Source organism: Brenneria tiliae, assembly GCF_023347575.1.
Lineage (GTDB): Bacteria > Pseudomonadota > Gammaproteobacteria > Enterobacterales > Enterobacteriaceae > Brenneria > Brenneria corticis.
This window is the reverse complement of record NZ_JAKPCB010000092.1, coordinates 1-57671: the sequence shown is the minus strand read 5'-3', so window position 1 is coordinate 57671 and position 57671 is coordinate 1. Positions and strand designations below refer to the sequence as shown.

45 protein-coding genes, 1 tRNA gene, 1 rRNA gene and 1 pseudogene (1 of these 48 running past the window's edge) are annotated in these 57671 nt (G+C 56.6%); 27 read left to right on the top strand and 21 right to left on the bottom strand.

Features of this window, described 5'->3' with window-relative positions:
• From MFP24_RS06415 to MFP24_RS06405, 3 genes are all read left to right on the top strand, one after another.
• On the top strand, positions 1 to 409 hold the 3' portion of the coding sequence (locus tag MFP24_RS06415) for an alkylhydroperoxidase domain protein (protein WP_249229801.1). It extends 725 nt beyond the left edge of the window; 409 of the gene's 1134 nt are visible here — the last part of the coding sequence; its start codon lies off the left edge, out of view; its stop codon occupies positions 407 to 409.
• 263 nt (positions 410 to 672) lie between these two features.
• Positions 673 to 2856: a catalase/peroxidase HPI gene (katG, locus tag MFP24_RS06410; RefSeq protein WP_249229802.1), complete on the top strand. Its 2184-nt coding sequence runs from the start codon at positions 673 to 675 to the stop codon at positions 2854 to 2856.
• A 311-nt stretch (positions 2857 to 3167) separates the two neighbouring features.
• A complete protein-coding gene (locus tag MFP24_RS06405; RefSeq protein WP_249229803.1) occupies positions 3168 to 5552 on the top strand; it encodes a TonB-dependent siderophore receptor in 2385 nt (794 codons plus the stop codon).
• Positions 5553 to 5703: 151 nt separating this feature from the next.
• Here MFP24_RS06405 and gorA read toward each other — a convergent pair whose 3' ends face one another.
• Both gorA and MFP24_RS06395 read right to left on the bottom strand, forming a co-directional pair.
• Positions 5704 to 7056, bottom strand: coding sequence for a glutathione-disulfide reductase (gene gorA / locus MFP24_RS06400; protein ID WP_249229804.1), 1353 nt, complete (start codon positions 7054 to 7056; stop codon positions 5704 to 5706).
• A 114-nt stretch (positions 7057 to 7170) separates the two neighbouring features.
• A complete protein-coding gene (locus tag MFP24_RS06395) occupies positions 7171 to 8013 on the bottom strand; it encodes a 23S rRNA (adenine(2030)-N(6))-methyltransferase RlmJ (RefSeq protein ID WP_249229837.1) in 843 nt (280 codons plus the stop codon).
• Positions 8014 to 8287: 274 nt separating this feature from the next.
• Here MFP24_RS06395 and prlC point away from each other — a divergent pair, with 274 nt between their 5' ends.
• Both prlC and rsmJ read left to right on the top strand, forming a co-directional pair.
• The gene (prlC, locus tag MFP24_RS06390) at positions 8288 to 10330 is read left to right on the top strand and encodes an oligopeptidase A (RefSeq protein WP_249229805.1); all 2043 of its coding nucleotides are present in this window, start codon (positions 8288 to 8290) and stop codon (positions 10328 to 10330) included.
• Positions 10331 to 10343: 13 nt separating this feature from the next.
• Positions 10344 to 11096, top strand: coding sequence for a 16S rRNA (guanine(1516)-N(2))-methyltransferase RsmJ (gene rsmJ / locus MFP24_RS06385; protein ID WP_249229806.1), 753 nt, complete (start codon positions 10344 to 10346; stop codon positions 11094 to 11096).
• Between the two features lie 82 nt (positions 11097 to 11178).
• Here rsmJ and MFP24_RS06380 read toward each other — a convergent pair whose 3' ends face one another.
• Both MFP24_RS06380 and uspA read right to left on the bottom strand, forming a co-directional pair.
• The gene (locus MFP24_RS06380) at positions 11179 to 12492 is read right to left on the bottom strand and encodes an NAD(P)/FAD-dependent oxidoreductase (RefSeq protein ID WP_249229807.1); all 1314 of its coding nucleotides are present in this window, start codon (positions 12490 to 12492) and stop codon (positions 11179 to 11181) included.
• A gap of 98 nt (positions 12493 to 12590) precedes the next feature.
• The gene (uspA, locus tag MFP24_RS06375; protein WP_136166686.1) at positions 12591 to 13028 is read right to left on the bottom strand and encodes a universal stress protein UspA; all 438 of its coding nucleotides are present in this window, start codon (positions 13026 to 13028) and stop codon (positions 12591 to 12593) included.
• A gap of 556 nt (positions 13029 to 13584) precedes the next feature.
• On the opposite strand from uspA, the gene uspB reads away from it, so the two are divergent.
• A complete protein-coding gene (uspB, locus tag MFP24_RS06370; protein ID WP_009115002.1) occupies positions 13585 to 13920 on the top strand; it encodes a universal stress protein UspB in 336 nt (111 codons plus the stop codon).
• Between the two features lie 85 nt (positions 13921 to 14005).
• On the opposite strand, the gene pitA is transcribed toward uspB, so the two are convergent.
• On the bottom strand, positions 14006 to 15517 hold the full coding sequence (gene pitA, locus MFP24_RS06365) for an inorganic phosphate transporter PitA (RefSeq protein WP_249229808.1): 1512 nt from the start codon (positions 15515 to 15517) through the stop codon (positions 14006 to 14008).
• A 280-nt stretch (positions 15518 to 15797) separates the two neighbouring features.
• On the opposite strand from pitA, the gene MFP24_RS06360 reads away from it, so the two are divergent.
• Both MFP24_RS06360 and MFP24_RS06355 read left to right on the top strand, forming a co-directional pair.
• On the top strand, positions 15798 to 17000 hold the full coding sequence (locus MFP24_RS06360; RefSeq protein ID WP_249229838.1) for a BaiN/RdsA family NAD(P)/FAD-dependent oxidoreductase: 1203 nt from the start codon (positions 15798 to 15800) through the stop codon (positions 16998 to 17000).
• Between the two features lie 191 nt (positions 17001 to 17191).
• Positions 17192 to 18787: an EAL domain-containing protein gene (locus MFP24_RS06355; RefSeq protein ID WP_249229809.1), complete on the top strand. Its 1596-nt coding sequence runs from the start codon at positions 17192 to 17194 to the stop codon at positions 18785 to 18787.
• An 87-nt stretch (positions 18788 to 18874) separates the two neighbouring features.
• Here the strand turns inward: MFP24_RS06355 and MFP24_RS06350 are convergent.
• A tRNA-Pro gene (locus tag MFP24_RS06350) sits at positions 18875 to 18951 on the bottom strand.
• Positions 18952 to 19079: 128 nt separating this feature from the next.
• Between MFP24_RS06350 and uhpA the strand changes: the two genes are divergently transcribed.
• From uhpA to uhpT, 4 genes are all read left to right on the top strand, one after another.
• Positions 19080 to 19670, top strand: coding sequence for a response regulator transcription factor UhpA (uhpA, locus tag MFP24_RS06345; protein WP_249229810.1), 591 nt, complete (start codon positions 19080 to 19082; stop codon positions 19668 to 19670).
• Positions 19670 to 21172, top strand: coding sequence for a signal transduction histidine-protein kinase/phosphatase UhpB (gene uhpB / locus MFP24_RS06340; RefSeq protein ID WP_249229811.1), 1503 nt, complete (start codon positions 19670 to 19672; stop codon positions 21170 to 21172). The genes uhpA and uhpB overlap by 1 nt, the downstream gene beginning before the upstream one ends.
• A gap of 8 nt (positions 21173 to 21180) precedes the next feature.
• Positions 21181 to 22518 (top strand): MFS transporter, encoded by a 1338-nt coding sequence (locus MFP24_RS06335; RefSeq protein WP_249229812.1) that lies wholly within the window; start codon positions 21181 to 21183, stop codon positions 22516 to 22518.
• A 140-nt stretch (positions 22519 to 22658) separates the two neighbouring features.
• The gene (gene uhpT, locus MFP24_RS06330) at positions 22659 to 24050 is read left to right on the top strand and encodes a hexose-6-phosphate:phosphate antiporter UhpT (RefSeq protein WP_249229813.1); all 1392 of its coding nucleotides are present in this window, start codon (positions 22659 to 22661) and stop codon (positions 24048 to 24050) included.
• A 168-nt stretch (positions 24051 to 24218) separates the two neighbouring features.
• Here uhpT and eptB read toward each other — a convergent pair whose 3' ends face one another.
• Together eptB and ligB are read right to left on the bottom strand one after the other, a co-directional pair.
• Complete coding sequence (eptB, locus tag MFP24_RS06325; protein WP_249229814.1) at positions 24219 to 25898, bottom strand: kdo(2)-lipid A phosphoethanolamine 7''-transferase; 1680 nt, start codon at positions 25896 to 25898, stop codon at positions 24219 to 24221.
• 116 nt (positions 25899 to 26014) lie between these two features.
• Positions 26015 to 27718, bottom strand: a complete 1704-nt coding sequence (gene ligB / locus MFP24_RS06320) for an NAD-dependent DNA ligase LigB (protein ID WP_249229815.1) — start codon at positions 27716 to 27718, stop codon at positions 26015 to 26017.
• Positions 27719 to 28040: 322 nt separating this feature from the next.
• Here ligB and gmk point away from each other — a divergent pair, with 322 nt between their 5' ends.
• The 7 genes from gmk to MFP24_RS06285 all read left to right on the top strand — a co-directional run bounded on the left by gmk (position 28041) and on the right by MFP24_RS06285 (position 37422).
• Positions 28041 to 28664, top strand: a complete 624-nt coding sequence (gene gmk / locus MFP24_RS06315) for a guanylate kinase (protein ID WP_249229816.1) — start codon at positions 28041 to 28043, stop codon at positions 28662 to 28664.
• A 54-nt stretch (positions 28665 to 28718) separates the two neighbouring features.
• Entirely contained in the window at positions 28719 to 28994 is a 276-nt protein-coding gene (gene rpoZ, locus MFP24_RS06310) for a DNA-directed RNA polymerase subunit omega (RefSeq protein ID WP_009115009.1), read from the top strand.
• 18 nt (positions 28995 to 29012) lie between these two features.
• Positions 29013 to 31112 carry a bifunctional GTP diphosphokinase/guanosine-3',5'-bis pyrophosphate 3'-pyrophosphohydrolase gene (gene spoT / locus MFP24_RS06305; protein ID WP_249229817.1) on the top strand — a complete coding sequence of 700 codons (2100 nt, stop codon included), beginning with the start codon at positions 29013 to 29015 and terminating at the stop codon, positions 31110 to 31112.
• Positions 31113 to 31117: 5 nt separating this feature from the next.
• Complete coding sequence (trmH, locus tag MFP24_RS06300) at positions 31118 to 31810, top strand: tRNA (guanosine(18)-2'-O)-methyltransferase TrmH (RefSeq protein WP_249229818.1); 693 nt, start codon at positions 31118 to 31120, stop codon at positions 31808 to 31810.
• Positions 31810 to 33891, top strand: coding sequence for an ATP-dependent DNA helicase RecG (gene recG, locus MFP24_RS06295; RefSeq protein ID WP_249229819.1), 2082 nt, complete (start codon positions 31810 to 31812; stop codon positions 33889 to 33891). Before trmH ends, recG begins: the two co-directional genes overlap by 1 nt.
• 159 nt (positions 33892 to 34050) lie before the next feature.
• On the top strand, positions 34051 to 35442 hold the full coding sequence (locus MFP24_RS06290; protein ID WP_249229820.1) for a nucleobase:cation symporter-2 family protein: 1392 nt from the start codon (positions 34051 to 34053) through the stop codon (positions 35440 to 35442).
• 285 nt (positions 35443 to 35727) lie between these two features.
• Positions 35728 to 37422, top strand: a complete 1695-nt coding sequence (locus MFP24_RS06285; RefSeq protein WP_249229821.1) for an AsmA family protein — start codon at positions 35728 to 35730, stop codon at positions 37420 to 37422.
• 28 nt (positions 37423 to 37450) lie between these two features.
• Here MFP24_RS06285 and fabY read toward each other — a convergent pair whose 3' ends face one another.
• From fabY to typA, 4 genes are all read right to left on the bottom strand, one after another.
• Positions 37451 to 38392: a fatty acid biosynthesis protein FabY gene (gene fabY, locus MFP24_RS06280; RefSeq protein ID WP_249229822.1), complete on the bottom strand. Its 942-nt coding sequence runs from the start codon at positions 38390 to 38392 to the stop codon at positions 37451 to 37453.
• A 42-nt stretch (positions 38393 to 38434) separates the two neighbouring features.
• The gene (dtd, locus tag MFP24_RS06275; protein WP_249229823.1) at positions 38435 to 38872 is read right to left on the bottom strand and encodes a D-aminoacyl-tRNA deacylase; all 438 of its coding nucleotides are present in this window, start codon (positions 38870 to 38872) and stop codon (positions 38435 to 38437) included.
• A gap of 68 nt (positions 38873 to 38940) precedes the next feature.
• Positions 38941 to 39549 carry a glucose-1-phosphatase gene (yihX, locus tag MFP24_RS06270; protein ID WP_249229824.1) on the bottom strand — a complete coding sequence of 203 codons (609 nt, stop codon included), beginning with the start codon at positions 39547 to 39549 and terminating at the stop codon, positions 38941 to 38943.
• Positions 39550 to 39696: 147 nt separating this feature from the next.
• The gene (gene typA, locus MFP24_RS06265) at positions 39697 to 41520 is read right to left on the bottom strand and encodes a ribosome-dependent GTPase TypA (RefSeq protein ID WP_136166704.1); all 1824 of its coding nucleotides are present in this window, start codon (positions 41518 to 41520) and stop codon (positions 39697 to 39699) included.
• A 368-nt stretch (positions 41521 to 41888) separates the two neighbouring features.
• Between typA and glnA the strand changes: the two genes are divergently transcribed.
• The 5 genes and pseudogenes from glnA to MFP24_RS06240 all read left to right on the top strand — a co-directional run.
• Positions 41889 to 43298 (top strand): glutamate--ammonia ligase, encoded by a 1410-nt coding sequence (glnA, locus tag MFP24_RS06260; protein WP_249229825.1) that lies wholly within the window; start codon positions 41889 to 41891, stop codon positions 43296 to 43298.
• Between the two features lie 207 nt (positions 43299 to 43505).
• Positions 43506 to 44555, top strand: a complete 1050-nt coding sequence (glnL, locus tag MFP24_RS06255; RefSeq protein ID WP_249229826.1) for a nitrogen regulation protein NR(II) — start codon at positions 43506 to 43508, stop codon at positions 44553 to 44555.
• Positions 44556 to 44563: 8 nt separating this feature from the next.
• Positions 44564 to 45976: a nitrogen regulation protein NR(I) gene (gene glnG / locus MFP24_RS06250; RefSeq protein WP_249229827.1), complete on the top strand. Its 1413-nt coding sequence runs from the start codon at positions 44564 to 44566 to the stop codon at positions 45974 to 45976.
• A gap of 137 nt (positions 45977 to 46113) precedes the next feature.
• Positions 46114 to 46236, top strand: a complete 123-nt coding sequence (locus MFP24_RS06245; protein ID WP_009115022.1) for a YshB family small membrane protein — start codon at positions 46114 to 46116, stop codon at positions 46234 to 46236.
• Positions 46237 to 46489: 253 nt separating this feature from the next.
• Positions 46490 to 47503: pseudogene (locus tag MFP24_RS06240) on the top strand (glycoside hydrolase family 5 protein); the annotation flags it as partial.
• 79 nt (positions 47504 to 47582) lie between these two features.
• On the opposite strand, the gene hemN reads toward MFP24_RS06240, so the two are convergent.
• The 3 genes from hemN to yihI form a co-directional block, all read right to left on the bottom strand.
• Positions 47583 to 48956 (bottom strand): oxygen-independent coproporphyrinogen III oxidase, encoded by a 1374-nt coding sequence (hemN, locus tag MFP24_RS06235; protein ID WP_249229828.1) that lies wholly within the window; start codon positions 48954 to 48956, stop codon positions 47583 to 47585.
• A 127-nt stretch (positions 48957 to 49083) separates the two neighbouring features.
• Positions 49084 to 49308 carry a hypothetical protein gene (locus tag MFP24_RS06230; RefSeq protein WP_249229829.1) on the bottom strand — a complete coding sequence of 75 codons (225 nt, stop codon included), beginning with the start codon at positions 49306 to 49308 and terminating at the stop codon, positions 49084 to 49086.
• 3 nt (positions 49309 to 49311) lie between these two features.
• Positions 49312 to 49845 carry a Der GTPase-activating protein YihI gene (gene yihI, locus MFP24_RS06225; RefSeq protein WP_249229839.1) on the bottom strand — a complete coding sequence of 178 codons (534 nt, stop codon included), beginning with the start codon at positions 49843 to 49845 and terminating at the stop codon, positions 49312 to 49314.
• 226 nt (positions 49846 to 50071) lie between these two features.
• Here yihI and yihA point away from each other — a divergent pair, with 226 nt between their 5' ends.
• Positions 50072 to 50689 (top strand): ribosome biogenesis GTP-binding protein YihA/YsxC, encoded by a 618-nt coding sequence (yihA, locus tag MFP24_RS06220; RefSeq protein ID WP_249229840.1) that lies wholly within the window; start codon positions 50072 to 50074, stop codon positions 50687 to 50689.
• A gap of 167 nt (positions 50690 to 50856) precedes the next feature.
• Here the strand turns inward: yihA and spfP are convergent, their stop codons facing one another.
• The 5 genes from spfP to MFP24_RS06200 all read right to left on the bottom strand — a co-directional run bounded on the left by spfP (position 50857) and on the right by MFP24_RS06200 (position 56230).
• Positions 50857 to 50904, bottom strand: coding sequence for a small protein SpfP (spfP, locus tag MFP24_RS24380; protein ID WP_071892919.1), 48 nt, complete (start codon positions 50902 to 50904; stop codon positions 50857 to 50859).
• 164 nt (positions 50905 to 51068) lie between these two features.
• Positions 51069 to 53861: a DNA polymerase I gene (polA, locus tag MFP24_RS06215; protein ID WP_249229830.1), complete on the bottom strand. Its 2793-nt coding sequence runs from the start codon at positions 53859 to 53861 to the stop codon at positions 51069 to 51071.
• Between the two features lie 380 nt (positions 53862 to 54241).
• Complete coding sequence (gene dsbA / locus MFP24_RS06210) at positions 54242 to 54865, bottom strand: thiol:disulfide interchange protein DsbA (protein ID WP_136166713.1); 624 nt, start codon at positions 54863 to 54865, stop codon at positions 54242 to 54244.
• Between the two features lie 24 nt (positions 54866 to 54889).
• Positions 54890 to 55876: a serine/threonine protein kinase gene (locus MFP24_RS06205; protein ID WP_249229831.1), complete on the bottom strand. Its 987-nt coding sequence runs from the start codon at positions 55874 to 55876 to the stop codon at positions 54890 to 54892.
• Between the two features lie 84 nt (positions 55877 to 55960).
• Positions 55961 to 56230, bottom strand: a complete 270-nt coding sequence (locus MFP24_RS06200; RefSeq protein WP_249229832.1) for a YihD family protein — start codon at positions 56228 to 56230, stop codon at positions 55961 to 55963.
• A 123-nt stretch (positions 56231 to 56353) separates the two neighbouring features.
• On the opposite strand from MFP24_RS06200, the gene mobA reads away from it, so the two are divergent.
• Positions 56354 to 56932, top strand: a complete 579-nt coding sequence (gene mobA, locus MFP24_RS06195; RefSeq protein ID WP_249229833.1) for a molybdenum cofactor guanylyltransferase MobA — start codon at positions 56354 to 56356, stop codon at positions 56930 to 56932.
• The gene (gene mobB / locus MFP24_RS06190) at positions 56922 to 57440 is read left to right on the top strand and encodes a molybdopterin-guanine dinucleotide biosynthesis protein MobB (protein ID WP_249229834.1); all 519 of its coding nucleotides are present in this window, start codon (positions 56922 to 56924) and stop codon (positions 57438 to 57440) included. The genes mobA and mobB overlap by 11 nt, the downstream gene beginning before the upstream one ends.
• Positions 57441 to 57550: 110 nt before the next feature.
• On the opposite strand, the gene rrf is transcribed toward mobB, so the two are convergent.
• Positions 57551 to 57666 (bottom strand): 5S ribosomal RNA (rrf, locus tag MFP24_RS06185).
• Positions 57667 to 57671: the final 5 nt, after the last annotated feature.

Sequence of the window (57671 nt, the reverse complement as noted above, 5' to 3'; positions counted from 1 at the left end):
GCTAACGGACAAGGGGATTTTCTATACCTCCGGCGGATTGCCGCGTAAAGAGCGGGAGCTGGTGGCCGCCATCACCAGCAAGGTGAACGGCTGCATTTACTGCGCTTCCGTGCACGCCGCCAAGGCCAGCCAGCTGTCCAAACAGCACGATGACGTACAACGCTTGCTGGACGTGGCGCCCGGCGGCGATTTGGCCATCGGCCAGAACCCGCGCTGGCAGGCGATTATCGATTTCACCGCCCGCCTGTCGGTCACCCCGGCGCAGGTTAACGCCAACGATCTGGCGCGGCTGCGCGAGCAGGGGCTGGATACGCTGGAGATTGTCGATGTGGTGCAGTCGGCGGCGTTCTTTGCCTGGGCAAACCGGCTGATGCTGACGCTGGGCGAACCCTTCTGGCCGGAGTTCTGATTTAGCGATGAGGCGGCGGCCGCGCCGCCGTGTGATTCGAAAGTAAAACGTTGCTACGGCATCCGCCCGGATGCCCTTTCCTTCCCTCTCCTCCTCACTGCCCGGCGCGATCGGCATTCAGCGCCGGCCATAGCCTCGATAGCCTGGAGCTATTACAACATTAATATCATTCGATTTTACCTATACCCATACAATCTCTAGGATGAATCATCCGTCAACGGACCCGATAGTTGATCTATTCAAGAAAAGGTAGGGGAAAAATTATGTCAACCGAAGCGAAATGCCCGTTTGGCCACGGCGCCGCCGGCAAAGATACCGCCGCCGCCAGCACCACCAACCGCGACTGGTGGCCGAATCAACTGCGCGTCGATCTGCTGAGCCAACACTCATCTCGATCGAATCCGCTGGATCCGACGTTTAACTACCGCGAAGCATTCAAGAAGCTGGATTACCAGGCGCTGAAAAACGACCTGCGCAAATTGATGACGGATTCGCAAGATTGGTGGCCTGCTGACTTCGGTCACTATGGTCCGCAGTTTATTCGCATGGCGTGGCACAGCGCCGGCACCTACCGCGCCGCAGACGGACGCGGCGGCGGCGGGCGCGGCCAGCAGCGTTTCGCGCCGCTGAACGCCTGGCCGGACAACGTCAATATCGATAAATCCCGACGCCTGCTGTGGCCGATCAAGCAGAAATACGGCCAGGCGATCTCCTGGGCCGACCTGTTTATCCTGACCGGCAATGTCGCGCTGGAGACCATGGGTTTCCGCACCTTCGGTTTCGGCGGCGGCCGCGAAGACACCTGGGAGCCCGATCAGGACGTCAACTGGGGTTCCGAAACCGCATGGCTTTCCCACCGGCCGGCCGACACACTCGATGAGAAACTCGGCGCCACCGAGATGGGCCTGATCTACGTCAATCCGGAAGGCCCGAATTCCAGCGGCGATCCGGTTGCCGCCGCCAACGCCATCCGCGTGACGTTCGCCCGCATGGGGATGAACGACGAAGAAACCGTGGCGCTGATCGGCGGCGGACATACCTTCGGCAAAACCCACGGCGCGGCGCCGGAATCTCATAAAGGGGCGGATCCTGAAGCCGCCGGCCTGGAAGCGCAAGGCCTTGGCTGGGCGAGCGATTACGGCACCGGACACGGCAACGACGCCATCGGCAGCGGCCTGGAAGTCATCTGGACGCAGACGCCGGCGCAGTGGAGCAACTACTTCTTCGAAAACTTATTCAACTATGAATGGGTCCAGACCCGCAGCCCGGCCGGCCTGATCCAATGGGAAGCCCAGGACGCCGAAGCGATCATTCCCGACCCGCACGATCCGTCGAGAAAGCGTAAGCCGACCATGCTGACGACCGACCTGTCGCTGCGCGTTGATCCGATCTACGAGAAAATCTCGCGTCGATTCCTGGAAAATCCGCAGTCTTTTGCCGAGGCGTTCGCCCGCGCCTGGTTCAAACTGACCCACCGCGACATGGGCCCGCGCTCGCGCTACCTCGGCCCGGAAGTTCCCGGCGAAGACCTGATTTGGCAGGATCCGCTGCCTGCCGTTAATCATCCTCTGATTGACGAAGCGGATGCCGCGACGCTCAAAGCGAGAGTACTGGAGGCGGGCCTGACCCTGTCGGAACTGGTCGGCACCGCCTGGGCCTCGGCCTCCACCTTCCGCGGCGGCGACAAACGCGGCGGCGCCAACGGCGCGCGCATACGCCTGGCGCCGCAGAAGGACTGGGAGGTCAACCAACCCGAAAAACTGGCCGGGGTGCTGAGTGCTTTGCAAGCCATCCAGCGCGACTTCAATCTGGAGGCGAGCGGCGGTAAGCAGGTGTCGCTGGCGGATCTGATCGTACTGGCGGGAAACGCCGGGGTCGAACAGGCGGCGCAGGCGGCGGGCTATCCGGTGGCGGTGCCGTTCACGCCGGGCCGCACCGATGCCTCGCAGCAACAGACGGACGTCGATGCCTTCGCCAAGCTGGAGCCGGCCGCGGACGGCTTCCGCAACTACGAGGCGGCCGGACTGGCGGCGCCCGCCGAGGTGGCGCTGATCGATAAGGCGCAGCTGCTGACGCTGACCGCGCCCGAGCTGACGGCGCTGATTGGCGGCCTGCGCGCGATCAACATCAACGCCGACGGCTCCGCCAACGGCATCTTCACCCATCGGCCCGGCACGTTGAGCAACGATTTCTTCGTCAACCTGCTGGATATGGGCACCACGTGGCAAGCCGTTTCGCCGGGCGCAAACCGCTATGAAGGACGCGACCGCGACAGCGGAGAAGTGAAGTGGACCGCGACGCGCGCCGATCTGGTGTTCGGTTCCAACGCCCAGCTACGCGCCCTGGCGGAAGTGTACGCCGGCGCGGACGCCCAGGCGAAGTTCGTGCAGGACTTTGTCGCCGCCTGGCACAAAGTGACGAACCTGGATCGTTTTGACCTGGCGTAATCACGCAGGCCGCAACGCGTAGTTCCCCCCGACCGGTGCAACACACCGGTCGGTTTTTTTTATGGCCCGCCATCCCTGACGGCCACCCTTACGGGCCGTCGCCGGTGCGACACAAGCCCTCCAGCCGAGTTCGAATCCCGTTTCCCCAACGTTACTACCTCAAGGGCTGGCGAGCGGCTTTCTGGCGGCGGCGCCGATGCCCGCGAACAGCAAACGAGAATGAAAACGATTTACATCAAGATCTAAGAGATAGTATACTCCCACCCATTCGCCTGCGAATTAATATAATCCCAATATTTTCATGAAGATAGATGCAGAACGGTTGCAAGCTCTTGCCGATAAACGCTGCCGATGAGGGCGAGTTCATCGTCGCCCCGAACCAACAACTTCAACCATCGAAACCTGTACTTAGAATTGTCGGAGTCCATATGCGTTGCAGGGTTCTTGCCCATAACAAAACCATCACCGGGTTTTCGCTGCTGTTGCCGTCAATGACCATCTTTGCGGCCGGAATTGTATCCCTTTCGGCTCATGCCCAACAGGCATCAGAAAGCGGCTATTCGGCTCCTGCCGATCCGTTGGACGCCTCGCACTCCCGTTCCGGCGAGCACTCCAGTCTTCATCCGACCGCCAACGGCAAAGGAACCATTACCGCCGCTGCCTCAAGGGCGCGCGACACGATGGTGGTCGAGGCCAACTCGGCCGGCGATGATAACGCCACTATCGTCGCCAGAAACAGTAGCGCAGCCACGAAGCTGAATACGCCGCTCATCAAAACCGACCGTTCCGTATCCGTTGTCACCAGGCGGGAGATGGAACAGCGCGGCGTTCAGGACACCGTAGAAGCCGTCCGCTATTCCGCCGGCGTGACGACAGGCCCCTATGGTTTTGATCCCCGCTTCGATCAGATTTACATCCGCGGCTACAGCGCTACGACAATGGGCGACTACAAGGATGGCTTGCGGCAACCATATCTGAACTACGGCATGTTCCGGACGGATATTTATTCGCTGGAGCGTACGGAAATCGTTAAAGGGCCGGTCTCCGTACTCTATGGCGCCGGAACGCCGGCGGGCATCGTGAATAAGGTCTCGAAATTTGCAAACGGTAGCCGTATTCGAGAAGCCGGGATACTTTACGGCACCCAAAACCGCAAGCAGTTTGCCTTCGATGTGGGCGACGCGTTGGGCGAAAGCAGCGATGTCTCCTATCGTCTCGTCGGTCTCGCGCGGGAAGGCGAAACGAATTTCGACATCGCCGATAATCGCTATTTTCTCCAGCCGTCGGTGACCTGGACGCCATCCGATCAGACCAGGCTTACGGCATACGGACTGGTTCAGAACAGCGAATCCGATGCGTCGGTCAGCGCGATAACCGATGCAGGCGGTCAGGTGCGCCCTTTTAGGTCCAGCGATCCGGACTATGACCACCAGAAGACCCGCCAGCAACAGGTCGGATATGAGTTTGAGCACTACTTCAACAACCTCTTGACCTTCAGGCAGAACCTGCGCTATTCGCACCTCAATTTGCACGGACAGTATTTGAGCGTAAGTAACTGGACCGGAACGGTCGCTCACCGCTACCCCTGGGAGATCCGCGACGAATTGGATGTTTTCCAGGTTGACACGCAGCTGGAGTGGGCCTTCGACACCGGCGCGCTTTCCCATACGCTGTTGACCGGCTTCGACTACACGGACATCGACTCCTCCGTCGCGTATGGATACGGCGCCGTCGATTCCGCCTTCGATTTCGACATCGCCAACCCCAGCTATGGCGTATCTGGCCCGACAGGGGGATATGGCTCCTATCAGACCAATGCGGATTTGCGGCAGAGCGGGCTTTATGCCATGGATCAGATCGAGCTCGGCAATTGGCATTTCACGCTTGGCGGACGTCACACCTGGGTCGAACAAAGCCGTACCGGCTCCTATCCGAGCACCGGCGTTCCCATTGACCAAAGTCTGAAAAAAGACGCCTTCACCGCCCAGGCCGGCCTTCTTTATGCCTTCGACAACGGATTATCGCCATTCGCAAACTATGCGACCTCGTTCGAGCCGGTGACTAACCGCTCGGCATCGGGAGATATTCTCGCGCCAACCAAAGGCGAGCAGTTCGAACTGGGGGTGAAATACCAGCCTCCCGGCTCGAACATCCTCCTGTCGGCCACAACCTACCATCTCGTGGAGAAGAACAAACCCGTTCTTGTCGATGCGGCAGCGCTGACATACCGTGCGCTCGGCGAAGTGACGAACAAGGGAGTCGAACTGGAAGCCCGCGCCAATATCACCGACGGCTGGGACATTATTACCGCTTACACCTATGCTCACTCCCGGATCACGGCCGGAGACGACAACGGAAATTCGCCCGCCGTCACGCCCGAACACGCCGCCAGCCTCTGGTTGAACCATACTTTCGCCGCAAACAGCTTCGTTCCGGGCCTGTCGACCGGCGTGGGCCTGCGATATACCGGCTCGAACTATACCAGTACGGCCAACACGACCAAGAATGACGCCGCTTATTACCTTGACGCCACGCTCAGCTATAATTTCGGCGCTATCGTCAAAAAATATGATGGATTGACGGTCTCCCTCAGCGCCCGCAATATTGCCGATCATCGCGACACCGTCTGCAATGAAGGCTATTGCTATTTGGGACAAGAGAGGAATATCACCGCGTCCCTAAAATATCGCTGGTAACCCCGCGCAAGGCGAATGCGGCTGTATCATGAGTGTCCAAAAACCGCTTTGCGCCGCTGATTTGCCGGATGGACTATGCCGTCCGGCTATCGTTTCGGCTCAGGGCGAACGCCGTAAGCGGATTTAACAAGCGTTTATCGCTGACTTAAAATCAGCGCATGGTCACAAACTCTTCCGCCGCCGTCGGGTGAATGGCGACGGTATTGTCGAAGTCTTGTTTGGTGGCGCCCATTTTCAGCGCCACCGCAAAGCCTTGCAGCATTTCATCCATGCCGAAGCCAATGCCGTGGATGCCGACAATCTTCTCCTCCTCGCCCACGCAGACCAGCTTCATGCGGCACGGCTGGCGATGCCGGGTCACGGCGGTGTACATGGCGGTAAAAGAAGAGGTGTAAACCTTCACCTTATCGTCGCCGTACCGTTCGCGCGCCTGGGGTTCGGTGAGCCCGACGGTGCCGATAGGCGGATGGCTGAAGACCACGGTGGGAATATTGCTGTAATCCAGGTGCTCGTACGGCTTGTCGTTAAACAAACGCTCCGACAGACGGCGGCCCGCCGCCACGGCGACCGGCGTCAGTTCTACCGCGCCGGTGTTGTCCCCCACCGCGTAGATGCCCGGCACGTTGGTATTCTGGAATTTATCCACCTGGATATAGCCTTTCTCGTTCAGCGCAACGCCGGTTACGCTCAGGTTCAGGTTATCCGTCGCCGGCTCGCGACCGATGGCCCAAATCAGGCAGTCCACCGTTTGCGTCTTGCCGTTCTCCAGCGTCAGCGTCAGGCTGCCGTCGGCATTTTTCGCCACCGATTGCGGGATCGACTCGGTATGCAGCGTCGGCCCTTCGCTGTTCATCACTTCAACCAGGGTGTCGACAATCAGCGGATCGAAGCTGCGCAGCGGCGTTTGCTTACGCACGAACAGGTGCGTTTCTGAACCCAGCGCGTTGACCACGCCGGCGATTTCCACCGCGATATAGCCGGCGCCCACGATGGCGGTGCGTTTCGGCAAGGCATCCAGCGCGAAGAAACCGTCGGAATCAATACCGTATTCGGCGCCGGGCACATCGGGGCGCGTCGGACGGCCGCCGGTGGCGATCAGGATATGGTCGGCGGTGATTTTCTCACCGTTCACCTCTACGCTATGCGCATCGACAAAGCGGGCGAACCCCCTAATCACGTCCACCTTGTTTTTACCCAGCACGTTATCGTAGGACTGATGAATACGGTCAATATAGGCGCTGCGGTTTTTAACCAGCCTATGCCAGTCAAACCGGTTTACCGTGGTATCAAAACCGTAGTCAGGCCCGTATTGATGGATCGCCTCGGCAATCTGCGCCGCGTGCCACATCACTTTTTTCGGCACGCAGCCGACGTTGACACAGGTACCGCCCAGATATTTTGCTTCGATCAACGCACATTTTTTTCCATACATCGCCGCGCGATTAATCGAGGCAATCCCGCCGCTGCCGCCGCCAATAGCCAGGTAGTCATAGTGTTTAGTCATCAGAATATCCATGCTTGGGTGAAAAAAATTTGTCTAGAGTGTAACCGCGGCGCCCGGCGTCCCGTAAAGGTTATCCCTATGATTGCGATAGGAAAACCGCCGAATAGCCAGACGTTACTCCGCGACAACCTGCTCAACGCGCGTATGCCCGGTTCCCGCCGGAACCAGCGCCTGGTGCAGCCAGGGCAGTACGCTTTCCATTTGCGCTTTCAGCTTCCACGGCGGATTGATCACAATCATTCCGGAAGCCGTCATGCCGTGGCGATCGCTGTCCGGCAACACCGCCAGCTCAATTTGCAGGATGTTGCGGATGCCGGTCGCTTCCAGATCTTTCAGTAAGCGCTTGATATGCTGACGCAGCACCACCGGATACCACAGGGCAAACACCCCGGTGGCGAAACGTCTGTAGCCTTCCTGAATGCCTTGCACCACCGACTGATAATCCGTCTTCAGTTCATACGGCGGATCGATCAGCACAAAACCGCGACGCGACAGCGGCGGCAGCTGCGACTTCAGCTGCTGGTAGCCGTCTCCGCGCACCACCTTGGAGCGGGCATCTTTCTGAAACTCGTTACGCAGCAGCGGAAAATCGCTCGGGTGCAGCTCCGTCAGGTGAATTTTGTCCTGCTCGCGCAGCAGCTGCCGGGCAATCAGCGGCGAGCCAGGGTAATAGCGCAGCTGACCGTTATGATTATAGGTGCGAACCGCCTGCATGTAAGGTTCCAGCTCGGCGGGAATATCGTCGCGCTGCCAGATTCGGGCAATGCCGTCCAGATACTCTCCGGTGCGTTCCGCATGTTCGCCGCTCAACTGATAGCGCCCGGCCCCCGCATGGGTATCCAGATACAGGAAGGGTTTTTCTTTCTCTTTCAGCGCGGTGATGATCAGGCTCTGAACGGTGTGTTTCACCACATCGGCATGATTGCCGGCGTGAAAACTATGGCGATAACTTAGCATTAGACTCTCTTGCTGTTGGGTGTTGCAGAAGACAGGGTAAAAATCGCTATCAGTATAAACCGTCTGGCCGATAAAAAGTGAACTGCGTTGCCGGAGGCGGTAAGAGGGAACAGCCTCAATGGCGCCGCCACGGCCGTCCGCCGGGGATAAATTCATCCGACTCACTCTCGTTGCCATTGATTTTAACGATAATTGACCTCATCTTAATGGTTAATCAGCCATTTATAGTAGCCTTATCGCCAATCGGGCTATCCACCATCATCAGGACTGCGCTATGACGAATCCATTACTGTCCCCGTTTACCCTGCCGCCTTTTTCCAAAATTAAAACCGAGGATATCGTTCCGGCGGTCAAATCCGCGCTGGAAACCTGCCGTGAGACCGTAGAGCGCGTGGTTGCACAGCCGGGTCCCTTTACCTGGGATAACCTTTGCCAGCCGCTGGCGGACAGCGACGATCGCCTCGGCCGCATTTTCTCGCCGATTAGCCATCTGAACGCGGTAAAAAACAGCCCGGAGCTGCGCGGCGCCTACGAGCAATGCCTGCCGCTGCTGTCCGAGTACAGCACCTGGGTCGGGCAGCACGCCGGGCTGTATCAGGCGTACCGCAGTCTGAAGGAGGGCGAGCATTACGCCGCCCTGAGCGTGGCGCAAAAGAAAGCCGTCGATAACGCGCTGCGCGATTTTGAACTGTCCGGCATCGGCCTGCCGCCCGAGAAGCAGAAACGCTATGGCGAAATCGCCGCACGCCTGTCCGAACTCGGCTCCCGCTACAGCAATAACGTGCTGGACGCCACCATGGGCTGGAGCAAGCTGATAACCGACGTCGCCGAGCTGGATGGCCTGCCGGAAAGCGCGCTGGCCGCAGCCAAAGCGCAGGCGGAAGCCAAAGAGCAGGACGGCTGGCTGCTGACGCTGGATATCCCCAGCTATCTCCCGGTGATGACCTATTGCTCCAACCAGACGCTGCGCGAGGAAATGTACCGCGCCTATGCCACCCGCGCCTCCGATCAGGGACCGAACGCCGGCAAATGGGACAACAGCGACATCATGGCGGAAGAGCTGGCGCTGCGTCATGAACTGGCGCAACTGCTGGGATTCGACAGCTATGCGCATAAATCCCTGGCCACCAAAATGGCGGAAAATCCCCAGCAGGTTATCAACTTCCTGTCCGATCTGGCCAAACGCGCGCGTCCCCAGGCGGAAGAAGAGCTGGCGCAGCTGCGCGCTTTCGCCCAAGAACATTACGGCGTCGAGGATTTACAGCCGTGGGATATCGCCTACTACAGCGAACAGCAGAAGCAGCATCTCTATTCCATCAGCGACGAGCAGCTTCGCCCCTACTTCCCGGAACAGCGGGTGGTCGAAGGGTTGTTCGAAGTGGTTAAGCGCATTTACGGCATCACCGCCAAAGAGCGCAAGGACGTGGACGTGTGGCACCCGGAGGTGCGTTTCTTCGATCTGTTCGACGAAAGCGGCGAGCTGCGCGGCAGCTTCTATCTCGATCTCTACGCCCGCGAACACAAACGCGGCGGCGCCTGGATGGACGACTGCGTCGGTAACCTGCGCAAAGGCGACGGCTCACTGCAAAAACCGGTGGCCTACCTGACCTGTAACTTCAACCGCCCGGTCAGCGGTAAACCGGCGCTGTTCACCCACAATGAAGTCACCACGCTGTTCCATGAGTTCGGCCACGGCCTGCACCATATGCTGACGCGGGTTGATACCGCGGGCGTCGCCGGCATCAGCGGCGTGCCGTGGGACGCCGTCGAGCTGCCGAGCCAGTTTATGGAAAACTGGTGCTGGGAGCCGGAAGCGCTGGCCTTTATTTCCGGCCATTATGAAACCGGCGCGCCGCTGCCGCGGGAACTGCTGGATAAAATGCTGGCGGCGAAAAATTATCAAGCGGCGCTGTTTATCCTGCGCCAGCTCGAATTCGGGCTGTTCGATTTCCGCCTGCATGCCGAATTCGACCCCGCCAAAGGCGCGCAGATTCTGCCGACGCTGGCGGAAATCAAAGCGCAGGTAGCCGTGGTGCCAAGTCCAAGCTGGGGACGCTTCCCGCACGCGTTCAGCCATGTCTTCGCCGGCGGTTACGCGGCGGGTTATTACAGCTATCTGTGGGCCGACGTGCTGGCGGCGGATGCCTATTCCCGTTTCCAGGAGGAAGGGATTTTCAACCGCGAAACCGGCCAGTCGTTCCTGGACAATATTCTGTCGCGCGGCGGGTCCGAAGAGCCGATGGAACTGTTCAAACGCTTCCGCGGCCGCGAACCGCAGCTGGATGCCATGCTGCACCACTACGGCATTAAAGGGTGAATGGCGGCAAAGGATGAAGATCTGCCTATTAACCGAGGAAGGCGCCGATAGCGGCGCCTTGACTTTGCTGGCCGAGCGCTGGGAATTGATCGCCGATCCCGGCGCCGTTATGGCGCTGGCGCTGACGCCGGAGCGGCTGGAACTGCGTAAACAGGACGAACCCCGCCTGGGGGCGATCTATGTCGATTTCGTCTCAGGGCGGATGGCGCACCGCCGCCGCTTCGGCGGCGGACGCGGCGAAGCGGTCGCCAAAGCGGTCGGCATCAAAAAGGATTACCTGCCCGACGTGGTCGACGCCACGGCGGGGCTGGGGCGCGATGCGTTCGTGCTGGCGTCGCTGGGATGCCGGGTGCGTATGGTGGAACGCAATCCCGTGGTGGCGGCGCTGTTGGATGACGGGCTGCGGCGCGGCTATCAGGATGCGGAGATCGGCCCGTGGCTGCGCGAGCGGCTGACGCTGCTGCACGCCTCCAGCCTGCAGGCGTTAGACGATATCTCTCCGCCGCCCGACGTGGTGTACCTCGACCCGATGTTTCCCCATCGGCAAAAAAGCGCGCTGGTGAAAAAAGAGATGCGGGTGTTTCAGTCGCTGGTAGGGACTGACGACGATGCCGATAAGCTGCTGGCGCCCGCGCGGCGGCTGGCCAAAAAACGCGTGGTGGTGAAACGGCCGGATTACGCCCCGCCGCTGGCGGGAGTGCCGGCGCAGTCCATGCTGGAAACCAAAAGCCACCGCTTCGATTTTTATCTGCCGCTGGAGCGGTAATCGCGCGGCGTTGCCGCGCTCACAGGTCACCAGGCGGTTTTTTATTGCCGTTGCCACAGCGCGCGCAAACAGAACAGAGCGATTACCTCTCGCTGCGCGCCCGCCATCTCTCTCTCGCCAGATAACCCCGCACCCCGATATCAAGAAACGGCCGCGGCGGTAAATAGCCGGCCTGCCCCAGCGACTGCATATCGCCAATCAGCGGATTATCCTCGCCCAACGCAAAATCGGCCAGGATACGCCCCGCGGCGGTCTGTTTCGACAGACCCGAGCCGTTGCAGCCGGCGGCGGCATACACATTGTCCGCCAGCTGTCCCCAGATCGGCGCGCCGTTTCGCGTAACGCTAATCAGGCCGGACCAGGTATGCGCCATCGCCACATCTTTCAACTGCGGGAATATCCGGGCGAATATCGCCGCGTGACGCCGCGCATGGCGCCCGGTTTCCAGCGCGTCGGTGGTCAGACCCGGCGTAAAGTTCACCTGCTCGCGGATCAGGAAACGGCGATCGCGCGTGTAGCGCAGCGTGGCGCCGGCCAGGGCATTGACCGGCGTAACGCCCCAGTCGGCCATATCGCCGATGCGCTGGAGCTGCTGCGCACTGAGCGGCTCGGTCAAGGTGGCGAAGGTCGCTATCGCGAATAGCCGCCCTTTAAACAGCGGCAGGCCGCGCGCCGCGCCGTTGATCGCCATCATCAGCCTGCGGGCGCGGATCTCGCCGTGCGGCGTTTCCACATGAATACGCGCGCCGGCGTCAATGCTCAGCGCCGGTGAGTTTGCGTAAACGGTAACGTTTTCCGGCAGGTACGCCACCAGTCCCTGCATCAACGCCGCGGGATTAAGCAGAATACAGTTCGGGGTGTAGACGGCCCGATGATAAAAATGGGTGCCGAGACGATGGGCAAGCTCGTCCTTCTCCACAACCTGATAGGCTTCGCCAAGATTAGTAAGCTCACGGACGTAGGCATCGATCAGCCCGTTGAATTTCGGGCTCACCGCGCAGTGATACTTTCCGGCGCTGCTCCAGTCGCAGTTGATCCCGTGGCGCTCCACCCGCTCTTGCAGATGGGCGACGCCAAATTGCAGCAGGCGGCGGTAAGCGGCCGCTTTTTCCAATTCGGCGGTCGAACTGCCGATGTTATGCGGCAGATCGATCACGAAACCGGAATTGCGCCCGGACGCGTTGTCCCCGATCTCACCCGCGTCCAGCAGTACGATATGTTCATCAGGACGCTGTTCGGCGAGCCGCTGGGCGAAGGCGGTACCGGCGTAGCCCGCGCCGATAATCAGCCAGTCCGCCGTGATTTTCCCCTGCTGCTGCGGATAATCCAGCTTATCGCCGATGATTGCCGACCAGCCATTAACACTCTGATCAAAAGGTAAGTGCTTAATTTTCATTATGATGTAAGCCTTAAACTGCTTGTCATACAACAAAAGGCACCGCCCGCGGGCCGTGCCTTTCGTCAGCAGAACAGGTCGCCGGACTGCGCTGATTTTTATTCGTCGTCGTCTTCCCGCAGCGGAACGATCAGCATATCGATATGAACCGTGTTGATCAACTGACGCGCGGAAGACATAAGCTTGCTCCAGAAATCCTGATGATGGCCGCAGAGCACCAAATCCATATCGTATTTCTTGATGGCATCCACCAGCACCTGCCCGAGATCGCCGCTGCCGCTCAATGTTTCGGTAATAGGGTAGCCGGCATTCTGAGAAAGCTCAGTCAACGCATTCTGCGTTTCTTCAGAGATCCGCTGCTGCATATCGCCCAGATTGACGTCGATAAGCCCGGTGTAGAGGTCGGAATAATTCACGTCGACATGAATTAAAGATACTTTTGCGTTATACGGCCTCGCCATGGAGACCGCCTTTTCCACTAACACTTTGCTTTCCGGAGAAAGGTCAACAGCAATAAGGATATGTTTGTAAGCCATAATAAGACTCCTTCCGTAAAGACTAATGATGGGTCAGCAGATTTTCTCCTGCCAATCTGATACTTAACAGCGGATTATATGATAGCACCCCGCGGCATTGTGGGTATGTTCAGCAGATCACAACGGCGCGCTTTAGCGAACGACCGCTGAAAACACCAGATTACGATGACCTAACATTTTGATTCTTTCATCAAAGATCCGTTTTCAATCCTGTCAACGTTATTGATAAGTGTAGTAGAAAGCGCTTATTTACGCGGTCAAATCACGCAGTTTCTTCTTCAATTCAGGCCATTACGCTAGAGAAAATCGTCTACTGCGCCGATTTTGCTGTATCTGTAGCAAAAAAGCAGCTTCCTCTTCTACAATAAAAGTGAGGGTGATCCATCCTCAAGGAAAGGAAATAACGACGGGGTTAACCGTGATGCATTTGGTCATCCGGGCGCATTATAAAATCACGTGAAAACGTGTGGCATAAATATTCGCAGCGGTGTCATTGGCAAAACCTGCACAGCCATTGCCACTGACGAATAGCACAATCGGGAACCGGGAGGGAAGCATGATCAGTACATTTGCGCTTTTCTGGGCTTTATGTGTTGTCTGCATCATCAATATGGCTCGATATTACTCCTCATTACGCGTATTGCTGCTGATATTACGCGACTGCGATCCGTTGCTTTATCAATACGTGGATGGGGGCGGTTTCTTCACATCACATGGTCAGCCAAGCAAACAAATCAGACTGGTGCGCTATATCTACGCCCAGCGCTATCTTGAGCATCACGATCCCGAGTTTGTGCGCCGCTGTGAGAGGGTGCGGGGTCAGTTTCTGCTCACCACGGCCCTGTGCGGACTGGTGGTTATCAGTTTGGTGGCGATGCTGATCTGGTATTGAAATAATGAACAGGCACTTAAAATAAAAAGGCGATCCGTTTAAGCATCGCCTTTTTTATATTTTATGACGGCAGAAAAACTTAGCGCTAAATAAGTTTTAATGCCAGCCAGTACAGGGTGCCGGACAGCAGCAGCGATACCGGCAGCGTCAGCACCCAGGCCAGCAGGATATTTTTCACCGTTTTACTCTGCACGCCGCCGCCATCGACGATCATCGTCCCGGCGACCGCCGAGGACAACACGTGAGTGGTGGAAACCGGCATCCCGGTATAACTGGCGACGCCAATCGACAGGGCCGCGGTGACCTGCGCCGAAACGCCCTGCGCATAGGTCATTCCTCTCTTGCCGATTTTCTCGCCAATGGTGGTCGCTACCCGTTTCCAGCCCACCATCGTACCCAGTGAAAGCGCGAGGGCGACGGCGATGATGATCCAAATCGGCGCGTACTCGATAGTCTGCAACAGGTCTTTACGCAGGTTGCTCAGATAGCGTTTGTCGTCGGACGGCGTTTCCGGCAGCTTGATAATCCGATCCATGGTATCGGCGATACACATCAGCAACCGGCGAACCTTGCCGCGATCGTCCGCATCCAGCTGCTCGTAGCTTTTCAGATTGCTCAACAGGCCCTGAGTCTGCTCGATGGCGATCATCACGCGGGAGCTATCGCAGTAGAACTCGACCGCGCCATTGTCATTTAGCGGAATGGTTTTTTCCGGTGACGGAATCAACGGCGGCGACAGATCGATAACATGCGCCAGCGCCGGACCGTGCTGCTGATAATATTCCTGCAGGTTGATAACGGAGTCGCGGGTACGGCTGATGTCATAGCCGGAAGCGTTCATATTGACGATAAACCCGGCGGGCGCCACGCCAATCAGCACCAGCATGATAAGACCGATGCCTTTCTGACCGTCATTCGCGCCGTGTGAAAAACTTACCCCGATGGCGGATAAAATCAGCGCGGTGCGCGTCCAGAACGGCGGTTTGCGTTTGCCGTCCTGCTTCTCGCGATCGCTCGGCGTGAGGTGTACGCGCTTGCGTTTTTTACTGTTGCTCCAGAAACGGCGCAACAAGAAGACCATCAGACCGGCGATAATCATCCCCACAATCGGCGATAAAATTAACGACAGGAAAATAGCGATCATCTTGGGAACATTGAGCGCATCCACCACGGAGGTATCGGTCAGCAGGGCATTGGTTAAACCGATACCGATGATGGCGCCGATCAAGGTGTGCGAACTTGAGGCCGGGAGCCCGAAATACCAGGTCCCGAGATTCCAGATAATGGCGGCCAGCAGCATGGAAAAGACCATCGCCAGACCGTGAGCCGAACTGACATTCAGCAATAAATCCGTGGGAAGCAGGTGGACAATGGCGTAAGCAACGCTCAAGCCCCCCAGCAGCACGCCGAAAAAGTTAAACACGCCCGCCATGACGACGGCGAACTGCGCGCGCATGGCGCGGGTATAAATAACGGTAGCGACGGCATTGGCTGTATCGTGGAAGCCATTGATGGCTTCATAAAACAATACAAACAACAGAGCCAGTATCAACATCAGGCCGGTGTAGTAATCCAGTCCGGCAAATAAATGTAGCATAAGCGTTAGGCCATTTAGTGGTCATGAACGCGGCGCATTATCTGCGACAAGCGGGGGCGGGGAAAAGGGAAATATGACTTTTTTTTGACTTAGGGGGTAATGAATTATGGCGATATATTCACTTAATATATAAAAATCAACAAATTATACATTTTTACCAAAACACGCAAATTGTTACGCTGGTATCCGGCGGAAACGGACACTACAATTTGCCGCCCGCAGGTTGCAGGCATTCATCTCGGGGCAGCGACGCCCAGGCCCCATAACCGGAGAGATCATGGTGGAACAGTTTGACGTTGTCATTATCGGCGCCGGCGCGGCGGGGTTGTTCTGTGCCGCGCAGGCGGGGCAGCGGGGATTGCGCGTTCTGCTGCTCGACAACGGCAAAAAGCCCGGGCGTAAAATTCTGATGTCCGGCGGCGGGCGCTGCAACTTTACCAATCTGTACGTCGAACCCGCGGCTTATCTGTCCCAAAATCCCCACTTCTGTAAATCCGCCCTGGCGCGCTATACCCAGTGGGACTTTATCAGCCTGGTGAATAGCCACCATATCGCCTATCACGAGAAAACCCTCGGCCAGCTGTTTTGCGATGACTCGGCCCAGCAGATCGTCGATATGCTGGTCAAGGAGTGCGAACAGGCCAACGTCACGATACGTTTGCGCAGTGAAGTAACTACGGTGGAAAAAACGGGCGATACTTTCATATTGCAATTGGCCAACGGCGCGGCGCTGCACAGCCCGGCGCTGGTGATTGCCAGCGGCGGCCTGTCCATGCCTGGCCTGGGAGCGACGCCGTTCGGTTATCAAATCGCCCGGCAGTTCGGGTTAAACGTCTTGCCGACGCGGGCCGCGCTGGTGCCTTTTACCCTGCATAAACCGTTGCTGGAACACCTGCAGACGCTATCCGGCGTCTCCGTACCGGCGGTGATAACCGCGGAAAATGGCGTGACGTTCCGGGAAAACATCCTGTTTACCCATCGGGGGCTTTCCGGTCCGGCGGTGCTTCAGCTCTCCAGCTATTGGCAGGCGGGCGAGTGGGTAACCATTAATTTGCTGCCCAATCAGGATGTGGCGGCGCTGATTAATGATGAACGGCTGGCTCATCCCAATCAAAGTCTGAAAAATACCCTGTCGCAATGGCTCCCCAAACGGCTGGTCGAATGTCTGCAAACGCTGGGGCAATTGCCGGATGTCACGCTGAAACAGCTGAACGCCGCCCGGCAATTACAAATCGAGAAAAACATCAGCCAATGGCGGGTACAGCCCAACGGCACGGAAGGCTACCGGACGGCGGAAGTCACGTTGGGCGGCGTGGATACCCGGGAGCTGTCGTCAAAAACCATGGAAGCCAATAAAGCGCCGGGACTCTATTTTATCGGGGAAGTGGTTGACGTCACCGGCTGGCTCGGCGGCTACAATTTTCAGTGGGCCTGGAGTTCGGCCTGGGCCTGCGCTCAGGCGCTCGGTTACAGCCCAAAATAGAAACTCATGGTTTTCCATATCCAATCGCCGCGGCCCTGGGAAAAACGCTTTCCACAGCAGTGACTTATTCCCATCACGTCAGAATTTAAACATAAAAAAAGCATTTTTGACTGGCTCCGCAGGTATGCTACCGTCGTCGGCTCACGTATCCTCATCCAAAGCATTAGATCCGCCCAAACAAGGAGATGTGGATGATTCCCGGACACGGAAAGTATAAAAGTCACTGGTCGCTATTGCTGGCAGCCGGTGCCTTACCGCTGCTGCTCGGATTACTGTTCACCTTTGTCGAATCCCGGGTGGTGGTTAAACGCAACCTCGAATCCACCGCATTAGTCGCCCTGCGTCACGCTGAAAACATCACCAGGCAAGCATGGCTCATGGTTGCTGAACTCGAGCGTTTTAGCGGTCTGCCGTGCAGAGATATCGGCGCCGAATTGCAGCGGCTTGGTTCGGTGTTTTCCTATTTTCGCGCCATCGGCCTCACCCGGGATACCAACGTCTACTGTTCGTCGACCTTCCGCCATACCTCGACGCTGATGGACAAGGTGATTCTGCAACCTTTGCCGTCTCCGCTGCCAAAACGATGGAGCCTGTCGATTGCAGGCTCGTCAAGCGTGAAAAGCCGCCCGGCGGTGATATTCACTCAAATGCCGCGCACCGGCAATGGCGCCTATGTCATGGTCGATGCGCAATATCTTATCGACCTGATGCTGGCCATCGGGGAGGCGTACGGCTATCAGTTAACGCTAACGGTAAATAATGGTCATCCCATTCAGGTCGGTCAGGCAATCACCCCCGCTTCCGGCCTATTTCCCACCGCCGAGTTAGCCGTCGAGTCTGCTGACTTTCCGATTTCCGTACGGGTGGCCGCGTCCGCTGAAGAGTCTATAAGAACTTGGAAACAAACGTTTTTTACCTTTCTTCCCATCTCCTTTATCCTGTCCCTGTTTTTTATCGTCGGCGTGTGGAACTGGCACAAGCGCAAGCTACTGTTTCGGGATGAAATCAGAAAAGGGATCGCGCACGATGAGTTCTCCGTCTATTACCAGCCGATCTACGATTCGGCGGCAAGACATTGCCTCGGCGTCGAAGCGCTGCTGCGCTGGCGACGTAACAACGGGGAATGGATTAGGCCGGACGTTTTTATCGCCGCCGCCGAGGCTGAAGGCATGATTATTCCCATTACCCGGCACCTGTTTAAGCTCGTCGCCGCGGATGCCGCCGGTTGGAAGGTAAGGCCGGGGTTCCACCTTGGGCTTAACGTCGCCGCGGAACATTTACAGCATCCGGATTTTGTCTCGGACGTCCGCAATTTCGCCGCCAGGGTGGCGCCTCATCAACTGAATATCACGCTGGAGCTAACGGAGCGCAGCCTTATCAGCACCGGTTCCGACGTCATACAGCGGCTGCACCAACTGCGCGACGATGGATTTCTGATCGCCATTGATGATTTCGGCACCGGCCATTGCTCGCTCTCCTACCTGCAAAACTTCCCGTTGGATTATCTGAAAATAGACCGGGGATTTATCAATACGATTTCGTCATTGGATGAGGAAGCCCCGATACTCGACGTCATCATCAATCTTAGCCAGCGGATGAAGCTCAAGATCGTGGCGGAAGGCGTGGAAACCGCCAAACAACTGGCTTACCTGAAACAGCGCGGCGTTATTCACATCCAGGGATTTCTTTACGCCAAACCCATGGACAGCGAATCTTTAACCGCCTGGCTTTATTACCGCGATAGCCAGCCGCTGGAAAGTTTTATCGATATTCAAAACGGGGAATAACCAACATAAAAAAACCCGCCAATCCAATAAGGATTGCGGGTTTCTTTGTATTTTCCGCTAGTAACGGGTACTAGCCGAATATGTTCTTGGTCGGTGAGAGAGGATTCGAACCTCCGACCCCTTCGTCCCGAACGAAGTGCGCTACCAGGCTGCGCCACTCACCGATGCGGGCGCATATTACTGCTACCCTATTAAGGCGTCAATCCCTTTTTGGAAAAAGGATTTACCAACGCTTGAACCGTACTACCGGTGGCGTTAAGGTACTCGCCCGTTATAACGCCTGGTTCCCCTGATGATCACTATCGCTCTTATTGACGATCACCTTATCGTCCGTTCCGGTTTCGCCCAACTGCTGGCGCTTGAGCCGGATATGCGGGTGGTCGGCGAATTTGGCTCCGGCCGCGAGGCGCTGGCCGGGCTGCCGGGGCGCGCGGTGCAAGTCTGCATATGCGATATCTCCATGCCGGATATTTCCGGTCTCGAACTCTTAAGCCTGCTGCCGAAAGGCATGGCGGTGGTGATGCTCTCGGTTCACGATAGCCCGGCGCTGATTGAACAAGCCCTGCACGCCGGCGCGCACGGATTTCTCTCCAAACGCTGCAGCCCCGATGAACTTATCGCCGCGGTGCGCACCGTGGCGACGGGCGGCTGCTACCTCACGCCGGACGTGGCGCTGAAACTGGCGTCCTCCAGGCAGGATCCGCTGACCCGCCGCGAACGCCAGGTAGCGGAGAAGCTCGCTCAGGGGTTGGCGGTAAAAGAGATTGCCGCCGAACTGGGTCTATCGCCGAAAACGGTACACGTTCACCGCGCCAACCTGATGGAAAAACTCGGCATCAGCAATGACGTCGAGCTGGCCCGTCATCTTTTTGCCGGCTGGTAATGCGTCCGTTACTCACCCGGCTAATCACCGTTGTCGCCAGCCTGTTTATCTTTTGCGCCGCGTGGTTCTGCCTGTGGGGCATCAGCCTGCATCTGGTGGAACGTCCCGACCTGGCGGCGTTGCTGTTCCCGTTTGGTTTACGCCTGGGATTGATGTTGCAATGCCCGCGCGGCTACTGGCCGGTACTGCTTGCCGGTGAAGGATGCCTGTTGATGTGGCTGTCGCAGCAGGTGGCCCTGCTTCACCTGCCGTTATTGATGATCGGGAGTCTGCTGTCGCTGCTGCCCGTCGCGCTGGTCAGCCGCCGGCGACGCCGGAATGACTGGCATAACCTGTTGCTGCAGGGCGGCGCGCTGATCGCCGCCGCGCTGTTGCAATCGCTGCCCTGGATCGGCGACGGAGAAAACGCGCTTACCGTACTGCTATTGACCCTGACCGGCGGACTGACGCTGGCGCCCACCTGTCTGGTTATCTGGCACTACCTCACCAGCGCCACCTGGCTGCCGCTCGGACCGGCGCTGGTTTCACAGCCGATCAACTGGCGCACCCGGCATCTGCTCTGGTATCTGCTGCTGTTCGTCGTCAGCCTGTGGCTACAGTTGGGGCTGCCGAACGAGCTGGCGCGCTTTACGCCGTTTTGCCTGGCGCTGCCGATTATCGCCCTCGCCTGGCATTACGGCTGGCAGGGCGCGCTTATCGCCACGCTGATGAACGCCATCGCCCTGATCGCCAGCCAGACCTGGCACGACCATCCGGTGGATTTGCTGCTCTCATTGCTGGCCCAGAGCCTGACGGGACTGCTGCTGGGGGCGGGAATTCAGCGCTTAAGGGAGCTTAACCTGTCGCTGCAAAACCAGCTGGCCCGCAACCACCGCCTCGCCGAACGGCTGCTGGAAACCGAAGAGAGCGTGCGGCGGGAAGTGGCGCGCGAACTGCACGACGATATCGGCCAGACCATTACCGCGATTCGCACCCAGGCCGGCATTGTGCAACGCCTGGCGCCGGAAAATAGCGGCGTGAGGCAGAGCGGCGCGTTGATTGAAACGCTCTCTCTCGGCGTTTACGACTCGGTACGCCGTCTGCTGGGCCGCCTGCGGCCGCGCCAGCTGGACGATCTTTCCCTGGAGCAGGCGATGCGTTCGCTGCTGCGCGAGATGGAACTGGAAGCGCGCGGCATCGTCAGCCGGCTTAGCTGGCAAATCGACGAGTCCCTGCTTAGCGAAAGCCAGCGCGTCACGCTGTTTCGCGTCTGTCAGGAAGGGCTGAACAACATCGTCAAACACGCCAATGCCAGCACGGTAACGCTGCACTGCGAGCGTCAGGACAACCAGCTGCTGCTGGTGATTGAAGACGACGGCTGCGGCCTGCCGCCGAACGCCGGGCGATCGGGTCTGGGTCTGACCGGCATGCGCGAACGGATCGCCGCCCTCGGCGGAAGGTTGACTATTTCCTGCACCCGCGGAACGCGGGTCGCCGTCAGTCTGCCGCTGCGTCAGCAATAAGGAGCGTCATGTTTGGTTTTCTGAAAATCCCCTCAGCCATCGCGCCGCTCACCGATCGGCAAGCGATTGACGCAACCTACCGCTACTGGCGGCGGCATATTCTTATCTCCATCTATCTGGGCTATGCGCTGTTTTACTTTACGCGCAAAAGTTTCAACGCCGCGGTGCCGGATATTCTCGCTAACGGCATTCTGACGCGCTCCGATATCGGCCTGCTCGCCACCCTGTTTTACGTGACCTACGGACTGTCGAAATTCTTTTCCGGCATCGTCAGCGACCAGTCCAACGCCCGCTACTTTATGGGGCTGGGGCTGATTGCCAGCGGGGTGGTGAACATCCTGTTCGGCTTTTCATCGTCGCTGTGGGTATTTGCCCTGCTGTGGGTGGCGAATGCGTTCTTCCAGGGCTGGGGTTCGCCGGTATGCGCGCGTTTACTCACCGCCTGGTATTCGCGTACCGAACGCGGCGGCTGGTGGGCGCTGTGGAACACCGCGCATAACATGGGCGGCGCCCTGATCCCGATGGTGGTGGGCGCGGCGGCGCTGCACTGCGGCTGGCGCGCCGGGCTGATTATCGCCGGAACGCTGGCGATTCTGGCCGGGCTGTTTTTGTGCTGGCGCCTGCGCGATCGCCCGCAAACCCTGGGGCTGCCCAGCGTGGGGGAGTGGCGGCGGGACGCGCTGGAAATCGCGCAGCAGCATGAGGGCGCCGGGCTGTCGCGCCGGGAAATTCTGCATAAGTATGTGCTCGCCAACCCTTATATCTGGCTGCTGGCGCTCTGCTATGTGCTGGTTTACCTGGTGCGGGCCGCCGTCAACGACTGGGGCAATCTGTATATGTCCGAGACGCTCGGCGTGGATCTGGTCGTCGCCAACTCGGCGGTCACCATGTTCGAGCTGGGCGGATTTATCGGCGCGCTGGTCGCCGGCTGGGGATCGGACAAACTGTTCAACGGCAACCGCGGGCCGATGAACCTGATCTTCGCCGCCGGCATCCTGCTGTCCGTCGGCTCGCTGTGGCTGATGCCGTTCGCCAGCTATGTCATGCAGGCGGCCTGCTTTTTCACCATCGGCTTTTTTGTCTTCGGCCCGCAGATGTTGATCGGTATGGCGGCGGCGGAGTGCTCGCACAAAGAGGCGGCGGGCGCAGCGACCGGCTTCGTCGGACTGTTTGCCTATCTGGGGGCGTCGCTTTCCGGTTGGCCGCTGGCGCAAATTATGGATATCTGGCACTGGACCGGTTTCTTTGCGGTCATTGCCGTCGCGGCGGGCGTCTCCGCGCTGCTGCTGCCGTTTTTAAACGCTCAGGCGCCGCGCCGCGAAGCAAAAATGCCGGCAGAAGCGTGACCTGCCTCACTCTTTTTCCGCTAAAGGGCCAAAACCGGGAAAATTTCCTAGTTTTTACTGGATGATCTCTTAAGCCAGCGGCGACCGCCTCTTCTTACAATGCAGCCACTTCCAGCGTTTGCGCAGTAGAGGAGACAACCATGCTGGCCTTTCTTAATCAGGTACGTAAGCCGACCCTGAACCTGCCGCTCGAAGCGCGGCGCAAAATGTGGTTCAAACCCTTTATGCAGTCCTATCTGGTGGTCTTTATCGGCTACCTGACCATGTACCTGATCCGCAAGAACTTTAACATCGCCCAGAATGACATGATCGCCACCTACGGTTTGAGCATGACGCAACTGGGGATGATCGGCCTGGGCTTCTCCATCACCTACGGCGTGGGGAAAACGCTGGTTTCCTACTATGCGGATGGCAAAAACACCAAGCAGTTCCTGCCGTTTATGCTGATCCTCTCCAGTATCTGTATGCTCGGCTTCAGCGCCAGCATGGGTTCCGGCTCCGTCAGCCTGTTTCTGATGATCGCCTTCTACGCGCTGAGCGGGTTCTTCCAGAGCACCGGCGGGTCGTGCAGCTATTCCACCATCACCAAATGGACGCCGCGCCGTAAACGCGGAACCTATCTCGGCCTGTGGAACATCTCCCATAACCTGGGCGGCGCCGGCGCGGCGGGCGTGGCGCTGTTCGGCGCCAACTATCTGTTCGACGGCCACGTGATCGGCATGTTTATCGTACCGTCCGTTATCGCGCTGATTGTCGGCTTTATCGGTCTGCGCTACGGCAGCGACTCGCCGGAAGCCTACGGTCTGGGGAAAGCGGAAGAGCTGTTTGGCGAAGAGATCAGCGATGAGGACAAAGAGACGGAAGACAGCTCGATGACCAAATGGCAGATCTTCGTCGAGTACGTGCTGAAGAACAAAGTTATCTGGCTGCTGTGTTTCTCCAACGTATTCCTTTACGTGGTGCGTATCGGTATCGACCAATGGTCCACGGTATACGCCTTCCAGGAGCTGAAGCTGTCAAAAGAAGTCGCGATTCAGGGCTTTACCCTGTTTGAGGCCGGCGCGTTGGTCGGTACGCTGCTGTGGGGCTACCTCTCCGACCTGGCCAACGGCCGCCGCGCCCTGGTGGCCTGTATCGCGCTGGCGCTGATTATCGTCACCCTCGGCGTCTACCAGCATGCCGGCAGTTCGTTCGTTTACCTCGCTTCGCTGTTTGCGCTGGGTTTCCTGGTGTTTGGTCCGCAGCTGCTGATTGGCGTGGCCGCCGTGGGCTTCGTGCCGAAAAAAGCCATCGGCGCCGCCGACGGCATTAAAGGCACCTTTGCCTACCTGATTGGCGATAGCTTCGCCAAACTGGGCCTGGGGATGATTGCCGACGGTACGCCGATCTTCGGCCTGACCGGCTGGGCCGGCACCTTCGCCGCGCTGGATACCGCCGCCATCTGCTGTATCTGCCTGATGGCCGTCGTTGCGGTGCTGGAAGAGCGTAAAATCCGCCGCGAAAAACAGGCTCGTCGCCAAAAAACAGCCTAACCCGTGCCCGCAGGTCCCCGCCTTCGCGAGGAGGCATCTCAGCAACGCCGAACCGCCAGCGCAAGCAGATCCCCGCCTGGTTCCGCGGGGATGACGGCGGTGACTGCCGCAGGGGATGACCGCTGGTGGTATTCGCAGGAACGACGGCCTCTCTGTGCGTGATTCTGGTTAACTTCCCGCTTTGTGGCACCAGTTATTTTTCGGATTGATGCCGCCGTCCGGCGAGGTATAGCCAATACATCCCAGAATGGTGTCGAACAGCTCTTCGTGTCGGTGCGTTTTACCTATCCGCTGTTGGGCCTTGAGCCGATCGAAGGCGTTAAGGTTATCGGAGTCGGCCAGGAACTTATCCGACGCCCAGACTATCATCGGCGATCGGAACTGCTCCGGCGGCGCCATATGGCGCGGCGTACCGTGCAGGTGATGATTATCATCGATGGATTCGCCATGGTCGGAGGCATAAAAGACCAGCGCTTTTTTATCCCGCACCTGATTAATCACGTTATCGATAAAGCTGTCGGTATACAGCACGCTGTTATCAAACGCATTAATCAGCTGCTCGCGGGAACAGGAGGCGTCCACCCCCATGCATTCCGGCTGATAGCGGGCATAGCTGCGGGGATAACGCATCGAATAGAGATAATGGGACCCTTTGGTATGCAGCACAATCAGATGCTTGCCGCGCGGGTAACGCTCCAGCGATTCCTTAACCTCATCCACCAGCAGCATATCGTCCACCGACTTGCCGTCGTTGCTTTTTTCCGACGCAATCATTTCGCGGAAAGAGTAGTTATCAGCTTCAATACTGTTATAGAACCAAACCTCGCTCTGCATCGCGAACAGCTCGGACGTAAACCCCAGCTCCTTGAGTACCGCAAAGATATTTTGCTCTTTCAGCGTACGCTGAGGGTTATCCTCCGTACCGCCTTCGCGCACAAACATGCAGCGCATGGAAAGCTTGGTCGAGGTGTCGCAGGAGTGACCGCGGAAAGCGACCAGATTTTTTTCTTTCGACAGTCTGGGCGTGGTATCGCGCTCATACCCCAACAGCCCCATATGATCCCAACGGGTGGTTTCACCGATGATAAAGACCACGTAGGTGTCATCAATCCCTTTGGGCGGGATATAGGTAAAGTGCTTGCCGGGATCGAACAGATTCGTCGAGTCCAGGCTTTCGTCATATTTGGTGTAGGCGAACAGCCCCAGCGCGGAAAGCCAGTTTGACGGCAGGTAGGAGTGCGCCACCACGCCGCCATAGCTGGGTAAGTCAACGTTGGAAAATTTTTCAGAGACCGACTGGGCCCGGTCCATATAGCGGATCGGCAACCACACCAGCGCGACGACGGCCAGTAAAATCAGCACCGGCGCCAGGCGTTTTCCCGGCGATTTCAGCTGTTCAATCAAGGTATGGCGTAATTCGTTTTTCCAAATCAGCAACAGGGGCAATGCGCTGACCGCCAGCATCCACAGAATAAAATGCAGACCGATAACCTCTTTGGAAAGATCAATATCTGTGGTCATAACGGCGGCAATAATACCGTAGCCGATAACCACATTGTAAAAGCTCATGTAATAACTGGCGGCGACCGAAATAAGGACCAGCAGCGAGGCGACGATGCGATAAAAATGGCGCCCGCCCAGCGAAATAATGCGCATAAGAAAAAAGGTGAACAATATACAGGCCGCCAGTTCAATCATCGCCGGGAGAAATTTGGATATTTGCGTGCCGGTGACGATGGAAAAAGAATCAAACCGCCGATAAAAGACCGAAAGATTAAGGAAAAAACCGATATATATTGCAAGGACTAACGATAACTTAGGCTGTGAAAACGTGGGACCAAACTTCATCGCGTCAAATGCTCCGACAAAACTTATTTATTATCTGAAGCTGTAGGACAACGGCATAATGGGGGAGTTCATTACCGCAGCGTGCGTTTTATCTATGCCGGTATATACCCGTCATACTACCGCTCAATATTTTTTATCCCCTCGTTACCCAGCCAGGCAATAAGCTCAACCACCGCCGGATGATGCAAAAACGCCATGATCTCTTCAGCCCGCCTGGCGCCTACCCCCGGAAACTGCCGCCACTGCAACGCGGTGCGCTGCTGCAACTGCGGCCAGCTGATATTCTCCAGCACATTCCCGGCCGAACGCGGCAAGGGAAGACCCAACGCCACCAGCCAACGCGCCAGGGGCTGCTGACGAGCCTGCTGTAAATTGTCATAAAGGTTATCGGCCTGCCTGATGCCAATCCCCTTTACGTCCTTTATCTGCTCCCTGCTCAGCGCCAGCCATGACGCCACGTCACGCAATACGCCCTGTTGCGTCAAGCGGCGCCATATCCCCTCGCCGACGCCTGTAAGATTCAGCCCGTGCTCCCCGCTGAGCCAGGTCAGCCGTGCAACCATCTGTTGCCGACAGGCAATGCTGTATTGAAAGCAGCTGAGCGGATGGAACTCCCCCTCCGGCGGCGGAGTTACCGCGGCGCGTTCGGCAACCCGCCACACCACCTTGTCCAGCCGGGGAATGCCCTGCCCCGCCAGACTGATGGCGATCTGATCGCCGGGCAGGACATCCCATTGCCGCCAGCGCGACAGCGGCCCCACGTTGACCCGGCGCACCGTTTTGTCATCCAGCCGCAGCGGATTGAGCCTCAGTACCACGCTAATCCTGCCGGTACGGCCGATGGTAAAATCAACGCCGTTAACCTCCGCCACCTGCCGCACCGGCGGGTATTTCCAGGCAATAGCCCAGTCGGCCGGGGTATTGCGCCAATAGCGCCCCGGCGGTTCTGTATCCCGACGGATCACCACGCCGTCGGTGACGAAGGGCAAGGGATGGCGAAACCAGCGCTCCCGCCAGCGTTCGGCCTCCGCCAGCGAGGAGATGCGATGCGTATAATCGGCCGCCATGGCGAACCCCATCGTCCGTAATCCCTCAAGGCGCTCGGACAGCGCGGCCGGGCCGTCGGGCCACTCCCAGATAAAAACGCCGATGCGCGGCAAAACGGACGATGGCTGATGGCGGCGCATCTCCCCGGCAACCGCCGCCCGGGCGTTGATTCCGCCTTGCCGATCCTGCCGATGGCCGGCCACCTTAAGGAACAGCTCCCCCTGTAGCACCAGCGTGGCGGGCGCTCCGCTCAGTTCGTTGGGGATATCCGCGATATTCAGGACTTTTTGCGTCCAGTCCTCCCCTCGCCAACCGTTACCCCGGCTGATTGCCGACGCCAGTTTTCCCTGCTGATACACCAGCGTGACCGCCACGCCGTCGATTTTGGGCTGGATCCAGACATCCTGATGCTGTTTTAGCCATCGTGACAGTTGCCCGCGGTCGGAGAGCTTTTTCAGGCCGGTATGCGCCACCGGATGCGCCAGTTTGCCGCTGTCCGGCAGGCGAACGGCAAAACCCGGCCCAGCGGGGTGAAAACAGCGCCGCCAGTGCTCCAGACGATCGCGCAGCTGGTCGTAAACCTCATCCTCCACCGGACTGGTTCCCGCCTGATAATAAGCGTCATCCCATTGCTCCAACTGCTGACGCAGCATCAGCATCTCTCTTTCGGCTCGGCCGGCCGACCAGTCAGGGCAAGCGGGGGCGGCGCTTAACGGCCCGCCGGCCAATCCCGCCAATATTACGCTGACAAACCCTGTGAACCGGCAATTCATATAACCTCCCCCCTGAGTGCGGACCGCGCACGGCAAGTACAGCGCGGTCGCCGACGTAACACGAGGGAGAAAAACCAACAATGCAAAACGCCCCGCAAAGTTTTTGGTCGTTTATCATCGGTATCAAAAACCACCGGAATCGGTTGCGCAAAGCGTCAGGAAAAGGTTGGCAGCGGGCGTTTCTGGTGGCATAAGGGTAGAACATTCTGCGATGCCGCTTATCACCGCGCGACTGATGGCATATTGCCGTGTATAATGTGAGGAAATGCACGTTCTGCTGCATCCATATCAATAATTAATTGCAATTAATAAAACTCCAATTATGGCCCAAGGCACGTTATATATCGTTTCCGCTCCCAGTGGGGCGGGGAAATCCAGTTTGATTCAGGCGTTATTTAAAACGCAGCCGCTTTACGACACCCAGGTATCGATTTCCCATACCACACGGGCCAAACGACCGGGAGAAAGCCACGGCGAACACTACTTCTTCGTCCCGGTTGATGAATTCAAGCGGATGATCCGGGAAAATGAATTTCTGGAATACGCGGAAGTTTTCGGCAATTACTACGGTACGTCGCGGCTGGCCATCGAGCAGACTCTGGCGTCCGGCGTGGACGTTTTTCTGGATATTGACTGGCAGGGCGCCCAGCAAATCCGCAGCCAGATGCCGCAGGCGCGCAGCATTTTCATTTTGCCGCCGTCAAAAGAAGAGCTGGCGCGCCGCCTGCGCGGCCGCGGTCAGGACAGCGAGGAAGTCATTGCCCGCCGTATGGCGCAGGCCGTGGCCGAGATGACACACTACGCAGAATATGATTATTTGATAGTTAATGACGATTTCGATTTGGCATTGCTCGATCTGAAAACCATTATTCGCGCTGAACGTCTGCATTTAAGCAGGCAAAAAGTACGGCATGACGCATTAATCACCAAACTATTGGCAGACTGACGGCTCTTTCAGTATGATGCCCAGTCATTTTATTTCCCTGTGGAGTAGCACATTATGGCACGCGTAACTGTTCAAGACGCTGTAGAGAAAATTGGTAATCGTTTTGACCTGGTGTTGGTCGCTGCTCGTCGCGCCCGCCAGATCCAGACCGGCGGTAAAGATCCGCTGGTTCCGGAAGAGAACGACAAATACACGGTGATCGCCCTGCGCGAAATCGAAGAAGGCCTGATCAACGCCCAGATCCTGGACGTTCGTGACCGCCAGGAGCAGCAAGAGCAGGAAGCCGCGGAAATTCAGGCGGTTACCGCGATTGCTGAAGGCCGCCGTTAATCAGACCACGAGTCGCCCTTGTATCTTTTTGAAAGCCTTAATCTGCTGATTCAACGTTATCTGCCGGAAGAGCAGATTAAACGTTTACGGCAGGCTTATCTTGTCGCGCGTGATGCCCACGAGGGGCAGACTCGCTCCAGCGGCGAACCCTATATCACTCATCCGGTCGCCGTCGCCTGTATTCTGGCCGAGATGCGTCTCGACTATGAAACGCTGATGGCCGCGCTGCTGCACGACGTGATAGAGGATACGCCCGCCACCTATCAGGATATGGAGCAGCTGTTCGGCAAGAGCGTCGCCGAACTGGTGGAAGGCGTTTCCAAGCTGGACAAGTTGAAATTCCGCGACAAGAAAGAGGCGCAGGCGGAAAACTTCCGCAAAATGATCATGGCGATGGTGCAGGATATCCGCGTCATTCTGATCAAACTGGCCGACCGCACCCACAATATGCGCACGCTGGGCGCGCTGCGCCCGGACAAGCGCCGCCGCATCGCCCGCGAAACGCTGGAAATATACAGTCCGCTGGCGCATCGGCTGGGTATTCACCACCTCAAGACCGAGCTGGAAGAGCTGGGGTTTGAAGCGCTCTATCCCAACCGCTACCGCGTCATCAAAGAGGTGGTCAAGGCCGCCCGCGGTAATCGCAAAGAGATGATCCAGAAAATCCTCGCCGAGATTGAAGGACGTCTGACCGAAGCGGGGATCGCCTGCCGGGTAAGCGGCCGCGAAAAGCATCTCTATTCCATCTACTGCAAAATGCACCTCAAAGAGCAGCGTTTCCATTCCATTATGGATATTTACGCCTTTCGGGTGATCGTCAAGGAGCTGGATACCTGCTATCGCGTGTTGGGCCAGGTGCACAGCCTGTACAAGCCGCGTCCGGGCCGGGTAAAAGACTATATCGCCATTCCCAAGGCCAACGGCTATCAGTCGCTGCATACGTCGCTGATTGGTCCGCATGGCGTGCCGGTGGAAGTGCAGATCCGCACCGATGATATGGACCAGATGGCGGAAATGGGCGTGGCCGCGCACTGGGCCTATAAAGAAGGCGAAAGCAGCACCACCGCTCAGGTTCGCGCCCAGCGCTGGATGCAAAGCCTGCTGGAATTGCAGCAGAGCGCCGGCAGCTCGTTCGAATTTATCGAAAGCGTTAAGTCCGACCTGTTTCCGGACGAAATGTACGTCTTCACGCCGGAAGGGCGCATTGTGGAATTGCCGGCCGGCGCCACGCCGGTGGACTTCGCCTACGCCGTGCATACCGATATCGGCCACGCCTGCGTCGGCGCCAGAGTCGATCGCCAGCCCTATCCGCTTTCGCAGTCGCTGACCAGCGGACAGACCGTGGAGATCATTACCGCGCCGGGCGCCAGACCGAACGCCGCCTGGCTGAACTTTGTGGTCAGTTCCCGAGCGCGCGCCAAAATCCGCCAGATGCTGAAGAACCTCAAGCGCGACGACTCCGTCAGCCTGGGCCGGCGGTTGCTGAATCATGCGCTGGGCAGCGGCCGCAAACTGTCGGATATCCCGCCCAAGAATATTCAGCTTGAGCTGGACAGAATGAAGCTCGCCACGCTGGACGATCTGATGGCGGAAATCGGACTGGGCAACGCCATGAGCGTGGTGGTGGCGAAAAACCTGCTCAATGAACAATCCCAGCTGGATAACACCGGGCTGCGCAAATTGCCGATTAAAGGCGCCGATGGCGTGATGGTCTCGTTCGCCAAATGCTGCCGCCCCATTCCGGGCGATCCGATTATCGCTCACGTCAGTCCCGGCAAGGGTCTGGTTATCCACCACGAATCCTGCCGCAATATTCGCGGTTACCAGAAAGAGCCGGAGAAGTTTATGGCGGTGGAATGGGATAAGGTGACCGAGCAGGAGTTTATCGCCGAAATCAAGGTGGATATGTTCAATCACCAGGGCGCGCTGGCCAATCTGGCGGCCGCCATCAATACCGCCAATTCAAATATCCAGAGTATCAATACGGAAGAAAGGGACGGCCGCGTATACAGCGCCTTTATCCGTCTCACCACGCTCGACCGCGTTCATCTGGCGAACGTTATGCGCAAAATCCGCGTAATGCCGGATGTAATAAAAGTTAACCGTAACCGAAACTGACCGTTATGACACCGCAACGCTACGCGCGTATCAGAGAGATGCTCAGCTGCCGCCAGCCCGATCTGACCGTCTGCATGGAGCAGGTGCATAAGCCGCACAACGTGTCCGCCGTTATTCGCACCGCCGATGCGGTAGGCGTCCATCGGATCCACGCCGTCTGGCCCGGCAGCAGAATGAAAACGCTGGCGTCTTCCGCGGCCGGCAGCAATAGCTGGGTTCAGGTTAAAACGCACCGCAGCATCCATGACGCGATCGGCCACCTGAAAACGCAGGGCATGCAGATCCTGGCCACCCACCTTTCCCCGCAGTCCGTCGATTTCCGCGAAATTGATTACACCCGCCCGACCTGCATTTTGCTGGGGCAGGAAAAAACCGGCATCAGCAAAGAGGCCTTAAGGCTGGCCGATCGGGATATCATCATTCCGATGACCGGCATGGTGCAGTCGCTGAATGTCTCCGTCGCCTGCGCCCTGATTCTGTATGAAGCGCAGCGCCAACGGCAGATGGCGGGCATGTATCAGCGCCAAGACAGCCCGCTGGACGAAGCGGAGCAGCAGCGGCTGCTGTTTGAAGGCGGCTACCCGGTACTGGCGCGCGTCGCCAAACGTAAAGGTTTGCCCCGCCCTTATATCGACGGCAGCGGTCAGCTCGTCGCCGATAGCGCCTGGTGGGCGTCAATGCAATCCTCGGAGTGCTGATGAAAGGCCGCCTGCTGAATACCCAACCGCTGAGCACGCTTGCCGGCGTGGGTGCCAGTCAGGCGGCCAAACTTGCCCGCCTCGGGCTGGAAACCGTGCAGGATTTATTGCTGCACCTGCCGTTGCGCTACGAAGATCGCACGCGGCTGTACGCCATCGGCGATCTTCTTCCCGGCATGTACGCCACGGTGGAAGGCGAAGTTTTGCGCCATGACGTCACCTTCGGCCGGCGCCGCATGCTGACCTGCCAGATCAGCGACGGCAGCGGCCTGCTGACCATGCGCTTTTTCAATTTCAACGCCGCGATGAAGAACAGTCTGGCGCCGGGCCAGCGGGTCACCGCCTATGGCGAAATTAAACGCGGTAAAATCGGCGCGGAAATCATCCATCCGGAATACCGCATCCAGGGCGATACCCCGCAAATAGAACCGCAGGAAACCCTGACGCCGGTTTATCCCGCCACCGAAGGCGTGCGCCAGGCGACCCTGCGCAAGCTCACCGACCAGGCGCTGGCGCTGCTGGACGCCAATCCTATCGATGAACTGCTGCCGGAAGAGCTGGGACGTTCGCTTATCAGCCTGCCCGACGCCCTGCATATCCTGCACCGGCCGCCGCCCGACGTTCAGCTCGGCGAGCTGGAGCAGGGCAAGCACCCGGCGCAGCAGCGGCTGATTATGGAAGAGCTGCTGGCGCATAATTTAAGCATGCTGGCGGTGCGCGCCGGCGCGCAAAGCTACCGCGCCCTGCCGTTGGCGGCCAATGACGCCCTGAAACGGCGTTTACTGTCGGCGCTGCCTTTCGCGCCTACCCGGGCGCAGCAGCGGGTTGTGGGTGAAATTGAAGCCGATATGGCCAAAAATTTCCCCATGATGCGCCTGGTGCAGGGGGATGTCGGCTCGGGAAAAACGCTGGTCGCCGCGCTGGCGGCGCTGCGGGCGATCGCCAACGGCAAACAGGTGGCGCTGATGGCGCCGACGGAGCTGCTGGCTGAACAGCATGCGCATAATTTTCGCCAGTGGTTCGAGCCGCTGGGTATTGAAGTCGGCTGGCTGGCCGGCAAGCAGAAGGGAAAAGCGCGGGAGGCGCAGCAGGACGCCATCGCCGGCGGCCGGGTGGCGATGGTGGTCGGCACCCACGCCATCTTCCAGCAGCAGGTAAAGTTCAACGGGCTGGCGCTGGTGATTATTGACGAACAGCACCGCTTCGGCGTGCATCAGCGTCTGGCGCTGTGGGAAAAAGGCGAAGAGCAGGGATTTCACCCGCACCAGCTGATTATGACCGCCACCCCCATCCCGCGCACGCTGGCGATGACCGCCTACGCCGATCTGGATACCTCGGTGATCGACGAACTGCCGCCGGGCAGAACGCCGGTCACCACCGTCGCCATCCCGGACTCGCGCCGCAACGACGTCATCCAACGGGTCGACAACGCCTGCCGGCGGGAAGGTCGGCAGGCCTATTGGGTGTGTACGCTGATTGAAGAGTCCGATCTGCTGGAAGCGCAGGCCGCCGAAGCGACCTGTCAGGAGCTGCAGGCGGCGCTGCCCGACATCAGCGTCGGATTAGTCCACGGGCGGATGAAAGCGCAGGAAAAACAAGCCGTCATGCAGGCGTTTAAACAGGGCGATCTGCAACTGCTGGTGGCGACGACGGTGATTGAAGTCGGGGTCGACGTGCCGAACGCCAGCCTGATGATTATCGAAAACCCCGAACGGCTGGGGCTGGCGCAGCTTCACCAGTTGCGCGGACGCGTCGGACGCGGCGCGGTGGCCTCTCACTGCGTACTGCTTTATAAAACGCCGCTCAGCAAAACGGCGCAAAAACGGCTTCAGGTACTGCGCGACAGCAATGACGGTTTTGTTATCGCCCAGCGCGACTTGGAAATCCGCGGACCGGGCGAGCTACTGGGAACGCGCCAGACGGGCAATGCGGAATTCAAAGTCGCCGATCTACTGCGCGATCAGGCGCTGATCCCCCAGGTACAGCGCGTGGCCCGCCATCTCCACCAGCGTTATCCCGACCATGCCAAGGCGTTGATTGAGCGCTGGCTGCCGGAGCGCACCCGTTATACCAACGCCTGACAATGGGGTATTGCGCGCCAAATCCAACCCGTTGCGCCGTTAAATAACCAGTTGCCGCCAACCAGATAAATTTCATATCGGCGGCGCGTTTAGCAAACGTTTGCTTTTGCCAAAGAGATGATTAAAATGCCCTCTTTGTCGTTTCAGGAACGCCATATTATGACCGACGCCACCACGGAAACCCCGCAAACAGAGATACCCGCAGCGCCCAAGCGCAGTGAATTAATCTATCGTCTGGAAGACAGGCCGCCGCTGGCGCAAACCCTGTTTGCCGCCAGCCAGCATCTGCTGGCGATGTTCGTCGCGGTGATCACCCCCGCGCTATTGATCTGCCAGGCGCTGGGGCTGCCGGCGCAAGATACGCAACATATCATCAGCATGTCGCTGTTCGCCTCCGGCCTGGCCTCTATTCTGCAAATCAAAACCTGGGGACCGGTGGGGTCGGGGCTGCTGTCGATTCAGGGCACCAGCTTTAACTTCGTCACGCCGTTGATCATGGGCGGCCTGGCGCTGAAAAACGGCGGCGCGGACGTTCCCACCATGATGGCGGCGCTATTCGGCACCTTGATGGTCGCCTCCTTTACCGAAATCATCCTGTCGCGCTTTCTGCATCTGGCCCGCCGCATTATCACGCCGCTGGTATCGGGGATTGTGGTGATGATTATCGGCCTGTCGCTGATTCAGGTCGGCCTGACCTCCATCGGCGGCGGCTATGCGGCGATGAACAACAACACCTTCGGCGCGCCGAAAAATCTGTTGCTGGCCGGCATCGTGCTGCTGGTTATTATCCTGCTTAACCGCCAGCGCAACCCATACCTGCGCGTGGCTTCCCTGGTGATCGCCATGGCGGTCGGCTATCTCGGCGCCTGGCTGATGGATATGCTGCCGGGCGGCGCCCCGGCCGAACAGAACACTTTCATCATGGTGCCGACGCCGCTCTATTACGGCCTGGGCTTTGACTGGAATCTGCTGATCCCGCTGATGCTGGTGTTTATGGTGACGTCGCTGGAAACCATCGGCGATATCACCGCGACGTCCGACGTGTCGGAACAGCCGGTCAGCGGGCCGCTGTATATGAAACGGCTGAAAGGCGGCGTGCTGGCCAACGGCCTGAACTCCTGCCTGTCCGCCGTATTCAATACCTTTCCCAACTCCTGTTTCGGGCAGAATAACGGCGTTATCCAGCTTACCGGCGTCGCCAGCCGCTACGTCGGCTTTGTGGTGGCGCTGATGCTGATTGTTCTGGGGCTGTTCCCGGCGGTCAGCGGCTTTGTGCAGCATATTCCGGAGCCGGTGCTGGGCGGCGCCACCATCGTTATGTTCGGCACCATCGCCGCCTCCGGGGTGCGCATCGTGTCGCGCGAACCGCTGAACCGGCGCGCCATCATGATTATCGCGCTCTCGCTGGCCGTGGGGCTGGGCGTTTCGCAGCAACCGCTGATTCTGCAATTTGCGCCGGACTGGATGAAAACCCTGCTCTCTTCCGGCATCGCCGCCGGCGGTATTACGGCGATTGTGCTGAATCTGGTTTTCCCCCACGACGAAAAATAATTTGTATCCGCGTCAATAATTTCTGTTATGTATACCCTAAATAATTCGAGTTGCAGGAAGGCGGCGACGCAACGAATCCCCGGGAGCTTACACCAGTAAGTGACCGGGGTGAGTGAGGAAAGCCAACGCACCTGCAGCTTGAAGTATGACGGGTATCGGGATAAAAGCGACCGCCGATGCAACACCGGTCGCTTTTTACTGTCTGTAACTGCATTATCTGTTGAGCCTTTAAGGTAATTGCGGCATAAAAACAGTTATCCCTGACGATTGACATGGACTGACACGATGAGATTTATCGGGAAATTATTGCTGACCCTACTGCTGCTGGCATTGCTGGCGCTGGTAATATTATACGTATTACTGCAAACCGGCTGGGCTTCAGCGCGCATCGGCAATTGGGTAAATCAAAACACGGACTATCAGGTCTCCCTGGGGAAAATCGACCATAGCTGGTCCAAGCCCGCTCGCATTGTGCTGCAAGACGTCATCTTTGGTCGTAAAAATCAGCCGCCGACGCTCACCGCCAAACAGGTTTCCGCCGGGCTGAGCGCGCGTCAGATAACCGAGCCGCGTCATTTCGCCAGTCTGGAGCTGGAAGGCGGCACGCTGAACCTGTCGCCGACCGCGGCATCCCTGCCAATCGAAGCGGACGTATTACAGCTGCGCACCATGGCGATTCAGGCGCAGGACGACGACTGGCATTTAAACGGTCAACAGGTCAACGGCGGCATTATGCCCTGGCGGCCTGAAGCGGGTCGCCTGTTAGGCAGGCAGGGGAATTTCCAACTCAGCGCCCGTTCGTTGCGGCTTAATGACATCCCCGCCAGCCAGGTGCTGGTACAGGGCAAAATCAATCAGAATCAGCTCACCCTGGGCAACTTCGGCGCGGACGTGGCGCAAGGCCAGTTAACCGGCAGCGCCAGCCGGGCGGAAGACGGGAGCTGGCAAATCGACAACCTGCGTCTCAGCAAGGTGCGTTTGCAAACGCCAAGAACCATCCGGGAGTTCTGGCAACCGATCACCGCTTTGCCCGCCGTCGCCGTTTCCCGCTTTGATTTGATTGATGCCCGTATCGAAGGGCCGGGATGGGCGTTTATCGATCTCGACGTTACGCTGCGCAACGTCACCTTCAAACAGGACGACTGGCAAAGCGACGACGGCGAACTGTCGTTCAACGCCACCGACATCGTTAACGGCAATATGCATCTCATCGACCCTATCGTTAATCTGGCACTCTCTCCCGACGGGGTTGAAATCAAACAGTTCACCACCCGCTGGGAAGGCGGTTTGCTGCGCACCGACGGTAACTGGCAGCGCAGCGGTCGCCGTTTGCAGCTGGACGAGTTTGTCGTCGCGGGCATGGAATACACCTTACCCGGCGACTGGCGTCAGCGCTGGCAAACCGCGCTGCCGGACTGGCTGGCGGAAGTGGCGGTGAAAAAATTCACCGCCAACCGTAATTTGCTGATTGATATCAATCCGGATTTCCCTTTTCAGCTTACCGCGCTGGACGGATACGGCAGCGACCTGCTGCTGGCCCGCCATCATCAGTGGGGCGTGTGGGCCGGTTCGCTGAACCTGAACGCCAGCGATGCGACCTTCAATAAGGTCGATGTCCGCCGGCCGTCGCTGGCGTTAACGGCCGACGACCGCCAGATCTCGCTTACCGACCTTAGCGCCTTTACGCAAAACGGCCTGCTGGAGGCCAAAACGACGATCGATCAACGCCCTGACCGGGCATTTTCGCTTACGCTGAGCGGGCGCTCCGTCCCGGCGGATATTTTAACCCGCTGGGGGTGGCCCGCTCAGGAAGCGGCTTCGGCTGACAACGCCAATCTACAGCTACAGCTGAACGGGCGGCTCGCCGCCGGTACGCCGCTGAAACCGACGTTAAACGGCTCGTTGCAGGGCGTTGGCGGCGACGGGCAGCCAATCAGGCAGCAGATGCATCAGGGCGCCGTAACGGAAACGCCGCAGTAAACCGACCGTATCAGGTGACGGGCCGCCGTCATCTGATTTCGGAGCCGCCCTGCTCCAGCGGCTCTTTCGGCGTGGGGGGCAATACCATATAGACGCCCTCGAACAGCGCGCCTTTTTTATCGTCGCCGTACAGCTCCACATTTAACTGCACCCTGGCTTTACGTCCCCGCGCCAGGCGATCCAAATCCCCGCTTAACGAGCCGAGATCGGCAATGGCGCTCGGCCTGCCCCTTACCGGCGTACTGTAGCGAATATGCGCGTCGGCCAGAATAATGGTTCCGCCCAAATGCCTTTCACGCAGCAGCAGCCAGATCAATCCCCAGCCGGTCAGGGTGGCGAGAGAAAACATACTGCCGGCGAATAACGTGTGATGGGGGTTTTGATTGCCGGTTTCCGGCATGGTGGTGATAAATTTCTGGCCGGTATACTGGCTTATGCGCACGCCCATTTTTTCACTGAGCGGAATGCGATTATACCAGGCCTGCTGCAACTGCCCGCACCAGTCGGGGCGGTGCAGAATATCATCCAGCGTCTCCACCGGCTTGATCATCAAAAAATGGCGTATCGGCGTGGTTTGCGGCGCGGTGATTTCCCCCTGATTCATAAAACCGAGCTTGGAGAAAAAGCCCACCGTATCCTCGCGGGCGCTACAGACGACGCGCTTTACCCCTTCCTGACGCGCCACCGACTCCAGCGTCATCGCCAGCAGCGTTCCCAGCCCTTTTCCCCGCACGTCGGGATGAACGGCCAGAAACCGGATGGCCGCTTCGTTGTCGGCATTGATGGACAGCCGGCCGATCGCCACCAGCCGCCCCTGTTCGTCCACCACCGTCTGATGATGCGCCAGCGCGTCGTAGGCGTCACGCTCCGAGCCCAGCGGCTGGTGCAGCGGTTTACGCAGCATCTCCCATCGGAATTGATAGTACGCATCAAGTTCTTCTGCGCTTTCAGGTACTCTCAGGTGATACATAAACATGCCTCATAAAAAAAGAGTGGCCGGCCGTTGCCGCCTTTACGCTTGCAGCCAGAACGTCACCGGCCCGTCATTAACCAATGCAACCTGCATATCCGCCGCAAAACGCCCGGTTTCCGTGTGCATATCCCGTTCGCGGCACTGCCCGACGAAATAGTGATACAGGCGCTCGGCCTCTGCGGGGGGCGCGCCGCGGGAAAAACCGGGCCGCATGCCTTTCTGCGTATCCGCCGCCAGCGTAAATTGCGATACCACCAGTACGCTGCCGCCCGCCTGGCGCACATTGAGATTCATTTTGCCATTATCATCGCTGAATATTCGATAACCCAGCACCCGCTGGCAAAGCCGCGCCGCTTTTTGTTCATCATCCCCGTGCTCAACCCCCAGCAGCACCAGCAATCCGCTGCCGATCTTCCCGACGACGCTATCTTCCACCGTCACGCTGGCGCTGGAAACTCGCTGAATTAACGCGATCATTGAACCTTACCGCTCCCGTTTTCACTATTCTGGAAAGATTTACCGCAACAGCGCGCCATAAACCCAGGTTACTCGCTGGTCACCGCCAGCGAGGCAAAATAATCCGGCACCGCCTGACGATCGGTCACCAGAATGCTGTGGATGCCCAATGCCTGCGCCGCGGCGATATTCGCGGGATTATCATCAAAGAAGACGGCTTGATCGGCCGTCACGCCTTCCTGCGTCAGGACATGGCGGTAGATGGCCGCTTCAGGCTTACGCAAACCGATATCCTGAGAGAGATAAAGACGATCGGCGGCCTGCTCCACTTCAGGAAACAGCGCCGGCCAATGCGCGCAATGCAGGCGGTTGGTGTTGGAAAGGATCACCACCCGATGCCCTTCCTGACGCAGCCGCCGCATGATATCGATGACTTCAGGACGCAAGGCGACGAAAATGGCCTGCCATCCCGCGGAAAACTGTTCAAAACTCAGAGAGATGCCCATTTCATGACATAACCGTTCGGCAAAGGCTTCATCGGTGATTTCGCCACGCTCATGCTGCTCAAAGGTTTCGCCCATCACAAAACGCTCTTTCAGCGTTGCCAGCGGCGCGCTGCTCAGCTTGCTCCAGACGCCCAGCACCCGGTTGAAATCGATATCAATAACGACATTACCCAAATCGAAGATATAAAGCATGGCACCTTCCTTCTGATGTAACCGCAGGGTTTTCACTGTAGCGGGAAATGGTAAAACTGAACAGCGGGGAAGATCAAAGCGTGGAATATCAGAAAAAGCACAGGGCGCCCGAAGGCGCCCTGTTATAGGGTAAAACGCACTGAAAAATCAGCTCTCTTTACCACCGCGGTTCGCGCGGCGACGATCGTTCTCGGTCAGGTGACGCTTACGCAAACGGACGGACTGCGGCGTAACTTCGACCAGTTCGTCATCATCGATAAACTCCAGCGCCTGTTCCAGCGACATTTTAATCGCCGGCACCAGCGTGGTTGCCTCATCCGTACCGGACGCACGCATGTTGGTCAGTTTCTTACCGGTCAGACAGTTCACCGTCAGGTCGTTGGAACGGGAGTGAATGCCGATGATCTGGCCTTCATACACTTCCGCGCCGTGACCCAGGAACAGTTTGCCGCGATCCTGCAGGCTATAAAGCGCAAACGCCACCGCTTTGCCCTGACCGTTGGAGATCAGCACGCCGTTCTGACGCTGGCCGATATCGCCCGGACGCACGTCATCGTAGTGGCTGAAGGTGGAATACAGCAGACCGGTGCCGGAGGTCATGGTCATAAACTCGGTACGGAAGCCGATCAGACCACGGGCAGGGATCAGATAATCCAGACGGATACGGCCTTTGCCGTCCGGGATCATGTCTTTCACATCGCCTTTGCGCTCGCCCATGGCTTGCATAACGGCGCCCTGATGCTGCTCTTCGATATCCAGCGTCACGTTTTCAAACGGTTCCTGATTGCGGCCGTCGATAACGCGGTTGATAACCTTCGGACGCGATACCGCGAGTTCAAACCCTTCACGGCGCATGTTTTCAATCAGCACCGACAGGTGCAGCTCGCCGCGGCCGGACACGCGGAACGCATCCGCATCTTCGGTCTCTTCCACGCGCAGCGCCACGTTGTGAACCAGCTCTTTATTCAGACGCTCAAGGATCTGGCGCGAGGTCACATACTTCCCTTCTTTACCGCAGAACGGCGAGGTATTGACGCAGAAGAACATGGTTACCGTCGGTTCGTCCACGCTCAGCGCCGGCAGCGCTTCAACCGCGGCGGGATCGCAGATGGTGTCGGAAATATTCAGTTCGCCCAGGCCGGTGATGGCAATGATATCGCCCGCTTCCGCCAGGGTGGCTTCGATACGCTCCAGACCCATATGTCCCAGGACCTTACCGACTTTGCCGTTGCGGGTTTTCCCTTCGCTGTCGATAACCGTAACCTGCTGGTTAGGCTTAACCACGCCGCGTTTGATGCGGCCGATGCCGATAACGCCGACATAGTTGTTGTAGTCCAGCTGGGAGATTTGCATCTGCAACGGACCGTCACGGTCAACCTTCGGTGATTCAACGTGTTCGACGATGGCTTCAAACAGCGGCGTCATGTCGTCGGCCATGTCGTTATGATCCAGACCGGCGATACCGTTTAACGCGGAGGCATAAACGATAGGGAAATCGAGCTGCTCATCGGTCGCATCCAGGTTCACGAACAGGTCGAACACCTGATCGACCACCCAGTCGGGACGCGCGCCAGGGCGGTCAACCTTGTTGATAACCACGATCGGCTTCAGACCGTTAGCGAATGCTTTTTTGGTCACGAAACGAGTCTGCGGCATCGGGCCATCCATCGCATCAACAACCAACAGCACCGAGTCAACCATCGACATTACACGCTCAACCTCGCCGCCGAAGTCGGCGTGTCCCGGGGTATCCACGATGTTGATGCGGTAGTCTTTCCAATTAATGGCGGTATTTTTGGCGAGGATGGTAATTCCACGCTCTTTCTCCAAATCGTTGGAGTCCATTACACGTTCGGTTGCTTCAGTGCGTTCTCCGAAAGTTCCGGATTGTTGCAACAACTTATCGACCAGGGTGGTTTTCCCATGGTCAACGTGCGCAATAATGGCGATGTTACGCAAATTTTCGATCACAGCTTTGCCTCAGGCATTTAGAAATAGCGCGCTATTGTACACGTATTAATCGAGGGACTAAACAAGATCACAAGCATCTATGATAAACAACCTGATGCTGCTTACTTTGTGATCCCTTTCACGGTGCAAAAACGCTACAAGCGCCCACCAATGCACCATGTTGGTGCGGTTAATTACCAATAAAGCACCGGTTTGGTGCTATCAGCTATAATGGTGCAGCGCGTCTTGACGGGAAACCCCCAAAGGGCAACACATTGCACTAATTTAAAAAGTTGGCACACTTTTAGCTTTAGTCTACTCACAGCAATAACATCAATCCACAACGATATTCGTTCCACGACGATAAATGACAACCGGGAGAAGCAAGTATGTCCGCAGAACACGTTTTGACGCTGCTGAAAGAACATGATGTGAAGTTCGTTGATTTACGCTTCACTGATACCAAAGGCAAAGAACAGCACGTCACCATTCCGGCTCACCAAGTTGACGCCGACTTCTTTGAAGAAGGCAAAATGTTTGACGGTTCCTCGATTGGCGGCTGGAAAGGCATTAACGAATCCGACATGGTATTGATGCCGGATGTCAGCACTGCCGTCCTTGATCCTTTCTATGAAGAAAGCACGCTGATCATCCGCTGCGACATTCTGGAACCGGGCACCATGCAGGGTTACGACCGCGATCCGCGCTCCATCTCCAAACGCGCTGAAGATTTCCTGCGCTCTTCCGGTATCGCCGATACCGTACTGTTTGGGCCGGAACCTGAATTCTTCCTGTTTGACGACGTTCGTTTCGGCAGCAGCATCTCCGGCTCTCATGTCACCATTGATGACATTGAAGGCGCCTGGAACTCCAACAAAGAATACGAAGGCGGCAACAAAGGCCACCGTCCGGCGGTCAAAGGCGGTTACTTCCCGGTACCTCCGGTCGATTCATCGCAGGACATCCGTTCCACCATGTGTCTGACCATGGAAGAAATGGGCCTGGTGGTTGAAGCGCATCACCACGAAGTCGCCACCGCCGGTCAGAACGAAGTGGCCACCCGCTTCAACTCCATGACCAAAAAAGCCGACGAAATCCAGATCTACAAATACGTCGTTCATAACGTCGCGCACGCCTTCGGCAAAACCGCAACGTTCATGCCGAAACCCATGTTCGGCGACAACGGTTCCGGTATGCACTGCCATATGTCTCTGTCCAAGGACGGCGCAAACCTGTTCTCCGGCGACAAATACGGCGGTCTGTCTGAAATCGCGCTGTTCTACATCGGCGGTATCATCAAACACGCGAAAGCCATCAACGCGCTGACTAACCCGGCCACCAACTCCTACAAACGTCTGGTTCCTGGCTACGAAGCGCCGGTCATGCTGGCCTACTCCGCCCGTAACCGTTCCGCTTCCATCCGTATTCCGGTAGTGGCCAGCCCGAAAGCGCGCCGCATCGAAGTTCGCTTCCCGGATCCGGCCGCCAACCCCTACCTGGCCTTCTCCGCGCTGCTGATGGCCGGTCTGGACGGCATCATCAACAAGATCCATCCTGGCGACGCCATGGATAAGAACCTGTACGATCTGCCGCCGGAAGAAGCGAGCGAAATCCCAACCGTAGCCGGTTCGCTGGAAGAAGCGTTGAACGCGCTGGATGCCGATCGCGAATTCCTGACCCGTGGCGGCGTATTCACCGACGATACCATTGATGCCTATATCGAATTGCGTAAAGCGGAAAACGACCGCGTGCGCATGACGCCGCATCCGGTTGAGTTCGAACTGTACTACAGCGTTTAATCGCCGCAGCGATTAGCCGTACGGTAAAACGGTAACCTAATCGTGCTGACGCTTGGGTTACCGTCAGGCTGGTAAAATTTTTTTGTTGCCGTGGAAACTTTTCAGCCCATCTTTAGGATGGGCTTTTTTCTCCACCGGTTCTGGAGTTGCGGCATCATATCCATCATCTACACTACTATGCACCAATAGGGTGCAGGAGTCTGCGTTATGGCAACAGGCACGCTGCCCGATGCTGGGCAGATCCTAAATTCTTTAATAAACAGTATCTTGTTATTGGATAACGATCTGGCTATTCATTATTCCAATCCGGCGGCGCAACAGCTACTGGCGCAAAGCTCGCGTAAATTGTCCGGTACGCCGCTGCCGGAGCTGCTGGGATATTTTTCTCTGAATATAGATTTGATGCGTGAAAGTCTGGATTCAGGGCAAGGTTTTACGGATAACGAAGTCACGATTGTTGTCGACGGCAAAGCGCACATCATGTCGCTTACCGCCCAACGGATACAAAATAACTTCATTCTGCTGGAAATGGCGCCGATGGATAACCAGCGCCGCCTGAGTCAGGAACAGCTCCAGCATGCGCAACAGCAGGCCGCCCGCGATCTGGTCAGGGGGTTGGCTCACGAGATCAAGAATCCGCTTGGCGGGTTGCGCGGCGCGGCGCAGCTGCTCTCCAAGGCACTGCCCGATCCGGCGCTGACCGAATACACCAAAGTCATCATCGAACAGGCGGATCGCCTGCGTAATCTGGTGGATCGCCTGCTCGGCCCGCAGCAACCGGGACTGCACGTCACGCAAAGCATTCATCAGGTCGCGGAGCGGGTATGTAAACTCGTTTCATTAGAAAAGCCAGACAACGTGACGCTGGTTAAAGATTACGATCCCAGCCTGCCGGAGCTGACGCATGACCCGGACCAGATTGAGCAGGTGTTGCTGAATATCACCCGTAATTCGTTGCAGGCTTTGGGTGAAGCGGGCGGCACCATCACCGTGCGTACCCGCACCGCCTTTCAGCTCACCCTGCACGGCGTACGTTATCGTCTTGCCGCTCGTATCGATATTGAAGACGACGGCCCCGGCATTCCCGCTCAGCTACAGGATACGCTGTTTTACCCGATGGTAAGCGGGCGCGAAGGCGGCACCGGTCTGGGATTATCGATTGCCCGCAACCTTATCGATCAGCACTCCGGTAAAATTGAATTTAACAGTTGGCCGGGTCATACCGAATTCTCGGTTTACCTGCCCATTCGCCAGTGAGGTTCACAATGCAACGAGGGATAGTCTGGATTGTCGATGACGATAGCTCCATCCGTTGGGTGCTCGAACGCGCGCTCACTGGTGCAGGCCTGACCTGCGCCACATTTGATAACGGAAACCAGGTTCTGCACGCGCTGACGACGCAAACGCCGGACGTACTGTTATCCGATATCCGCATGCCGGGAATGGATGGACTGGCGTTATTGCAGCAAATAAAACAGCGGCATCCGATGCTGCCGGTCATCATTATGACCGCGCATTCCGATCTTGATGCGGCGGTCAGCGCCTATCAACAGGGAGCTTTTGATTATTTACCCAAGCCGTTCGATATTGATGAGGCGGTGGCGTTGGTTGAGCGCGCCATCAGCCATTATCAGGAGCAACAGCAGCCCGTTCGCAGCCAGCCGATTAACGGCCCGACAACGGATATCATCGGCGAAGCGCCGGCGATGCAGGATGTATTCCGCATTATCGGTCGCCTTTCCCGCTCTTCCATTAGCGTACTGATTAACGGGGAATCCGGCACCGGTAAAGAACTGGTGGCCCATGCGCTGCATCGCCACAGCCCGCGGGCCAAGGCGCCGTTTATCGCCTTGAACATGGCGGCGATCCCCAAAGATTTAATCGAATCGGAGCTGTTTGGCCATGAGAAAGGCGCGTTTACCGGCGCTAATCAAATCCGCCAAGGACGGTTTGAACAGGCTGACGGGGGAACGCTGTTTCTTGATGAAATCGGCGATATGCCGCTTGACGTTCAGACGCGTTTACTGCGCGTGCTGGCTGACGGTCAGTTTTATCGGGTTGGCGGCTACGCGGCGGTTAAAGTCGACGTGCGCATTATCGCGGCCACGCATCAGAATCTTGAGCTGCGGGTACAGGAAGGCAAGTTCCGCGAGGATCTCTTCCATCGGCTGAACGTTATTCGCGTTCATTTGCCCCCGCTGCGTGAACGCCGTGAAGATATTCCCCGCCTGGCGCGCTATTTTTTACAGGCCACGGCAAAAGAATTGGGCGTCGAGCCTAAAAACCTGCATCCGGAAACGGAAGCGGCGCTGACCCGCCTGCCCTGGGCGGGCAACGTGCGTCAGCTAGAGAATACCTGTCGCTGGTTGACCGTTATGGCCGCCGGACAGGAGCTGTTGATCCAGGATTTGCCTCCCGAACTGTTTGAAACCACCGCCCCCGACTCCACGGTGCAAATGCTGCCGGACAGTTGGGCGACACTATTGGCCCAGTGGGCGGACAGAGCGCTGCGTTCCGGTCATCAAAACCTGCTGGCGGAAGCCCAGCCGGAGATGGAAAGAACCTTGCTCACCACGGCATTGCGTCATACTCAGGGTCATAAGCAGGAAGCCGCCCGTCTGCTGGGCTGGGGACGCAATACCCTGACCCGCAAGCTGAAAGAACTGGGTATGGAATAGCCAATGTCGCGTAGCGACCGCTTAACGGGACGGGGCGAGGATAAAAATACAATCTGGCGCACGAAATTGTCGCTAATTTGTCCTTTACTTGCCCCGAGTCAGCAGTATGATCGTGTCGCTGATTCGGGAGGAGTACTATGCTGGATTCATTAATTTCCGTGGCGACACACGGCGCTGAAATAAGCACGGCGGCGAGCCACTCGCCGCAGGCTGCGATCGCCGCCGTGCTGTGCGCCGCACTGATTAACTTCTTTAGTTAGTGCGTCGCGGTTCACCACATAAACGCCATTAATTTTTCTTAAGAAGCCAGTCGTTTTTTCTGACTGGCTTTTTTACGCCCCAACGACGACTTTCAGACCATTCCGCTGCCCGAATGCGCCATAACTATCACAAGATAGAGCGCTATTCCGGCAAAACCTATTATAAAACCCATCACCTGCCGAAAGAACGGGACGTCGAATAGCCATCTTTTACTAAAGTTATATTTAACTATTATGGTAAGGAGGCACCAACATGGATATATCGGTCCGTAGCCGTTCGCTCAGGCAAGCGGCGACCGCGATAGCGACTCTGATACTCGGCTTTTTCCTCTGGACATCCTGCGTGAACGCCGCCACTACGCCGGTACAAAAATACGGCCAGTTGTCCGTCAAGAACGGGCGGTTGGTTAACGTAAACGGCGAACCGGTGCAGCTGAAAGGGATCAGTTCTCACGGCCTGCAATGGTACGGCCAGTACGTTAACCGCGAGGCGATTAAATGGCTGCGGGACGACTGGGGGATCTCGGTGTTCCGCGCCGCCATGTATACGGCGGACGGCGGCTACATCTCCAACCCTTCCGTCGCCGACAAGGTGAAGGAAGCCGTCACCGCCGCGCAGGAGCTTGGCGTCTACATCATCATTGACTGGCACATTCTGTCGGACGGCGATCCCAACACCTATAAAGCGCAGGCGAAAACCTTTTTCACCGAAATGGCCGAACTCTACGGCAATTCACCCAACGTCATTTACGAAATCGCCAACGAACCTAACGGCAACGTAAACTGGAACGGGCAGATCCGACCGTACGCCGAGGAGGTGACGCAGGTGATTCGCGCCAAAGATCCCGACAATATCATCATCGTCGGCACCGGCACCTGGAGTCAGGATATCCATGACGCGGCAAATAACCCGCTGCCGGATGCGAACACCTTGTACGCACTGCATTTCTATGCGGGTACGCACGGACAGTCTCTGCGCGACCGACTTGATGCCGTGCAAAACCAGGGGCTGGGGGTGTTCGTCAGCGAATGGGGCACGAGTGACGCATCCGGCAGCGGCGGACCGTTCCTGCCGGAATCGCAAGTCTGGATCGATTTTCTCAACGATCGCGGCGTCAGCTGGGTGAACTGGTCGCTGTCAGATAAACAGGAAGCTTCGGCGGCGCTGGCTCCCGGCGCCAGCACCACCGGCGGTTGGACGGAAGCAAACCTGTCCGCTTCGGGCAAATTCGTCAGAGAGCAGATTCGCGCCGGGTCCGATCTCGCCAACTAAGGACTAAACGCCGGTAGTTAACCGCACAGGGAGAGGACGCCTCCTCTTCCTGTCGTGGAAGATGCGCGATACATCAGATCACCCGGGAAAACTGCCTTTCCCGTATCTTATTTCGCAGGTAGGCGTCGAAGCACATACAGATATTGCGGATCAGCAAACGGCCTTTCGCCGTTACCGTAATTCCGGATTCGCCTATCTCCACCAGGCCGTCGGCGGCCAAAGGCGCCAGCTGTTGCAAATCCTGTGAGAAATACGATTTAAAATCAATCTGGTAATCAGCTTCAATCGCCGCATAGGTCAATCGGAAATTACAAATCAGCGTTTTGATAACGTCGCGCCGAATGCAGTCATCCTGCGTCAGCGGCAACCCCCGCCACAGTGCATTTCCGGTTTCCCTGACCTGCGCATAATAGCGTTTCAGCTCTTTCTGGTTCTGGGCATAACTATCGCCGATCATACTAATCGCCGATACGCCCATGCCCAGCAGATCGCTATCGCCCTGGGTGGTGTAGCCCTGGAAATTGCGGTGTAATTTCCCGGCGCGCTGGGCAAGGGCCAGCTCATCGTCGGGACGGGCGAAGTGATCCATGCCGATAAACTGGTAGCCGGCCGTCGTCAGGGCGCTGATGGTCTGTTGCAGTATTTGCAGCTTTTGCTCCGCGTCCGGTAAATCGGCTTCTTTGATTTTCCGCTGAGCCGCAAACAGGCTGGGCAAATGCGCGTAGTTAAAGACGCTGAGGCGATGAGGACTCAATTCAGCGACGCGTTGCAGGGTAAAGGCGAAGCTCTCCGGCGTCTGTTTCGGCAAACCGTAAATCAGATCAATATTGGTCGAGGTAAATCTCAGCGACTTGGCGCGCGCAATCAGCGCGAAGATAAAATCTTCGTCCTGTTCACGGTTCACCAGCTTTTGCACTTGCTTATTAAAATCCTGCACCCCCATGCTGAGGCGATTAAATCCCTCGGCACGCAGGTGATCGAGAATATCCAGTTCGATTTCCCGCGGATCGACCTCCAGCGACAGCTCGGCCTGCTCAGCAAAAGAAAATTGCTCACGCAGCAGCGCCATCAGCCGGCTGATTTGCGCCTTATCAAGATAGGTCGGCGTACCGCCGCCCCAATGCATCTGGGTCACCGTACGCCCGGCAAACAGCGGAGCTCGCTGACGAATTTCCAGCTCCAGCACGTCCAGATACTCATCCGCCTTATGCTGCTGTCGCGTGACCTGCTTATTGCAGCCGCAGAAGTAGCATAACCGATGGCAAAACGGAATGTGGATATATAACGACAGCGAGCGCTGCGGATAACGCGCAATAGCCCGCTGAAAAGCGGGCTCATCATAGCGTTCGCTGAATTCCAACGCGGTGGGATAAGAGGTGTAACGCGGCCCGGAATAGTTATATTTTTGAATCAGGGCCAGGTCCCAGTCGACTACTTGCTCAGACATGCTGCTTAATCCCTCCAGTCTTTTTTATGCCGGACCGTTGCGGCGGCGTTTTTTTTACTCGTCCCATCCCGGGGAATCGCCTCCCGGCCGTCACTGCGTGACGTTAAAAAACGCTCCCGGCGTTTTTTTACTCGTCCCATCCCTGGGACTCGCCTTCCTGGCCGTCACTACGTGACGTTAAAAAACGCTCCCGGCGTTTTTTTCTGGTGGAAAGCGCCGTCGGCATCCGTCGCCGGTTAAAAACCGAACGGTGCAACCGCGCTTTTCGTTGCGACAGCAGCCACAATTTGCCCAACAGGCAAAAAAGATAAAGCGTAACCAGTAAAGCCAGCAGCAGAAACAACAACTTCATCGATCAAAAATCGTCTTTCGAACTATTGCGCTTCAAAAGTTGCAGCATATCTTCTTTTGGCTCTTCGTCGTCTTCGTCATCACCCAGTTCAATGCCGAGCTGCTCCATCAGGATGTCGATACGATCCAATGTTTCATCCACCCAGGACTGATCCTTGGCGCTCAGCGTTTCACCGCTATCCAGGCGATCCAGCAGCTCGTCCAGGCGGGCGTCGTTTTCCAGCAGCGCCAGCTCTTCTTCGGGCGATATCGCGACGGGCTTGGCAACCGGCACGGCTGGCCTGGGTTGAGCAACGTCCTTGGCCTGCGCGCCAAGCGCCACCGGCTTCTTGCTGCCGATGCGCGGATCGGCGACCTTGCGTTGACCGGCGCTGTTATTCGCCGGCCCGGCTTCCTGAGCACGGCTTCCCGCTACGCGACCGCGATGCTTTTTCTGCCGCTTCCGATCGCGTGCTTCCCGATCCAATTCTTCACGGGTTTTTCTTTTTGTTTTTGACCGGGCGGCATTCCCACCCGACCCTTTAATTGGTTGGTTCATCATCTTGCTCTCAGGTACATAGGTGAAGGTAATTGCGGCGGAATCTAGCAGAAAGCCCGACAATAAAAAAGAGCTCGCATCAACCGATAATGCTTTTCGCTATTCCACGGGCGTAACTGCTTCAGTACAGATAAAACCGCCTTTATTATCAGTTACAGGTATAATCCCCAACCAGACATAGATCCAGACAGAGATAAATATTGTGACCCAGCAATTTAACTACCATATGACGCATTTTGTCATCAGCGCCCCGGATATTCGCCACCTGGCAACGGATAGCGGTATTGAAGTCGCCTTTGCTGGGCGCTCTAACGCCGGTAAATCCAGCGCATTGAATACGCTGACCAATCAAAAAAACCTGGCGCGCACCAGTAAAACGCCGGGAAGAACGCAGCTTATCAACATGTTCGAGGTTGCTGAAGGCGTTCGGCTGGTCGATTTACCCGGCTATGGCTACGCCGAAGTGCCGGAAGAGATGAAGCTTAAGTGGCAGCGCGCGCTAGGGGAATATCTCCAGAAACGCAATAGCCTGAAAGGGCTGGTGGTACTGATGGATATTCGCCATCCGCTGAAAGATCTCGATCAGCAAATGCTTGCGTGGGCGGTGGAAGCGCAGCTTCCGGTGTTGGTATTGCTGACCAAAGCGGACAAACTGGCGTCCGGTGCGCGCAAGTCCCAACTTAATATGGTGCGCGAAGCGGTACTGCCGTTTATGGGTGATATTCAGGTGGAAGCGTTCTCTTCGCTGAAGAAATTGGGCGTCGACAAACTGCGCCAGAAACTCGATAGCTGGTTTAGTACGTTGCCGCAGGCGGAAGAGGAAGATCCACAGGAAAACGAGTAATCATCAGGGATGATGACGGCCCGCAGGGTGAGTCTCACGGATGACGACGAATAAAAAAATGCCGGGAGCATTTTTCAACGTCACGCAGTGACGGCCCGTAGGGTGAGTCATCACGGATGAGACGAATAAAAAACGCCCCAGTCAAAACTGACCGGGGCGGCTAATATTCAGCCAAATCCGATTACGTGAAGTAAAAGGTCTGAAAGATAGAACATCTTACCTCTGTACCCTACGTCTTTAACTCTACCCTATTTTTTCATCGGAACAAAGTTTTTTTTGTTGTTTACTTTCATGAAAAGTGGCGACGCATTACACAAAGTCAAACCAGGTCACACAATCCTGTTATTTAATTACAGAAATGGATGACGGGTATAGCGACTTAATGCGCTTCATCCCAATTAATACCGGTACCGATATCAACCCGCAGCGGGACGTTAAGCTGCATACAGTTTTCCATTAACTCTCTGATTTTACTTCTGGATTCTTCCAATGCCGTATTATGGACCTCAAAGACCAGCTCATCGTGAACCTGCATAAGCATCTTCACTAACGGCTTGTCCTGCTGCTGTAACCAGCCATCAATAGCGATCATCGCTTTCTTGATGATATCGGCAGCGGTTCCCTGCATCGGCGCGTTAATCGCCGCCCGCTCGGCGCCTTTGCGGGCCATGGCGTTGCGTGAGTGAATATCCGGCAGGTAAAGACGGCGGCCATCCAGCGTCGAGACATAGCCCTGCTCCGCCGCCTGCTGGCGGGTTCGCTCCATATACTCCTGAACGCCGGGGTAACGCTCGAAATACAGATTCATATACTTCTGTGATTCGCTACGCGGAATATTCAACTGGCGCGATAGCCCAAAAGCGCTCATGCCATAAATCAGGCCGAAGTTAATCGCTTTGGCGCTGCGGCGCTGCTCGGACGTCACCTTCTCAAGGGCGAGTCCAAAAACCTCCGCCGCCGTCGCCCGATGGATATCCAGCCCCTCGGAGAAGGCCTTCAGCAAGCCTTTGTCGCCGGAAAGATGCGCCATGATGCGCAGCTCAATCTGTGAATAGTCCGCCGCCACAATGCTATACCCTTCCTGCGCGATAAAGGCCTGGCGGATACGCCGCCCTTCCTCGTTGCGCACCGGTATATTCTGCAGGTTAGGATCGCTGGAAGATAAGCGGCCGGTGGCCGTCACCGCCTGGTGATACGAGGTATGCACCCGTTTGGTCGACGGGTTAATCATCAGCGGCAGCTTATCGGTGTAGGTCGACTTCAGTTTTGCCAGCCCGCGATATTCAAGAATCAGCTTCGGCAGCGGATAATTCAGCGCCAGTTCGGCCAGCACCTCTTCATTGGTGGAGGGCGCCCCTTTGGGCGTTTTTTTCAGCACCGGCAGCTTTTGCTTTTCATACAGGATGCCCTGCAGCTGCTTGGTTGACGACAGGTTAAACTCTTCGCCCGCCAGTTCGTAGGCCTGCGTTTCCAACTCGCCCAGACGGACGGTGAGCTCTTTGGAGTGCTCAGACAGGATATGCGGATCGATCAGCACGCCCGTGCGCTCCATGCGGGACAGCACCGGCACCAGCGGCATATCGATTTCCTGAAACACTTTTCGCAGTTCCGGCTGCTGCTGTAATTTAGCCCACAGTTTGTGATGCAGATGCAGCGTGACATCGACATCTTCCGCCGCATAAGGACTGGCCTGCTCCAGCGCAATCTGATTAAAGGTAAGCTGGTTTTTGCCTTTGCCGGCGATATCCTCAAAGGTAATGGTTTTATGCTGCAGATAGCGCTCCGCCAGGCTATCCATATCATGACGTCCGGCGACGCTGTCCAGAACGTAAGATTCCAGCATGGTATCAAAGGCGATTCCGCGTAATTCGATGTCATAACGTTTCATCACGCCTTTATCGAACTTGAGATTCTGGCCTACCTTGAGCAGCGTCTCATCTTCCAGCAACGGTTTAAACAGCGCCAGAACCTGAGCCCGATCCAACTGTTGCGGCGCATCCAGATAATCATGCGCCAGCGGCAGATAAGCGGCTTCGCCCGGCGTCACTGAAAATGACATACCGATAAGGTTGGCCGTCAGGGTATCCAGCCCATCGGTTTCGGTATCAAAAGAGAAAACATCCGCTTTCTTTAAACGCTCAATCCACTCCAGCAGCGTTTTTTCATCCAGGATGGTGACATAACCGTCGGCGGAAAGCGTAATGCCGCTTTCGTCATCGCTCGCGCTTTCCTGTACGGCTTTAACGATCTTCTGCACAGGCTGATGGCTTTTTTTACCCTGCAGCCAGGTGCCGGACTCGACCTCGGTTAACCAGCGCTTGAATTCGTAACGGGTGAATAAGCCATGCAGCTCATCCACATCCGGTTCGTTCACCGTTAACTGTTCGCAGGTCAGATCCAGTTCAACATCCGTCTTAATGGTGGCCAGTTGATAGGAAAGGTAGGCAACGTCCTTATTCTGCTCAAGTTTCGGCGCCATGGTTTTGGCGCCGCGGAATGACAATCCGGCAATCTTGTCCAGATTCGCATACAGCACATCCAGACCGCCCAGCCCCTGTAGCAGGGCCTGCGCCGTTTTTTCACCCACGCCGGGCACGCCGGGGATATTGTCGGAAGCGTCGCCCATCAAGGCCAGGAAATCGATAATCAACTCCGGAGGAATACCATATTTGTCGCATACTTCCTGCGGACCCAAAATGGTATTGTTCATGGTGTTGATTAGCGTGACGTTTGGCGTCACTAACTGGGCCATATCTTTATCACCGGTACTGATCAGCACCGGAATACCCGCCTTTTCAGCCTGTAGGGCAAGCGTGCCGATAACGTCGTCGGCCTCGACGCCTGAAACCGCCAGCAGCGGCAATCCCATCGCTTTTACCATGCGATGCAAAGGTTCAATCTGTTCGCGCAAATCATCCGGCATCGGGGGCCGATGAGACTTGTAGTTCTCAAATAGCTCGTCACGGAACGTTTTGCCCTTGGCATCAAATACCACCGCGACATGACTGGGATGATATTGCACCAGCAGGCTGCGCAGCATATTCAATACGCCGTACATCGCGCCGGTGGGCTCTCCCGCGCTATTTGTCAACGGCGGAAACGCGTGATATGCACGGTACAAATAGGAAGAACCGTCCACTAAAATTAAAGGGTTTTCTGCAATCTGAGCCATAGCCTGTTATGATCTTTGTTGTCTGCCATGCTGCTAAGCATGCCATAGCTGAAGGGAAGAGACGATCCTTAACGCAGGATATTCATCTTTTTTGCGTGGATCTTCGCAGGATCAATCTGTGGATAAGTTTGTGAATAAAAATAAGTGATTAATTTTTCATAATGCCAGTGGATGGATTTATTACTTTTATACTTATGTTTTTCATATGGTTATAATAAAAATCAGCATTTTCAATCTTCAGTAAAAGACAATTGATAATTGTGGATATAAATTATTCCATCAAATATTAATGAAAAATCAGTTTCATCTATTAACAATCGGTTGAGATGGCCGGATAAAACCACGCCGATATAATCAGCGTGGTTTATCGCGTAAATAGCTTATTTTTTATCTATCAGAAATTTTACCACATCGGCATACTGTTTTACGTAGGCATCCATTGAACTGGTATCAAGACCATCGTTCTTGATCATATATTTCCCGTTAACGAACATGGCGGGCACGCCGCGTAATTGTAAATCCGCGGCCGCTTTTTCCTGCTGCACCACTAGCGACTTCACGACAAAACTATTTAGCGCGCCGTCGTATTCTTCCGCGCTGACGCCGGCGTTAATAAACACCTGTCGAATATCATCCGGCTTTTGCAAGCTTTGCGTTTTCTGAACGGCATCGAACATCAGCGGGGTAATTTTATCTTCAACGCCGAGCGCAATGGCCACCGCCCATGCCTGGCTGAGATTTTTACCCAGAGGGCCAAGAAAATCAACGTGATAACGAGTCATTTTGGTGCCGGCGGGCAGCGCCTTTTCTACCGTTTGCGGAATATGATAGACCTCTGAAAACTGGTAACAGTGCGGGCAATAAAATGAGAAAAACTCCAGAACCTGGGGTTCCTGAGTCGCCGGCTTATCTAATTCCACATATTGCTTGCCGTTAGAAAAATCAGCCGCCGACGCACTGAATGCCAGAACGACGCCAATCAATGCAAACCATAATTTTTTCATAAAACACACTCTCTCCATTCAATGTCAGTACATTGGCATGAGCTGCAGAGGGGGCTCCTGCAACAGCTTAACCTGTTCGGTAAATATCGATGTTTGTTTAAGCCAGAAATCCCCATCCTTTATCCAGGGAAAATTGCGGGGAAAAGCGGGATCCTCCCAACGTCGTATAATCCAGGCCAGATAATGAACCTGACGCATAGCGCGTAACGGTTCGATTAACGCCAACTCCTGGTCCTTAAATTCGGCAAATTCGCTGTAGGCCTCTAACAGAATATCTAATTGAATACGCTGTTCATGGCGTTCGCCGTGCAGCAACATCCACAAATCCTGTACCGCCGGGCCATTGCGCGCATCGTCCAAATCAACGAACAGCGGGCCGTCGCGCCATAAAATATTACCCGGATGGCAATCACCATGCAGACGCAGCGACTGCCAGTCGTTGTGCCAATAAGCCTCGACGGTATCAATCAGTTTGCTGACCGCCCGTAAAAAAGCGTTTCGATGTTTTTTCGCTATTAACGCCGAACGCTCCAGCAGCTTATAGGGTTCATACAGATATTCATTCAAACCGATTGTCGGCCTGGCGGAAAATGAGGACTTACGGCCCGTCTGATGAATCCGGCCTAAAAAACGCCCTACCCACTCTAACTGATCTTCATTATCCATCTCGTATTGCCGCCCGCCAACGCTCGGGAACACCGCAAAATGAAATCCTTCATAAAGATGCAACGTGCGGCCGTTAAGCTCCAACGGCGCGACAATCGGCACTTCATCTTCCGCCAGTTCCCGGGCAAAGGTATGCTCTTCCATAATCTGCGCGGTACTCCACCGTTCCGGACGGTAGAATTTAACAACAAAACGCTTCCGTTCTTCATCAGTAAACTGATATACGCGGTTTTCATAACTGTTTAGCGCGGTTAAGCCAGAGTCCACGCGTATCCCTGCGTCCAATAGCGCATCCATTATCAACTCGGGGAACAACGTCTGAAAATTAAAAACCGAACTGTTCATAACAACCACTGCCAGTAACATGCGATGTAAGATAAATACGTGCCAATACCGGGTTATGCGAGCCGGACTCCATTCCTATCCGCATTAGTCCTTAATTACTCCGCGAGCGCGAAGTAACGCGGTTTTGAAGTCCTCTTCATAATCTTTTTTAAGCCCCGGAATGACCTGTTCTTTATCCGAGTCACGCATTTTCAGATGATAAATAAGGATATCATCAGTCAGCTCGCTAAACTGCCCCTCAAACCCGGCCTCCTGTGCAAGTTTTTGTAAAAACTGCACCAGATTCAAATCAGGCTCTTTTTGCCAGGCTGGATGTAACAGTTCAATCAACTCATTAACGCGATGACATTTCATTTTTTTACCCTCGGAAGTAAATACAATGACAAAAATAACAGTCTTATTAATATGTGAAAAGAACTTGGTCTTCAGTAAATGTTTTCAGAAAATAACCTATGGCTTGGATAGGCGGGGCGAACAATGATCACAGGGGTGATTCTGGCTGGCGGACGGGCAACACGCATGGGTGGCTGCGATAAAGGTCTGCTGGCGCTAAATGGTATACCCTTATACCAGCATGTGCTGACAAGGCTGAAAAAACAGGTTGATAAGGTCATCATCAATGCCAATCGCAACCTTCCGGTTTATCAGCAAAGCGGCTGTGCGGTGGTAAGCGACCTGCAAAATGGCTTTTGCGGACCGCTGGCGGGCATACTTACCGGCATGTGTGCCGCAACGTCAGAGTGGATTATCTTCGTTCCCTGCGATGTTCCTGAACTGCCGCAAGACCTGGTGAAACGGCTATGGGAAGGAAGGAACGGGAGAAATGCGGCTTACGCCACTGACGGTAGCCGCGGTCATCCCACTTTACTGCTGATAAATCGCCGCCTGATAAAGCCACTGGAAAATTATCTTGCTAATGGCGATCGTAAACTAATGATCTTTATGGAACAGATTGCCGCAACGGCCGTTTCATTCGCCGATCAACCCGCAGCATTCCGTAATCTGAATTTCCCTGAGGACTTGTCATACCTCCAAAGGCAGCATCATGAATCCTGATCGACCTCGTCTGCTTGCTATCGCAGCTTATAGCGGTACCGGTAAAACAACATTATTAAAACAAATCATTCCCATCCTTAAGAACGGCGGTATTCGGGTCGGCCTCATCAAACACACGCATCATCATATGGATGTCGATACGCCGGGCAAGGACAGCTACGAACTGCGTAAGGCCGGCGCAGAGCAAACCATGGTGGTCAGCAGCCAAAGATGGGCCTTGATGACGGAAACGCCGGCTCGGCAGCAACCCGATTTGCACGATCTGGCAAAAAAGATGGACGCCTCGGTACTCGATCTTATTCTGGTGGAAGGATTTAAACAGGAGAAAATCAACAAGATCGTGCTGTTTCGCCAGGCGTTGGGGCGCTCGCTGGATGATTTGCTGGATGACTATGTTATCGCCATCGCAGCGGACGCTCCCCTTGCCGCAACGTTACCTCAACTCGATATCAATCAGCCGCAGCAGGTGGCCGACTTTATCCGCCGTTGGCTCAGTCAGGCGTCCTGATCCAGAGAGGATGGTAGCGTGGTTTTATCTTAATAACGACCGTGATTCATCGTCATCCCACAACGCAAAAAGCCCCATGCTTTCGCATGAGGCTTTTTACTTTATTTGATGCCTGGCAGTTCCCTACTCTCACATGGGGAGACCCCACACTACCATCGGCGCTACGGCGTTTCACTGCTGAGTTCGGCATGGGGTCAGGTGGGACCACCGCGCTATCGCCGCCAGGCAAAT

What these genes read in the sequence shown, in the direction of transcription:
- katG (WP_249229802.1), top strand. Translation starts at nt 673, where the DNA reads ATGTCAACCGAAGCGAAATGCCCGTTTGGCCACGGCGCCGCCGGCAAA.
- MFP24_RS06405 (WP_249229803.1), top strand. Translation starts at nt 3,168, where the DNA reads ATGCAGAACGGTTGCAAGCTCTTGCCGATAAACGCTGCCGATGAGGGC.
- gorA (WP_249229804.1), bottom strand. Translation starts at nt 7,056, where the DNA reads ATGACTAAACACTATGACTACCTGGCTATTGGCGGCGGCAGCGGCGGG.
- MFP24_RS06395 (WP_249229837.1), bottom strand. Translation starts at nt 8,013, where the DNA reads ATGCTAAGTTATCGCCATAGTTTTCACGCCGGCAATCATGCCGATGTG.
- prlC (WP_249229805.1), top strand. Translation starts at nt 8,288, where the DNA reads ATGACGAATCCATTACTGTCCCCGTTTACCCTGCCGCCTTTTTCCAAA.
- rsmJ (WP_249229806.1), top strand. Translation starts at nt 10,344, where the DNA reads ATGAAGATCTGCCTATTAACCGAGGAAGGCGCCGATAGCGGCGCCTTG.
- MFP24_RS06380 (WP_249229807.1), bottom strand. Translation starts at nt 12,492, where the DNA reads ATGAAAATTAAGCACTTACCTTTTGATCAGAGTGTTAATGGCTGGTCG.
- uspA (WP_136166686.1), bottom strand. Translation starts at nt 13,028, where the DNA reads ATGGCTTACAAACATATCCTTATTGCTGTTGACCTTTCTCCGGAAAGC.
- uspB (WP_009115002.1), top strand. Translation starts at nt 13,585, where the DNA reads ATGATCAGTACATTTGCGCTTTTCTGGGCTTTATGTGTTGTCTGCATC.
- pitA (WP_249229808.1), bottom strand. Translation starts at nt 15,517, where the DNA reads ATGCTACATTTATTTGCCGGACTGGATTACTACACCGGCCTGATGTTG.
- MFP24_RS06355 (WP_249229809.1), top strand. Translation starts at nt 17,192, where the DNA reads ATGATTCCCGGACACGGAAAGTATAAAAGTCACTGGTCGCTATTGCTG.
- uhpA (WP_249229810.1), top strand. Translation starts at nt 19,080, where the DNA reads ATGATCACTATCGCTCTTATTGACGATCACCTTATCGTCCGTTCCGGT.
- uhpB (WP_249229811.1), top strand. Translation starts at nt 19,670, where the DNA reads ATGCGTCCGTTACTCACCCGGCTAATCACCGTTGTCGCCAGCCTGTTT.
- MFP24_RS06335 (WP_249229812.1), top strand. Translation starts at nt 21,181, where the DNA reads ATGTTTGGTTTTCTGAAAATCCCCTCAGCCATCGCGCCGCTCACCGAT.
- uhpT (WP_249229813.1), top strand. Translation starts at nt 22,659, where the DNA reads ATGCTGGCCTTTCTTAATCAGGTACGTAAGCCGACCCTGAACCTGCCG.
- eptB (WP_249229814.1), bottom strand. Translation starts at nt 25,898, where the DNA reads ATGAAGTTTGGTCCCACGTTTTCACAGCCTAAGTTATCGTTAGTCCTT.
- ligB (WP_249229815.1), bottom strand. Translation starts at nt 27,718, where the DNA reads ATGAATTGCCGGTTCACAGGGTTTGTCAGCGTAATATTGGCGGGATTG.
- gmk (WP_249229816.1), top strand. Translation starts at nt 28,041, where the DNA reads ATGGCCCAAGGCACGTTATATATCGTTTCCGCTCCCAGTGGGGCGGGG.
- rpoZ (WP_009115009.1), top strand. Translation starts at nt 28,719, where the DNA reads ATGGCACGCGTAACTGTTCAAGACGCTGTAGAGAAAATTGGTAATCGT.
- trmH (WP_249229818.1), top strand. Translation starts at nt 31,118, where the DNA reads ATGACACCGCAACGCTACGCGCGTATCAGAGAGATGCTCAGCTGCCGC.
- recG (WP_249229819.1), top strand. Translation starts at nt 31,810, where the DNA reads ATGAAAGGCCGCCTGCTGAATACCCAACCGCTGAGCACGCTTGCCGGC.
- MFP24_RS06290 (WP_249229820.1), top strand. Translation starts at nt 34,051, where the DNA reads ATGACCGACGCCACCACGGAAACCCCGCAAACAGAGATACCCGCAGCG.
- MFP24_RS06285 (WP_249229821.1), top strand. Translation starts at nt 35,728, where the DNA reads ATGAGATTTATCGGGAAATTATTGCTGACCCTACTGCTGCTGGCATTG.
- fabY (WP_249229822.1), bottom strand. Translation starts at nt 38,392, where the DNA reads ATGTATCACCTGAGAGTACCTGAAAGCGCAGAAGAACTTGATGCGTAC.
- dtd (WP_249229823.1), bottom strand. Translation starts at nt 38,872, where the DNA reads ATGATCGCGTTAATTCAGCGAGTTTCCAGCGCCAGCGTGACGGTGGAA.
- yihX (WP_249229824.1), bottom strand. Translation starts at nt 39,549, where the DNA reads ATGCTTTATATCTTCGATTTGGGTAATGTCGTTATTGATATCGATTTC.
- glnA (WP_249229825.1), top strand. Translation starts at nt 41,889, where the DNA reads ATGTCCGCAGAACACGTTTTGACGCTGCTGAAAGAACATGATGTGAAG.
- glnL (WP_249229826.1), top strand. Translation starts at nt 43,506, where the DNA reads ATGGCAACAGGCACGCTGCCCGATGCTGGGCAGATCCTAAATTCTTTA.
- glnG (WP_249229827.1), top strand. Translation starts at nt 44,564, where the DNA reads ATGCAACGAGGGATAGTCTGGATTGTCGATGACGATAGCTCCATCCGT.
- MFP24_RS06245 (WP_009115022.1), top strand. Translation starts at nt 46,114, where the DNA reads ATGCTGGATTCATTAATTTCCGTGGCGACACACGGCGCTGAAATAAGC.
- hemN (WP_249229828.1), bottom strand. Translation starts at nt 48,956, where the DNA reads ATGTCTGAGCAAGTAGTCGACTGGGACCTGGCCCTGATTCAAAAATAT.
- MFP24_RS06230 (WP_249229829.1), bottom strand. Translation starts at nt 49,308, where the DNA reads ATGAAGTTGTTGTTTCTGCTGCTGGCTTTACTGGTTACGCTTTATCTT.
- yihI (WP_249229839.1), bottom strand. Translation starts at nt 49,845, where the DNA reads ATGAACCAACCAATTAAAGGGTCGGGTGGGAATGCCGCCCGGTCAAAA.
- yihA (WP_249229840.1), top strand. Translation starts at nt 50,072, where the DNA reads ATGACGCATTTTGTCATCAGCGCCCCGGATATTCGCCACCTGGCAACG.
- polA (WP_249229830.1), bottom strand. Translation starts at nt 53,861, where the DNA reads ATGGCTCAGATTGCAGAAAACCCTTTAATTTTAGTGGACGGTTCTTCC.
- dsbA (WP_136166713.1), bottom strand. Translation starts at nt 54,865, where the DNA reads ATGAAAAAATTATGGTTTGCATTGATTGGCGTCGTTCTGGCATTCAGT.
- MFP24_RS06205 (WP_249229831.1), bottom strand. Translation starts at nt 55,876, where the DNA reads ATGAACAGTTCGGTTTTTAATTTTCAGACGTTGTTCCCCGAGTTGATA.
- MFP24_RS06200 (WP_249229832.1), bottom strand. Translation starts at nt 56,230, where the DNA reads ATGAAATGTCATCGCGTTAATGAGTTGATTGAACTGTTACATCCAGCC.
- mobA (WP_249229833.1), top strand. Translation starts at nt 56,354, where the DNA reads ATGATCACAGGGGTGATTCTGGCTGGCGGACGGGCAACACGCATGGGT.
- mobB (WP_249229834.1), top strand. Translation starts at nt 56,922, where the DNA reads ATGAATCCTGATCGACCTCGTCTGCTTGCTATCGCAGCTTATAGCGGT.